This window comes from Winogradskyella sp. PE311 (assembly GCF_046545555.1).
Lineage (GTDB): Bacteria > Bacteroidota > Bacteroidia > Flavobacteriales > Flavobacteriaceae > Winogradskyella.
On the sequence record NZ_JBHZTH010000002.1, the window covers coordinates 173,015 to 230,685 of the forward strand.

Annotated in this window: 51 protein-coding genes (1 of these 51 cut by a window edge); 16 read left to right on the forward strand and 35 right to left on the reverse strand. The window is 32.5% G+C overall.

Annotation, left to right across the window (positions count from 1 at the left end; translation table 11 throughout):
• Positions 1-15 precede the first annotated feature (15 nt).
• The 6 genes from accC to ACFWU4_RS10405 all read right to left on the reverse strand — a co-directional run bounded on the left by accC (position 16) and on the right by ACFWU4_RS10405 (position 5,537).
• Entirely contained in the window at positions 16-1,455 is a 1,440-nt protein-coding gene (accC, locus tag ACFWU4_RS10380) for an acetyl-CoA carboxylase biotin carboxylase subunit (protein ID WP_411127550.1), read from the reverse strand.
• 1 nt (position 1,456) lies between these two features.
• Positions 1,457-1,933: a biotin/lipoyl-containing protein gene (locus ACFWU4_RS10385; RefSeq protein ID WP_411127552.1), complete on the reverse strand. Its 477-nt coding sequence runs from the start codon at positions 1,931-1,933 to the stop codon at positions 1,457-1,459.
• A gap of 82 nt (positions 1,934-2,015) precedes the next feature.
• Complete coding sequence (locus tag ACFWU4_RS10390) at positions 2,016-2,693, reverse strand: PrsW family intramembrane metalloprotease (protein ID WP_411127554.1); 678 nt, start codon at positions 2,691-2,693, stop codon at positions 2,016-2,018.
• On the reverse strand, positions 2,690-3,247 hold the full coding sequence (locus ACFWU4_RS10395) for an NUDIX hydrolase (RefSeq protein WP_411127556.1): 558 nt from the start codon (positions 3,245-3,247) through the stop codon (positions 2,690-2,692). The genes ACFWU4_RS10390 and ACFWU4_RS10395 overlap by 4 nt, the downstream gene beginning before the upstream one ends.
• Before the next feature lie 5 nt (positions 3,248-3,252).
• Complete coding sequence (locus tag ACFWU4_RS10400) at positions 3,253-4,395, reverse strand: aminotransferase class V-fold PLP-dependent enzyme (RefSeq protein WP_411127558.1); 1,143 nt, start codon at positions 4,393-4,395, stop codon at positions 3,253-3,255.
• Between the two features lie 53 nt (positions 4,396-4,448).
• A complete protein-coding gene (locus ACFWU4_RS10405; RefSeq protein ID WP_411127560.1) occupies positions 4,449-5,537 on the reverse strand; it encodes a M42 family metallopeptidase in 1,089 nt (362 codons plus the stop codon).
• Positions 5,538-5,637: 100 nt separating this feature from the next.
• On the opposite strand from ACFWU4_RS10405, the gene ACFWU4_RS10410 reads away from it, so the two are divergent.
• A complete protein-coding gene (locus ACFWU4_RS10410; protein WP_411127562.1) occupies positions 5,638-6,330 on the forward strand; it encodes a DUF4294 domain-containing protein in 693 nt (230 codons plus the stop codon).
• Positions 6,331-6,957, forward strand: coding sequence for a PAQR family membrane homeostasis protein TrhA (gene trhA, locus ACFWU4_RS10415; protein ID WP_411127564.1), 627 nt, complete (start codon positions 6,331-6,333; stop codon positions 6,955-6,957).
• Here the strand turns inward: trhA and ACFWU4_RS10420 are convergent.
• Genes ACFWU4_RS10420 through ACFWU4_RS10430 form a run of 3 tightly spaced genes read right to left on the reverse strand, consistent with a single transcriptional unit; the run spans position 6,954 to position 8,531 of the window.
• Positions 6,954-7,421, reverse strand: coding sequence for a DUF1572 domain-containing protein (locus tag ACFWU4_RS10420; protein WP_411127566.1), 468 nt, complete (start codon positions 7,419-7,421; stop codon positions 6,954-6,956). The two genes, trhA and ACFWU4_RS10420, sit on opposite strands and share 4 nt — an antisense overlap.
• A gap of 5 nt (positions 7,422-7,426) precedes the next feature.
• Entirely contained in the window at positions 7,427-8,155 is a 729-nt protein-coding gene (locus ACFWU4_RS10425) for a class I SAM-dependent methyltransferase (RefSeq protein WP_411127568.1), read from the reverse strand.
• Between the two features lies 1 nt (position 8,156).
• Entirely contained in the window at positions 8,157-8,531 is a 375-nt protein-coding gene (locus ACFWU4_RS10430; RefSeq protein ID WP_411127570.1) for an ester cyclase, read from the reverse strand.
• A 145-nt stretch (positions 8,532-8,676) separates the two neighbouring features.
• Between ACFWU4_RS10430 and ACFWU4_RS10435 the strand changes: the two genes are divergently transcribed.
• Entirely contained in the window at positions 8,677-9,855 is a 1,179-nt protein-coding gene (locus ACFWU4_RS10435) for a DUF3095 domain-containing protein (RefSeq protein WP_411127572.1), read from the forward strand.
• Here ACFWU4_RS10435 and ACFWU4_RS10440 read toward each other — a convergent pair.
• Genes ACFWU4_RS10440 through ACFWU4_RS10450 form a run of 3 tightly spaced genes read right to left on the reverse strand, consistent with a single transcriptional unit; the run spans position 9,842 to position 11,687 of the window.
• Positions 9,842-10,270, reverse strand: a complete 429-nt coding sequence (locus ACFWU4_RS10440; RefSeq protein ID WP_411127574.1) for a DUF4268 domain-containing protein — start codon at positions 10,268-10,270, stop codon at positions 9,842-9,844. The two genes, ACFWU4_RS10435 and ACFWU4_RS10440, sit on opposite strands and share 14 nt — an antisense overlap.
• A 1-nt stretch (position 10,271) precedes the next feature.
• Positions 10,272-10,946 (reverse strand): ZIP family metal transporter, encoded by a 675-nt coding sequence (locus ACFWU4_RS10445; RefSeq protein WP_411127576.1) that lies wholly within the window; start codon positions 10,944-10,946, stop codon positions 10,272-10,274.
• A 9-nt stretch (positions 10,947-10,955) separates the two neighbouring features.
• Complete coding sequence (locus ACFWU4_RS10450) at positions 10,956-11,687, reverse strand: SAM-dependent methyltransferase (RefSeq protein WP_411127578.1); 732 nt, start codon at positions 11,685-11,687, stop codon at positions 10,956-10,958.
• A 55-nt stretch (positions 11,688-11,742) separates the two neighbouring features.
• On the opposite strand from ACFWU4_RS10450, the gene ACFWU4_RS10455 reads away from it, so the two are divergent.
• On the forward strand, positions 11,743-12,906 hold the full coding sequence (locus tag ACFWU4_RS10455; RefSeq protein ID WP_411127580.1) for a class I SAM-dependent RNA methyltransferase: 1,164 nt from the start codon (positions 11,743-11,745) through the stop codon (positions 12,904-12,906).
• Positions 12,907-12,909: 3 nt separating this feature from the next.
• On the opposite strand, the gene ACFWU4_RS10460 is transcribed toward ACFWU4_RS10455, so the two are convergent.
• From ACFWU4_RS10460 to ACFWU4_RS10535, 16 genes are all read right to left on the reverse strand, one after another.
• On the reverse strand, positions 12,910-13,716 hold the full coding sequence (locus ACFWU4_RS10460; RefSeq protein WP_411127582.1) for a class I SAM-dependent methyltransferase: 807 nt from the start codon (positions 13,714-13,716) through the stop codon (positions 12,910-12,912).
• Between the two features lie 52 nt (positions 13,717-13,768).
• Positions 13,769-14,242 carry a hypothetical protein gene (locus ACFWU4_RS10465; RefSeq protein ID WP_411127584.1) on the reverse strand — a complete coding sequence of 158 codons (474 nt, stop codon included), beginning with the start codon at positions 14,240-14,242 and terminating at the stop codon, positions 13,769-13,771.
• A 1-nt stretch (position 14,243) separates the two neighbouring features.
• The gene (locus ACFWU4_RS10470) at positions 14,244-14,933 is read right to left on the reverse strand and encodes a LytR/AlgR family response regulator transcription factor (protein ID WP_411127586.1); all 690 of its coding nucleotides are present in this window, start codon (positions 14,931-14,933) and stop codon (positions 14,244-14,246) included.
• Positions 14,923-15,987 carry a sensor histidine kinase gene (locus ACFWU4_RS10475; RefSeq protein WP_411127588.1) on the reverse strand — a complete coding sequence of 355 codons (1,065 nt, stop codon included), beginning with the start codon at positions 15,985-15,987 and terminating at the stop codon, positions 14,923-14,925. The genes ACFWU4_RS10470 and ACFWU4_RS10475 overlap by 11 nt, the downstream gene beginning before the upstream one ends.
• Positions 15,974-16,654: a hypothetical protein gene (locus tag ACFWU4_RS10480; protein WP_411127590.1), complete on the reverse strand. Its 681-nt coding sequence runs from the start codon at positions 16,652-16,654 to the stop codon at positions 15,974-15,976. The genes ACFWU4_RS10475 and ACFWU4_RS10480 overlap by 14 nt, the downstream gene beginning before the upstream one ends.
• Before the next feature lie 155 nt (positions 16,655-16,809).
• Positions 16,810-18,240 (reverse strand): hypothetical protein, encoded by a 1,431-nt coding sequence (locus tag ACFWU4_RS10485; RefSeq protein WP_411127592.1) that lies wholly within the window; start codon positions 18,238-18,240, stop codon positions 16,810-16,812.
• A gap of 111 nt (positions 18,241-18,351) precedes the next feature.
• Positions 18,352-19,251, reverse strand: a complete 900-nt coding sequence (locus tag ACFWU4_RS10490; RefSeq protein ID WP_411127594.1) for a GIN domain-containing protein — start codon at positions 19,249-19,251, stop codon at positions 18,352-18,354.
• Positions 19,252-19,260: 9 nt separating this feature from the next.
• Positions 19,261-19,746, reverse strand: coding sequence for a hypothetical protein (locus ACFWU4_RS10495; protein WP_411127596.1), 486 nt, complete (start codon positions 19,744-19,746; stop codon positions 19,261-19,263).
• A gap of 47 nt (positions 19,747-19,793) precedes the next feature.
• Positions 19,794-20,288 carry a DoxX family protein gene (locus ACFWU4_RS10500; protein WP_411127598.1) on the reverse strand — a complete coding sequence of 165 codons (495 nt, stop codon included), beginning with the start codon at positions 20,286-20,288 and terminating at the stop codon, positions 19,794-19,796.
• A 97-nt stretch (positions 20,289-20,385) separates the two neighbouring features.
• Entirely contained in the window at positions 20,386-21,558 is a 1,173-nt protein-coding gene (locus ACFWU4_RS10505; protein ID WP_411127599.1) for a helix-turn-helix domain-containing protein, read from the reverse strand.
• 33 nt (positions 21,559-21,591) lie between these two features.
• Positions 21,592-24,003 (reverse strand): thiamine pyrophosphate-dependent enzyme, encoded by a 2,412-nt coding sequence (locus ACFWU4_RS10510; RefSeq protein WP_411127601.1) that lies wholly within the window; start codon positions 24,001-24,003, stop codon positions 21,592-21,594.
• 154 nt (positions 24,004-24,157) lie between these two features.
• The gene (locus ACFWU4_RS10515; RefSeq protein WP_411127603.1) at positions 24,158-26,956 is read right to left on the reverse strand and encodes a metalloprotease; all 2,799 of its coding nucleotides are present in this window, start codon (positions 26,954-26,956) and stop codon (positions 24,158-24,160) included.
• Positions 26,957-27,000: 44 nt separating this feature from the next.
• Entirely contained in the window at positions 27,001-28,275 is a 1,275-nt protein-coding gene (locus ACFWU4_RS10520; protein ID WP_411127605.1) for a T9SS type A sorting domain-containing protein, read from the reverse strand.
• A gap of 26 nt (positions 28,276-28,301) precedes the next feature.
• A complete protein-coding gene (locus ACFWU4_RS10525; protein ID WP_411127607.1) occupies positions 28,302-28,988 on the reverse strand; it encodes a TIGR00730 family Rossman fold protein in 687 nt (228 codons plus the stop codon).
• An 86-nt stretch (positions 28,989-29,074) separates the two neighbouring features.
• Positions 29,075-31,903 carry an excinuclease ABC subunit UvrA gene (gene uvrA, locus ACFWU4_RS10530; protein WP_411127609.1) on the reverse strand — a complete coding sequence of 943 codons (2,829 nt, stop codon included), beginning with the start codon at positions 31,901-31,903 and terminating at the stop codon, positions 29,075-29,077.
• A gap of 121 nt (positions 31,904-32,024) precedes the next feature.
• Positions 32,025-32,375, reverse strand: a complete 351-nt coding sequence (locus ACFWU4_RS10535) for a hypothetical protein (RefSeq protein WP_411127611.1) — start codon at positions 32,373-32,375, stop codon at positions 32,025-32,027.
• Positions 32,376-32,708: 333 nt separating this feature from the next.
• On the opposite strand from ACFWU4_RS10535, the gene ACFWU4_RS10540 reads away from it, so the two are divergent.
• The 6 genes from ACFWU4_RS10540 (at position 32,709) to ACFWU4_RS10565 (ending at position 40,619) form a co-directional block, all read left to right on the forward strand.
• Positions 32,709-34,571, forward strand: a complete 1,863-nt coding sequence (locus ACFWU4_RS10540) for a hypothetical protein (protein WP_411127613.1) — start codon at positions 32,709-32,711, stop codon at positions 34,569-34,571.
• Between the two features lie 10 nt (positions 34,572-34,581).
• A complete protein-coding gene (locus tag ACFWU4_RS10545; protein WP_411127615.1) occupies positions 34,582-36,231 on the forward strand; it encodes a ComEC/Rec2 family competence protein in 1,650 nt (549 codons plus the stop codon).
• A gap of 41 nt (positions 36,232-36,272) precedes the next feature.
• Complete coding sequence (locus ACFWU4_RS10550; RefSeq protein WP_411127616.1) at positions 36,273-36,563, forward strand: DUF2188 domain-containing protein; 291 nt, start codon at positions 36,273-36,275, stop codon at positions 36,561-36,563.
• Positions 36,564-36,815: 252 nt separating this feature from the next.
• Positions 36,816-39,065, forward strand: a complete 2,250-nt coding sequence (locus tag ACFWU4_RS10555; protein WP_411127618.1) for a hypothetical protein — start codon at positions 36,816-36,818, stop codon at positions 39,063-39,065.
• Between the two features lie 161 nt (positions 39,066-39,226).
• The gene (locus ACFWU4_RS10560) at positions 39,227-40,009 is read left to right on the forward strand and encodes a DUF4852 domain-containing protein (RefSeq protein WP_411127620.1); all 783 of its coding nucleotides are present in this window, start codon (positions 39,227-39,229) and stop codon (positions 40,007-40,009) included.
• A gap of 85 nt (positions 40,010-40,094) precedes the next feature.
• Entirely contained in the window at positions 40,095-40,619 is a 525-nt protein-coding gene (locus ACFWU4_RS10565; RefSeq protein WP_411127622.1) for a hypothetical protein, read from the forward strand.
• Between the two features lie 13 nt (positions 40,620-40,632).
• On the opposite strand, the gene ACFWU4_RS10570 is transcribed toward ACFWU4_RS10565, so the two are convergent.
• From ACFWU4_RS10570 to ACFWU4_RS10590, 5 genes are all read right to left on the reverse strand, one after another.
• Complete coding sequence (locus ACFWU4_RS10570) at positions 40,633-41,364, reverse strand: hypothetical protein (RefSeq protein ID WP_411127624.1); 732 nt, start codon at positions 41,362-41,364, stop codon at positions 40,633-40,635.
• Positions 41,365-41,531: 167 nt separating this feature from the next.
• Positions 41,532-42,536 (reverse strand): 3-dehydro-L-gulonate 2-dehydrogenase, encoded by a 1,005-nt coding sequence (yiaK, locus tag ACFWU4_RS10575; RefSeq protein WP_411127626.1) that lies wholly within the window; start codon positions 42,534-42,536, stop codon positions 41,532-41,534.
• A gap of 71 nt (positions 42,537-42,607) precedes the next feature.
• Complete coding sequence (locus ACFWU4_RS10580) at positions 42,608-45,853, reverse strand: PDZ domain-containing protein (protein ID WP_411127628.1); 3,246 nt, start codon at positions 45,851-45,853, stop codon at positions 42,608-42,610.
• A gap of 240 nt (positions 45,854-46,093) precedes the next feature.
• On the reverse strand, positions 46,094-47,797 hold the full coding sequence (ggt, locus tag ACFWU4_RS10585; RefSeq protein WP_411127630.1) for a gamma-glutamyltransferase: 1,704 nt from the start codon (positions 47,795-47,797) through the stop codon (positions 46,094-46,096).
• The gene (locus tag ACFWU4_RS10590) at positions 47,794-48,396 is read right to left on the reverse strand and encodes an ACP phosphodiesterase (protein WP_411127632.1); all 603 of its coding nucleotides are present in this window, start codon (positions 48,394-48,396) and stop codon (positions 47,794-47,796) included. Before ACFWU4_RS10590 ends, ggt begins: the two co-directional genes overlap by 4 nt.
• A gap of 83 nt (positions 48,397-48,479) precedes the next feature.
• Between ACFWU4_RS10590 and glmM the strand changes: the two genes are divergently transcribed.
• Together glmM and ACFWU4_RS10600 are read left to right on the forward strand one after the other, a co-directional pair.
• Positions 48,480-49,868, forward strand: a complete 1,389-nt coding sequence (gene glmM, locus ACFWU4_RS10595) for a phosphoglucosamine mutase (RefSeq protein ID WP_411127633.1) — start codon at positions 48,480-48,482, stop codon at positions 49,866-49,868.
• A 29-nt stretch (positions 49,869-49,897) separates the two neighbouring features.
• Complete coding sequence (locus ACFWU4_RS10600) at positions 49,898-51,409, forward strand: aminotransferase class V-fold PLP-dependent enzyme (RefSeq protein ID WP_411127636.1); 1,512 nt, start codon at positions 49,898-49,900, stop codon at positions 51,407-51,409.
• Between the two features lie 6 nt (positions 51,410-51,415).
• Here ACFWU4_RS10600 and ACFWU4_RS10605 read toward each other — a convergent pair whose 3' ends face one another.
• Positions 51,416-52,306, reverse strand: coding sequence for a lysophospholipid acyltransferase family protein (locus ACFWU4_RS10605; protein WP_411127638.1), 891 nt, complete (start codon positions 52,304-52,306; stop codon positions 51,416-51,418).
• 62 nt (positions 52,307-52,368) lie between these two features.
• Here ACFWU4_RS10605 and ACFWU4_RS10610 point away from each other — a divergent pair, with 62 nt between their 5' ends.
• A complete protein-coding gene (locus tag ACFWU4_RS10610) occupies positions 52,369-53,022 on the forward strand; it encodes a rhomboid family intramembrane serine protease (protein ID WP_411127640.1) in 654 nt (217 codons plus the stop codon).
• A gap of 52 nt (positions 53,023-53,074) precedes the next feature.
• On the opposite strand, the gene ACFWU4_RS10615 is transcribed toward ACFWU4_RS10610, so the two are convergent.
• On the reverse strand, positions 53,075-54,223 hold the full coding sequence (locus ACFWU4_RS10615; protein ID WP_411127642.1) for a redoxin domain-containing protein: 1,149 nt from the start codon (positions 54,221-54,223) through the stop codon (positions 53,075-53,077).
• Positions 54,224-54,375: 152 nt separating this feature from the next.
• Here ACFWU4_RS10615 and mnmE point away from each other — a divergent pair, with 152 nt between their 5' ends.
• The 3 genes from mnmE to ACFWU4_RS10630 form a co-directional block, all read left to right on the forward strand.
• Positions 54,376-55,764: a tRNA uridine-5-carboxymethylaminomethyl(34) synthesis GTPase MnmE gene (gene mnmE / locus ACFWU4_RS10620; protein ID WP_411127644.1), complete on the forward strand. Its 1,389-nt coding sequence runs from the start codon at positions 54,376-54,378 to the stop codon at positions 55,762-55,764.
• 270 nt (positions 55,765-56,034) lie between these two features.
• Positions 56,035-56,634, forward strand: coding sequence for a helix-turn-helix domain-containing protein (locus tag ACFWU4_RS10625; protein ID WP_411127646.1), 600 nt, complete (start codon positions 56,035-56,037; stop codon positions 56,632-56,634).
• Positions 56,627-57,671, forward strand: partial view of a tyrosine-type recombinase/integrase gene (locus tag ACFWU4_RS10630; RefSeq protein ID WP_411127648.1) — the 5' portion only. 95 nt of this gene lie beyond the right edge of the window; 1,045 of the gene's 1,140 nt are visible here — the first part of the coding sequence; the start codon lies at positions 56,627-56,629; its stop codon lies beyond the right edge, outside the window. Before ACFWU4_RS10625 ends, ACFWU4_RS10630 begins: the two co-directional genes overlap by 8 nt.

Genomic DNA, 57,671 nt, shown 5'->3' on the forward strand with positions numbered 1-57,671 from the left:
GAATGACAGTAGGTGTTAATTAGGTAATCGTAATAATTTCTGATCTTCTAAATAACGCTTCAATGCGATTTTTGCTGCAATCTCACCTTCTATTTTATGTTGTTCTGATAATAGGCTAGGAGAGTAGTACTTTTTTACAAAGTGTGTGTCAAAATTTCCACTTCTAAAGGCGTCATGCTCGCAAACAAATCGCCCAAATGGTAATGTGGTTTCTACACCTTTTACGTGATAACTATCAATTGCTTTAATCATTAACTCAATTGCTTCCTCTCTTGTATCTCCATAGGTAATCAACTTAGACAACATTGGATCATAATAGATTGGTATATCCATGCCTTCTTCAAAACCATTATCTACGCGTATATTTTCTCCTTCAGGCAATTGGTAAACTTCTAAATTACCAACACTTGGTAAAAAATCATTCATTGGATCTTCTGCATACACACGAAGTTCTAACGCATGACCATTGATTTTTAGATCCTCTTGTTTAATGTTCAAATTTTCCCCTCTAGCAACTCTAATCTGAAGCTCAACCAAATCTACACCAGCAATCCATTCAGAAACGGGATGTTCTACTTGAAGTCGCGTATTCATTTCTAAGAAATAGAAATTTAAATTTTCATCTAATAGGAATTCAACCGTACCTGCATTTATGTAGTCGCAAGACTTAGCCACGTTAATAGCTGCTTGTCCCATTTTTTCTCTTAACTCTGGGGTTAAAACAGCAGAAGGTGCTTCTTCTACTACTTTTTGATGACGTCTTTGTACTGAGCATTCGCGCTCAAAGAAATGCAAATAATTACCGTGCATATCTGCCATTACTTGAATTTCTATATGTCTTGGTGAAGCAACGTACTTTTCAATAAATACTGAACCATCACCAAAAGCATTTGTAGCTTCACTAATGGCTCTATCCATTTGAGACTCAAATTCAGCTTCGTTTTCTACAATACGCATTCCTTTTCCGCCACCTCCAGCAGAGGCTTTAATTAGAATAGGAAAACCTATATTATTGGCAATTTTTTTAGCTTCAGGAATGTCGGTAATCGCTTCATCTGTACCTGGTACCATGGGAATGTCGTAAGCTTTAACTGTTTCCTTTGCTGCCAGTTTACTTCCCATAACCTTAATGGCCTTAGAACGTGGTCCAATGAATATAATATTGTTAGCTTCGCATAACTCAGCAAAATCAGCATTTTCACTAAGGAAACCATACCCTGGATGAATACCGTCGACATTAAGAGATTTAGCAACCTCGATTATTTTATCTCCTTTTAAATAGGATTGATTAGATGGAGCAGGACCAATACAAACCGCTTCGTCTGCATATTTCACATGGAGTGCATTTCTATCTACCTCAGAAAAAACAGCTACTGTTTTAATTCCCATTTTTTTTGCCGTACGCATAACACGAATAGCAATTTCGCCTCTATTTGCGACCAAAATCTTCTTCATATTATTCAAACGTTATTAATAGTGAGTTTTTATCTACAGTCTCTCCTTGTTTTACACTTATTGATTTAATTATTCCGTCTCTTGGTGAATTAATTACATTTTCCATTTTCATGGCCTCAAGAATTATTAGAGCATCATTTTCTTTAACTTCTTCTCCTTCGTTCACGCTAATCTCTAAAATTAATCCTGGCATAGGAGCTTTAATTTCGTTAATCTGTTTAGACGCACCAATTTCGAAACCTAATGCTTCAATTTGCTGATCTAACGCGTCGTTAATGTCAACCTGATAGATATTGTTATTAACTTTAACCTCGTATGTTTTTTGGTTGAATTCAGATTTTAAAATAGATGCTTTTATTGTAGTGTTATTTTGTAAAATATGGTAGTGATTTGGAGATATTTCAATAGCATCTAGCGTTTCGGTAGCTTCTCTTGTAACATCGAAACTATGAGAATTATTGACTTTTATTTTATACATATAATGACATTTATTGCAGTATTAATGATTTAAATCAAATCTATTGCAAAATATAAAATTTTAGAGGTTTATATTAAGACTTTCACAAAGTTTTAAAGTTTGAACCGTCTTGATGTTTTTTAATTGCTTTTCTAGATAAATAGATAGCGATAGCAAGTGATATAAATGCTCCGATAGAAATACCAGGAATGAAGCGAATGAATAGAAAGAAGTCATAAGCTCCATGAAATAAGGTAGCCAATAAAAGACCTGTAATATTTAATTTAATTCGATTTTTGGAAAACTTAGCTTTACCCATATAATAACCCATTAATATACCAAAGGTTGCATGGGCAGGTACTGCTGTAAAAGCCCTTAAAATGGCAGTTTCATAACCACCTTCTAATACGTACATTATATTCTCAGTACAAGCAAATCCCATAGACACCATTACTGCATATATGATACCATCATAAGGCTCATTAAATGCTTTCTTAGGTTGTGCAAAATATTTAACGATAACATACTTACTAAATTCTTCTGCTAATGCAACTACAAAAAAGGCCTGAATAAATTGTTGCCAAATACTGTACTTATCAGTTAAAGGAATAAGACTTCCTGTAAAGGTGTATAGTACAATTACGATTAATACACTTAGTATTGCTCCAAAAAGAAAATTAAGTAGCAGCAAGCCTTTGGGTTCTTTTTCATACTTATCTTGAAAATAGATGTAAAGAATAATTATCATTACTGGTGCAACTGCTAAGAGTACGAGATTCATAAGTTAATTTTTTCTTTTATCCGATCTAAAACAAATTTGTAATAGGACGCATTGGTGCTTATAAAGTGGTTGTTTGATATGCTTTTTTCTAATAAACCTTCGAAAGTATGAAACGTCACTAATTTTAAAGCCTCTACTTCGTCCTTTTGAGGAATTAGAGCTTCTATATTTATATTAACATTGGCGATAAAAACTTGATGAAATTCATTATCTTGAATGGTGCCATTTTCATAAGTTGATTCGTGCAGAAATACTCCTATTTTGTCTAAATTTCTAGCTTCTAATTCTAAACCAATTTCTTCTTTAGTTTCTCTCAACGCGGCTTCAATAAATGTTTCTCCAGCATCAATATGACCTGCAACTGAAACATCCCAAAGTAAAGGATGAATTGCTTTTTTATGTGATCTCTGTTGCAATAAGATTTCGCCTTCTAAATTATAAATCCACAAATGGATGGTGTTATGGTACCAACCGTTTTTATGAGCTTCTGATTTTAGAACAACTTTATTTGTTGGTTCACCTTTTGGTGTAACGATGTCTATATATTCTTCCATTAATTTTATAAAGAAGTAATAGTTTTAACTAAGGTTTCGAATTGTGATTTTGTATTAAACACATGGCAAGATACTCGCATATATTCACCACGATAAGATAAACTAATATTAGCTTTACTTATTTCTGCTTTTAAATGGTCTAAATCAATAGTTTTTGGAATTTTTATACCAAATAAATGCTTGGCCCTTATTTGAGAGGAATCAGTATGGAAGCCTAGTTTATTTAATTTATTTAAAGCATCTAACGAAATATGGTTACAGTAGTCTTGTAATTCGTTAGTGTTTATTCTCAAGATTTCAGTTAATGCTGCAATCTGCATTTTTACATAAATAAAACTTGCACATTCACCAGCATTATATCTTTGAGCTAAGGGCTTGTATTCGTTTTGATATTTTGTAAGTCCTGCAAGGTTTTCACTATTCAAACGTATAGACCAATTTTGCTCTATAGGTTCGCCATTATCAAAATAGTCACTGTAATAGGCGTAAGCACATCCATAAGGTCCAAATAGCCATTTGTAACCAGCACAAACTAATGCGTCTGGTTGTATATCTTTTACAGAAAAAGGTAGTGCGCCTAGTGATTGACTACCGTCTATAATTAAAAGTGCATTATATTTTGATGTTTTTTCTCTTATGGCTTTTAGGTCGAAAATGTATCCGTTAGCCCAATGAATTTGACCGATTGCAACTACTGCTGTTTTAGTTGTGATGGCTTTGAGAATTTCCGTATTCCAATTTTCGATTTGTTGCGGTTGCCGTATGGTTACAATTTTTGCTTCAAATTTGTCGGCCAGCGTTTTCCAGATATAAACATTACTAGGAAATTGCTCTTCAGCTATCAAAATTTCGTCTCCTTTCTTTAAAATTATATTATTTGCAACATTTGCCATACCATAGGATACTGATGGAATAGTAACTACACGATTATAATCTTCTACATCTATAACTTTAGCAAATAATTTTCTAAGTTCTGAAACTGGCTCAAATAAATCAGAGGATTGAAAATAATCTGGTCGACTTTTTTTTGTAACAGCAACTATACCAGCATTTTCAACTGATTTAAAAGCAGGTGAAAAACTCGCTGTATTAAAATATATTATATCATCCGGGAAAGCGAATTGGTCTTTTAAGTTTGCTAATGGCATGTATTAAAGTAAATAGACCTGTTAAGAATTGAAACTTAACAGGTCTTTAGTTGTTATTTAAAATAGCTAAACGTTTCTCCGTCTTCTATTTTTAGTAGTGTCTCATAAATTAATTTAATCACATTCTCTACATCACTTTTATGCACCATTTCTACTGTTGTGTGCATATAGCGCAATGGTAAAGAAATTAGTGCAGAAGCAACACCACCATTACTGTAGGCAAATGCGTCTGTATCTGTTCCTGTTGCTCTAGATAATGCGGCACGCTGAAAAGGTATTTTCTTTTCTTCAGCAGTATCTGTAATTAAATCTCTAAGTTTTTGTTGAACTGCAGGTGCATATGCCACAACAGGACCATCACCAATCTTAGCTAAACCTTGTTTTTTAGGGTCTATCATTGGTGTTGTTGTATCGTGAGTAACGTCAGTTACAATGGCAACATTAGGTTTTATGGTTTGCGTAATCATTTCTGCACCTCTTAACCCAATTTCTTCTTGCACAGAATTAGTAACATATAATCCAAAAGGTAATTTCTTTTTGTTTTCATGAAGTAATCGTGCTACTTCAGCAATCATAAAACCACCCATTCTATTATCTAATGCTCTACAAACAAACTTATCTTTATTGAGAATATGGAATTCATCAGGATAGGTGATTACGCATCCTACATGGATACCCATTTTTTCTACTTCAGCTTTATCTTTTGCTCCAACATCAATACAAATGTTATCTGGTTTTGGTGGTTCTTCTTTAGAACGATTTCTCGTGTGGATAGCTGGCCATCCAAAAACACCTTTAATAATTCCTTTTTTTGTGTGAATATTTACAATTTTACTAGGTGCTATTTGGTGATCGCTACCTCCATTTCTAATAACGTATAACAATCCATTATCCGAAATATAATTTACGTACCATGAGATTTCATCTGCATGCCCTTCAATAACCACTTTAAATTTAGCTTTTGGATTTATAACTGCAACTGCTGTACCATATGTATCTGTAATAAACTCATCCGCATAAGGTTTTAGATAGTCCATCCAGATTTTTTGACCTTCCCATTCATATCCTGTAGGAGAAGCGTTATTTAAATATTTTTCTAAAAAGTCTATAGACTTTTTTGTTAATAATTGCTTTTTTGCCATTGTAAAATTTTTTCTTAAAAATAATAATATTAATACGATTTTAAGGTTAATGGTGGTATTAAATATTAACTTTGGAATGATTTTAGTATTTAACTAATCCATGAAATACATTGCTTACATAGCGTTATTTTTTTCTGTATCAGTTTGTGCTCAAGAAGATCCTGTAAAACAAGATTCAACAGAGGTGCAGCAGTATATGATTATTGAAGGAGATTCTGTTTTTGTTACATCTGTAGAATTAAATGAGGTATTGGTTTTACCAAATTTAAGTTTTAGAGATCGTGATGCTAGAATACGTTATATTATTTTAAGAAGAAAGACACTAAAAGTGTACCCTTATGCTAAGTTGGCAGCCGAGCGCTTAGAGGCGTTACAAAAGCGTTTAGAAACTTTAGAAAGAAAGCGTGATAAAAAGAAGTATGCTAAGGTGATTCAGAAATATATTGAAGACGAATTTTCTGCTGAACTAAAAAAATTAACCAAAACAGAAGGGCAAATATTAGTTAAACTTATTCATAGACAAACAGGTAAAACTACATTTGATCTTATTAAAGAACTAAGAAGTGGTTGGCGTGCATTTTGGTTTAATAGTACGGCTAGTTTATTTGATATATCTCTTAAAAAAGAATTTAGCCCTATAGATGAAGAAGAGGATTATTTGATTGAGGATATTTTGCAACGTGCATTTCAAAATCAACGTATAGAACGCCAAAGACCTGCTTTTGATATCGATTTTTATGCATGTGTGAATAAATGGTCAAAACCTAAAGCGAAGGCTAAATCTAAAAGTTAGATGCGAGTTCAATCTAAATTTGAAGAACAGCTCAATTCTTGGACCCACGGTTTTGGTGCTTTTTTGGGCATTATAGGTTTAGTTTTATTAATAATTTATTCTGATAGTACAAAGCCTTGGAGTTTATTTAGTGTTATAGTTTATGGTATTTCAATCATCATACTTTTTTTAGCATCTGCATTTTATCATGCAGTTAAAGGTGAAAAGTGTAAACATTATTTTAGAATTGTGGATCATGTTAGTATCTATCTTCTTATAGCAGGCACATATACACCAGTATTATTGATTTTATTAAGAAATAGTCTTGGTTGGGAATTGTTTTATACCGTTTGGGGAATTGCAGTTTTCGGGGTAATTCTCAAGTTATTTTTTACTGGGCGTTTTGAAATTTTCTCAACACTATTGTATTTAGTTATGGGCTGGCTAATTGTAATTGATTATACAAACGCAGCAAACGCTTTGGGTACTTCGGGTGTATTTTGGTTAATGGCAGGTGGTTTATTTTATACGGTTGGCATTGTGTTTTATGTAATAGAAAAAATACCATATAATCATGTCATTTGGCATTTGTTTGTTTTAGGTGGCGCCATTTGTCACTTTTTTATGATATTTCTTAGTGTCATTTAAGTTGAAGAAATTATTTTTTTAATGGTTACTATTTGCCCTAAATGGTAGTGCGTATGTTCTATAATACCAGCAAGGTTTCTATAATAGCTTCCATATTTTTCATCTATAAAAAATGTATCAAGACAGGACTCTTCGAGGTCTTCAATTATGGAGATAAATGCTTTAGCTTCTTCCCAAATTGTATTCTGTAACTCTAGCCATTCGCTATCAGTGTTTAGAATAGGGTGATTAAAACTAAATTTATCTTTTATGGTTAAATCATTAGTTTTTAATCCATCCATAGCACCTTTTAAATAGTAATGGATATGAAAGGTTAAAGCTAAAATGCTATTTAAATTACCAACTTTATGAGTTGCCATTTTTAAAGAAACGTCGGAAAGACTGTCTTTAAAATTCGAAGCTGTCCAATTGCCACCAAAATAGACTTGATGAAGGTTATTTGCAATTTGTTGAGTTATTTTCATTGTGCTTATTCTTTAACAAATACCATACAATGTTGCCATGGTAAATTAGCAATATTTTCATCTAGTTTAAAACCTGCAACTTTCATTTCCTTAACTGCTTGCGCTTCTGTCATTTTATGAATTTTTTTAATAGGTATTGTGTCATCCTCTCCTCGATATTCTATTAAATAAACCTTACCATTTTTCTTTAAAGCCTTTTTTATAGACATTATCATTTCATAAGGATAGTTGAACTCATGGTAAACATCAACCATCAATATTTTATTCACAGAATTCTCAGGAAGATTCACGGATTTCTCATTTCCTAAGACCGTATTAATATTTTTATTGATTTTATATTTTGGATGTGTGAGTAGAGCTGCTAACATTTCTTCTTGAATATCTACAGCGTATACAAAACCGTTTTTTGCTAAAGGTGCCATTTTAAACACATGGTAACCAGAACCTGCACCAATATCAGCTATAGTATCAGACGATTTAATAGAAAGGTTTTCAATGAGTTTAGTTGTGTTTTCTTCTGCTTCACGCTCGGGACGTTCTAACCAATCTATGCCCTGAAAACCCATAACATATGCTATTTCGCGTCCCATATACCATTTACCAATACCATTCGGATCTCCCTTCTCAGAGATATACTTTTTTGTTTCTATTTCTCCGTCGTTATCTTGTGCATTTATATTAAAATTTTGAAGTAGTATTGTAAGTAATATACTTAGTCTCAATAAGTTTTTCATATTAGTACATCGTATTAGCATTAGCAGATTTCAGCGGTATTTGTTGAATGGCATCCCAATGTTCGCAAATTTTCCCTCTAGTATTAAATCTAAAAAAATCCATGGTTACATATTGATCGTTGCCAGGCCAAGTTTGATATGTATGTAAAGCTACCAAATCGCCTTCAGCAATACATCTTACAAATTCTATCGATTTATTTGGGTATTCTGTGTGCATACGATTAAAATAGTCAATAAAACCTTCAGTGCCATCTGCAACATCTGGATTATGCTGTATGTAAATCTTATTAGTGAATTGTTCTATAGCTTCTCTAGGTTTACCTTCGTAAGCCATTCTGTAAAAAGCTATGGCGTTTTTTTTATTTTCATCTAACATCGCTAATAAGTATTTGGTTTTTTAAATTTAAGAAAATATTCAATATTTAATTTTATATTGAATATTGGTTAATTGCACTTTAACTTTTTTTGATTTTGTTTTAGACTGTTTAAAAACCAAAATAATCTCACCTGCGTATATATTAATGATGGATAACAACTTAGATTTTTATAGGGATATTTCTAAAAATAATTTACCTCTTACTGAGCTTTTAAAAAACGAAAGTTTATTTACAAAGGTTCCAGAAAATTGGTCAATAGTAGTAACAGATATAGAAAACTCTACAGGTGCCGTTGCTAAAGGTTTTCATAACGATGTAAATTTATGTGCCACAGGCAGTATTATAACTGTTTTAAACACACTAAAAGCTAAGGAAACTAAAATTAAAATACCTTATTTTTTTGGTGGAGATGGTTCTACTTTTATAATTCCTAATTCTGTATTAGAGCAAGTTCTCATGGCCTTAAATACATATAGTCTTCATATTAAAAAAACAATACAACTTAATTTAAGGGTTGGATATCTCGAGGTTAAGAAAGTTTATTCTAATAATATCACCTTAAGAATAACTAAACTTAAACATAATAAGTATTTAACAACACCAGTAGTCTTAGGTAATGGATTAAAATATGCGGAGCGTATTATTAAAAAAAGCTTTAAGGAATCTGATTTGAGTAGTATTGAAAATACGATGCTTAATTTAGAAGGTATGGAATGCAGGTGGGATATGATTTACCCTAATGAGACAGAAAAAAAAGTTATATGTCTATTGGTAGATTGTAAAGACGAAAATGTACAGGCAGAAGTTTATGGCTCTATAATGAAGGAAGTGGATTTAATTTTTGGCAATTTAGAAAAACGTAATCCAATTTCTACGCTCAAATTAAAACTCAATACATCTTTAGATAAAATAAGGAAAGAAATGTATACCAAAATAGGAAAACACCAAATGACTTACCTTATAAGTAATTGGTTTGTTACTTTAATTGGCACTTACTATTTTAAATATTTTGATGCGGGTAAATTATATAAATATCGGGTAACTCAATTATCAGATACTATTATGTTAGATGGATTTTTAAATACTGTGATTTCTGGCACTAACAGCCAAGTCAATAAATTGAAGATTGTGTTAGATGAATTAGAAAAAGATAAAAAAATTATCTATGGCATTCACATTACACATGCTTCTATCATGTCTTGTTATATAGAAGATCGAAAAGAAAAACATATTCATTTTGTTGATGGTACTGAAGGTGGTTATACAAGTGCTGCAATGATGTTTAAAGAAAAGCTTAAAAACTGCAGTCTTAAGGATTTATAATATCCTTGTACTCTTCAAAAAATGCTTCAAATAAGGTCATGTTTAAATTAAAAAATTCCATCACCTCACGCCAAGTGTTTTTGTTATGTATAGAAACTTTTTGTTTTAGAGATAAATAGATTCGAGAGATCTCTTTTCCGTTTTCTAGATAATATTCTTCTTCATAAATAACATCTGATAAGTAATCGCTTTGTAGAATACCCCTTAATGCAACTAACTTTTCCCAACAGTTAATTCGGTTTTCTAGATCGTCTTCTAAATCTAGAGCTATTAAAGCTAATTTGGTATCGAAATGAAACTTAAAAGCAACTCCTTTAATTTTTGTGTCGTATAAAATCCATTTCCTTGGGAATGATTTACCAAAACTTGTCCAGAATTCTTGTCTGAGTTGACGGCTTTCTTCTTTAGAAAACATCTTAAATAAAATAAGCAATTAAAATTCCCATGCAGATGGCAACGAGCTTTGATAAATTAAACTTATGACCTTCTCCAGTTTCAAACAAAATTGTAGTAGAAATATGTAAAAATATACCAATTACAATAGCGTTTATAATATCTACATAATCCGCTATAAAAGGCATGGTATTAGAAATAAGTGTACCCAACGGAGTCATTAAACCAAATATTATTAAGAAGCTTATGATCTGTAATTTTGTATAACTAGATTGTAATAAAAATGCTGTAATTAATGCAGCAATTGGTATTTTATGAATTAAAACACCATACACCATAGCATTGTGCTCGTGAATAGGGAAACCTTCTAAGAAACTATGAATGCATAAACTTATAAATAGTAACCAAGGAAACTGCGAATCTTCTTTGTGAATATGAACATGCCCATGCTCAGCACCTTTAGAAAAAAACTCTAGAATAATCTGCAATAGAATTCCGCACATAATAAACAGTCCGGTTTGTTTAGCTTCTAAATGCATGTAAACTTCTGGTAGTAAATCGAAAAGGGTTATAGCTAATAAAAAAGCACCACTAAATGATAATAATAATTTGGTGTAAATAGATTTTTGCTTTTTGGTAAAAAAAGCGATGACTATACCAATTATTATAGCAATTATAGGAAGTAAATACTTGTTCATATTTTCTATTTACTTAAAAATCATAATTAAACGTTCTGACGTTTTAGAGTGGTATGGACGTAATTTATAATCTCCAAAAATATCTAATAAATAAACTCCAGCCTTTTCAAATAAGTCTTTAAAATCTTGCAGAGTAAACGCTCTTACACGTTCTTGAAATTCATAAAGTTCACCGTCAACATTAAAACTAATATCTTTTATAATATAGCCGTTATTTACACTTCGCTTTTGATTAAAGTGGATGCCTTCAACTACTTTAATATCCTCAGGGACTAAATTTTCTGTAATATAATTAACATTCATAAAATCAATAACTCCAAATCCGGCTGTATTTAACTCTTCTTTTATTGACTTTATAGTATTAAGGTTACAGTTTTCGTCTTCAAAATATCCAAAGCTTGTAAATAAATTAAAAACAGCATCAAAAGTTTCGGGATATGGTTTACTCATATCGTGGACTTTAAATTTTAGTTTCTCATTTTCAAATTGTTTAGCGTATGCTATACTTTGCTCCGATAAATCAACACCAGTAACATTATAATTTAATTTGTTGAGGTATACAGAATGTCTGCCTTTACCACACGCTAAATCTAAGATTTTACCACTTTCAGGAATGTTGAGGTAGCTCGTAAGATTATCCATAAAAACTTGCGCTTCAGAATAGTCTCTATCTTTGTATAAAATATGGTAGTAAGGCGTATCAAACCACGATGCGTACCATTGTTTCTTTGATTTAGTCATAATCTTAAATGTCCTGCAAAAATAGTGTAAATTTGCAATCTCTCAGACGTAATGTATGGACAATAATTTTAAAATGGTAGCCAAAACTTTATTTGGCTTCGAAGATATTTTAGCAAAAGAACTAACACAACTAGGAGCTATGGAAGTGGAGAAAGGTGTACGTAATGTTAGTTTTGTTGGTGACAAAGGCTTTATGTATAAAGCTAATTTGGGTATACGAACAGCTATTAAGATTCTAAAGCCTATTCATTCATTTAGAGTTACTCGAGAAGATGACCTCTATAAGAATGTAAAAAAAATGAAATGGGAAGAGTATCTCAAAGCAACAGGTTCACTCGCTGTTGATGCTACTGTTCACAATAGTGTATTTACGCATTCGCAATACACAGCTTTAAAAACTAAAGATGCTATTGTAGATCGTTTTAGAGATATCGATGGCACGCGACCAGATGTAGATTTACGTTTTCCGGACTTAAAAATTAATGTGCACATAGATCGCCAGCGCTGTACAATTTCGTTAGATACCTCTGGCGAGTCTTTGCATAGACGTGGTTATAAAACTGCGACCAATATAGCACCAATTAACGAAGTACTTGCTGCTGGATTAATTATGATGAGTGGTTGGGACGGACAAACAGATTTTATGGATCCGATGTGTGGAAGTGGAACTATGTTAGCGGAGGCTGCTATGATTGCTTGTAATATCCCTCCAAATTTAATGCGAAAGGAATTTGCTTTTGAGCGTTGGAATGATTGGGATGTAGAGTTATTTGAGAAGATTGAAGACTCATTGTTAAAGAAAACAAGAGATTTTCATCATAAGATATTGGGTTATGATAAATCTCCGTCTGCAATTTCAAAAGCTAAGGAGAATATAAAAAATGCGCATTTAGACGAGTTTATTCATATTCAGCACGAAGATTTTTTTAAAACTCAAAAAAGTGGAGGTGATAAATTGCATATGGTTTTTAATCCTCCTTATGGCGAACGTTTAGAAAATCTGAATGTTGAAGAATTTTACGGAAATATCGGTACGACATTAAAACATGGTTATCCTAATACCAATGCATGGTTGGTTACATCTAATCTTGAAGCTTTGAAGTTTGTAGGACTCCGTCCATCTCGAAAAATAAAAGTATTTAATGCAAAGCTTGAAGCGCGGCTAGTGAAATATGAAATGTACGAAGGAAGTCGTAAAGCAAAGAAACAAAACCTATAAGCTTTAAATCTTTTTTTTAATTATCCATAAATCTTGTGGAATCCAAGTTTTGTTATTAGAATTTTGTATAACATGCTCTAAGATTTGAGAAGTGTTAAATAAAGTTTCTACAAATGGTTTTGGGTGAAAAGCGGAGTAGGTGCGGTGGCCTTCTTTTACATTACCTCTTACAACTATTTGTCCGTTGTTATATTCCTTAAGTTCTGTGCTAGTTAATTTAACTTTAAAGTTATCACCTTGCATTGTTAGTAACATAATGCCTCCAGGTTTAAGTATGCGATTCAATTCTTTAAACCAATCGAAATGCATTTGCTCAGAAAGATGCGTAAATATTGAGATGCCATAAATTACATCCATAGAATCAGAATCATAAGGTAAATGCGCTTCTAATTCGTTTTTATTAAATTGTATTTTAGATAAGTTAGTTGAGCACCAATCTATTGATTTTGAATTGTAATCAGTTCCGAAAAAATTGCAATTATTACCTATGATGTCTGGCATGTGTCTAATAACACGGCCTGGACCACATCCCCAATCTAAAATATTTTTGTTATTTAGTTCTATGTGTTTTTTAAAATATTCAGAAAGCCAAATAGCCATCTTTAAGCCGCCATTATAATACTTATCATAATTTATACGAAACGACTCATACATTAAATAATCTGGAGGTAGCTTTATAGTAGGATGATTCTTTTTAAAGCTAGTATTTGCTCCAGAATTCTTAAACTTTTGAAAATAAAAACGAAGCTTATCCGTGAGATATATAAGACCTAATTGGCGAAGTATATTTGAGATTTTACCTTTTTTCATGCGTTAGTCATCATAATTGATGCAATGACGGCAAATATAATATAATGCTTAATTAATGCAGTTCTTCTAACTGTAAATTGTAGTCGTATTGCAAATCTTCATGTAAAACGCTAATCTTTTTCTTAATGGATACTATTTGTCTCTCATACAAATTACTTAAAGTGGTATTGCGATGTATTGATGGTTTAAGTTCATTAAGACATTCGCAGAAATAGAGTAGGAGTTCTACTTCTGTTGTTTTTTTTAAAGAGTAGCGACTGTATACTCTAATCTGTCTGAGGATTTTTCTTATTGTCTTTTTCATATAGAAATAACTATCTGAGTTAATGCCTTCAAAAAGTTCATCTAATGATAGCTTTACGCTTTCTATATATCCATCTTCATTATGTGCTTCAAACAATAAATAAGTGAGCAGCGCTTTGTTTTCTTTTTTAAATTTCCCTAAGCGTAAGCACAATTCTAGTAAGTCTTCTTTAGGTAAATGCTTTAGTTCCTTTTTTATGGTAACGATAGATTCAATCTTCATGCTACAAATTTAAAGCTTTTAAAACGGTTTGCTTATAAGTTTGTCCAATAGGAATAACATGTGTATCTACTGTAATTTGATTGCCAGAAAGATGATTCATCTTATTAAGATTAATACTGAATGATTTATGTGTTCTAAGAAAATGATGTGGTAAGCTTTCTATCAATTTTGAAAATGTACTATGCGTTGTAATTGTTTTAGTTTCTGTATGGACTTTTACGTAATCTCCAAAGGCCTCAACATATTGAATGTCTTTGTAAAACACTTTATGTAAGGCTTTATTTTCCTTTAAGACCATAAAGTTATCTTCGCTTTGCGAGCTCTTGTTAGTATTTAGAACCTTGCCAATAGCAGATAGGAATCTTTCGTAGGCAATTGGTTTTAATAAATAGTCAGCAGCGTTAACTTCAAAACCTTCAACTGCGTATTGCGGATATGCAGTTGTAAAAATAACCTTTGGTGGATTGTTAAGTGTTTTGTAAAAATCTAAGCCAGATTGTTTAGGCATATTAATATCTAAAAATAATACGTCTATATGAGCATTAAGTTGTAGGTATTTAAAAGCTTCAGCTGCATTATTACAAGTGGCTTTTAACTCTAGTACTTCAGTTTCTTTTACAAAATGTTGAAGCACACGTTGAGAAGATAGTTCATCGTCTATAATTAAACATGTAATTTTCTTAAGCTTCATTGGTTATATTAAGTGTTACTTCAAACTGATCTTTTGATTCTTCAACTTTAAATTTATGCTGGTTTGGGTATACTAAATCTAAGTTGTTTTTTAAGTTAATAAGACCAATACCGGAATACTTGTCTTTAATTTTATTCTGTGTATTTAAGTTGGCATTGCTAATAGAAAATTGAAATTGATTCCCCTTTTGATAAACCTTAACACGAATAGGTGTTTTTGTTTCACCAGAAATTAGACCATGTTTATAGCTATTTTCTAACAATGGTAGTAGTAGCATTGGGTAGATTTTAAATTGCTCATCTGCTACATCAATATTAAAGTCTGTAGCATTGGGTGTTTCTATGCGATGGTTTTGAAATGCAATATAGTTTTGTAATAATTTAATCTCATTTTTTAAACTAACACGTTCTGTGTCGGAATCGTAAATAACATAACGCAATATGTCTGAAAGCTGTACAATAGCATTTGTTATACCTTCTTTTTTTTCTAAAGCTAATGCGTAAACTACATTTAAAGAATTAAATAGAAAGTGTGGATTTATTTGAGATCTTAAAGCAGATAATTGGGTTTCTATTTGTTGATTTTTAAGCTTAAGTATTTTATTTTCATTAGTGTTAAAGTAAAACCAGTCTTCAGCTAATTTTAATAATGTTGTGGCTACTAAAAAAATGCTAAAAACTAAAAATATGTTAGGTTTTGATAGATAAGATATAAAAAAGTAATTAGGAAAAAGGACGTCTAAGATTGGTTGTAAAAGCCAGCTACCTAATAAAGCAGAAACCGAAAGATTGATTATAAAACAAGCAAGGTATAATTTATATTTCTCTAGTTTTAAAAACTTTGGAATATATATGTAAAAATTAATACTAACAGGTATAGCAAGTAATACAATAAACACAATTGTGTAAATATAATCTACTGTAATTGGTGATTTACCTTTTGAAAAAATGAATAGTAAGATTAAAAATGCCAACGACCACAGTACACTATTAAACATTAGTGGCCTATGGTAGTTAGATTTTTTTATTAATGTATTTATATTAAGGCTTTGCATTAGTTCTTGTTAACGTAAATCTATCTGATGATGTTTTTTTATTAGTGTCTTCACCCCATTTATTTTTAACATTAGATTTCATAAATTTATCTAGAAAAGCATACAATTCTTTAGAACTCGCTGTAAGTAATAAGTCTTCCTCAATTCCTATTTTTTCGTGTTTTAAACGTATTTGATTTTCATCAAATAATTGACCAATAGGTTTCTCACTGAGCCAAGAAAATGAAACTTTTGTATCAGATTCAATATCTAGTTTGGCAACGGAATGTGTTTTTAATAAGTGCTGAGCGGCTAAGCTATTAATCTCATCATCTTCAATTTCTAAGGGAATAAAATCTAAGAAGTACTGCTCATTTATAAGAAAAGGCATTGCAATAAATCCGGCTTCTTTTTCTTTACTAACAAGCTTAATGTAATAGCCTTTTTTATATGTGTCTAAAAATAATAAATCTTCTTCAGAAAGCTCAACTCCTTCTTTTCTGTCTTCTTCAAATTTGTCTTTAATAGCTTCTACAGTCCACTGTCCTTTCTTATTATCTGTCCAATTTCCTAATAAAGCTTTATTAAAACTTAGACTGTCTTTAATGTAAAAAGGCTGAAGTGATTTAACTATACAGGAGCTAAATAGAAGTACTGTTAATATTAAAATGATTCCTTTAGTTTTCATAATACGTGGTTTTAAAAGTTTTAGCTAAACTCTTCATATTTGTTGTTTGTTACAACAAATTTCGACAAACACGATTTAACTACTGCCAAACAATTTATAACAAAAAATAGAGAAGGCAAAAGCCTTCTCTATTTAAACTTTATGTGATTTGTAAATTAGCTTTTACAATACTCATCTACAATTTGCTTTAAGTTATCTAAGTTACTTAAATCAAATTCACCTTTTTTAATATCTTCAGCTAAACTCTTACAGTTACTCATAAACTTAGCTAATTTTGCTGAAATTTTATCATTAGATCTACCATCAATCATAAAACCATTCTTTTGGTCAGAAAACTTTAATACATAAGTACTTTCTTCTCCTGGCTTAGATAATACCATATGTCCGTTGTTTTCATATATGATTTCATAGAAGTATGAATTATCAAAGCCTAAGTTAGAAGCATTAGACATTTTCATTAAGGCATTACCTTTTGTTTTCATGCCCATAAAGCACTTTTCAGTACCTTCATCATCAGCACAGAATTTTATATTGTTTTTTGCCGAAAACTTTTTTGTACGTACTCTGTTCTTTTCGTTTTTATATTTTACGCTCACAAATTTCCCGAATTTATCAATAGAATTCATTTCTGCATAATCGCTTTGCTGTTGTGCTGGATTTAGTTCTAGCTTTTCAAAAATAGCATAGATTGTTCCTTTATAAGTTTTACCACCTTCGTCTGTAACCACTCCATTAACACCATATAAATTAATACTGTTTTCCTTTGCGACTTTAACACGTTCTTTGTGCAATTTAGCTTTCTGCGCTTTTGCTTCGCGTTGCAATTGATAACCTCTTCCTAGCAATTCTTCAACAAATATTTGCGCAAAGGATCTTGAAAATCTGCCAGTCATCATAGTACGAGAGCCATAATCAAATTGAAATTCTTCGTCTGTGTAAGTTGTGGCATCAACACTCGTACATGTAGAACAGCCTTTAGCGGTGCCAACAGTAATACCATCTAAATCGATAACAGAATATGAGTTTTGTCCATATGTTACACGACCTGCAATTTTAGTACCTCTTGAGCCACCAAATAAAATAGTGCCATCATCTTTAACAAACGGATCGTATTTACCCACAGTAGCTTGGCGTTCTGCCTCGTCTGCTTTGGCAGAAACAACTGCCTTGGCATATTTATCACTTAAAACTTCGCGATCTATAGCAAAAAACGCATCAACTTTTGCTAAGTCAATACCTTTGGTTGATATAAGTTCGTATTTTTCACTCAATAATTTGATGATGAGTTTAGTTACACTAAAAGATGTCATTAAAACCTCGTAAGGCACTTCTGTTTTTTTTCCTTCTGCAGAGGTCAACTCTAACCATTGAAATCCCTCAAGATTAGAAGCAGACATACCTTTAAACTCGACATCAAAGGCTTTTTCACCTTTTAAAGTAGAGAACTTATACATATTTCTTATGTCGTCATTGACTTTAGCAACTTCTATTTTGTCGAAAGTAACGATGCCTTTTTTTACTTTAATTTTTTGCCCGAAGTTTAATAACGGTGAGGTGATTAAAAGGAGTAGAATAATTTTTTTCATTATTAAGATTTTGATTAATGAACTTGCTTTAATAGTGTTTACAGCAAATTAGAAGACAAACATACAATAATTGTCAGAGGTATTATATATTGATGTTTTACTTAATGGTTGCTAGTCAAAAAGTTTAATAGTTGTATTCTCATCTTCTGGTTTTATCTCAATTAATAATTTTCTGAATCCTAAGCTACTGACCTTATAAACTTTAGTTCCAATGGTCCAGTTCTCTTTGCGAGATGTGTTTGGCATCATAGGAAAACCGTATCCAAATTTAGAACCATCTGGTTTTGGTCCAACAACTTCAAAATGATTGCGATTACCCGAGTTGTTTTTGATTTTAAAATTAATATAAATAGCTTCTGGATTTTTAACTTTTGTACTATTATTTAAGGAAGAAATATGTCCTCTTTTTTTAGTTTTTGCTTCAAATTTTTTTGGTTCATTTATATAAATGAGTTTACCATCATTAGAAACATCTGCCCAAAGTAAATCGGTTGGGTTGACGATTACTTTTCCCCAGCTCCAAAGATTTACGTATACCTTTTCTGCTATAATTTTTGAAGCATCAATTGTTGCCAATTCTGATCCTAATCTCAACTCCTTGGTTTTACCCTCAATACTTATATTGCCAATTGGTGCATTAACTCTCAGTTCCTCATTATCTATATTAATTATTTTGGTGGTATCGTGTGTACCAGATTCTATTCGTTTTAAGTTGGGCGCACCAATACTAATGACAGTTTTTTGTGATGGAGATATCCATTCTTTTTGATTTAAGTGCAAAACACCATCAATAACTTCGGTATTTATTAAATCAAAAAGATTAGAGTCTGTTGTTATTTGCATGCCTTCTTTTGCTGCTTGGTCTATAGTTGTTTTAGCATAGAAATTAATTTTTATATGTTCTACACCATCAACATTAAAGTTTCTTGTTTCAATGGACTTATTTCCTTTTATCTGTGCTGTTCCTATCATTCCGATAAGTAATAGCATAAGTGTTATCTTTATTTTCATAGTTTTATATTAAAGTTTAGTAAACTCATAAGTGTTTCTTACAAAACGCTCATTAGAACCTGTAATTTGTACTTCTTTAGTTTCTTTATAGATCTTATTGTTAAATTGACGTGTGATATACATAGTGGCTTTTTTCCCATTATCTTTTCCTTTATAGCTCGTAACAACAGTTCTTGTACCATTTTCTAAAGTGTTTTGCTCTACTTTTTCATTTCCGTAATAAGTACCATTCTTTTTAATCTTTACTGAAGACTTATTATTTTTATTAGGCTCGTAGGTAAATTGAACATTATATATAATTTTTTCTCCTTCAATTTTAACCTGCATTGTCGTTTCAACATGAGATAGTTTTCCAGATTGATAATCTTTATAGGTTAGTGTTCCTGTCCAACTTGTATTATTAAAATCTTCAAAGTCGGTTAATTTTATAGTGTCTTGTGCATTAAGCGTTAATACTAAAAGAAAAAGACTAATTGTGTTTAATAGAGTTTTCATAATTTTTGTGATTTTGTTTCTGCAGAGTTTGAGAAATTGGTTAATAATTATTTTATTTTTTTACTGATGAGATAATCTAATCCGAAACGGCCAGAGCCTAAAAAAAGAGTATATATTGCTACCCATAAAAATCCTAATGCAGGTAACATGCTCCAAAGTCCTTGGTCCCATTTTTGTAGAAATATGGCAACCAGCATCGTGCACATTATTAGAAAAGATGCAATACGTGTTTTTAATCCTAAAAGAAGAAACAAGCCACCTACTGCTTCACTAAACGCTCCCATCCACGCAAAGAATACAGGTGCAATTGCAAATACGCTTCCGTATGCAGCAACATCTTCTGGGAACCAGGCTGCTACTTCAAATAAGTTTAGGTTCTGGCTATCGGCTGTCCAGGGCATTCCAAATTTATCGGCTCCAAACATTGCTGTTAACCATAATCCGCAAGATACTCTTGGGATTGCAAAGACTAAATCTATAAACCAGTGGCTCTGTGTAACTGGTGTAATTAAAAATTTAAATATTGATTTTAATTGTGTCATAACAAATGGTATTAGTTGTTGGCACAAATTTCATATTTAAGTCTTGTTTAGACGACTTAAACTGTACTAGAAGGACCCAAATACGATTTGAGTCGTCTTAATTTAATTTGGTTTTTAAATATTCGGTAGGTGAGTAGTTGGTCAGCTTTTTAAAAACACGATTAAATGTAGCTTTACTATTAAAACCACATTCTTGAGCGATACCTAGCAATGAAAGTTGTTCATGTTTATTTTCTTTTAGCATGGCCTTAAAAGCGCTGACGCGATAAGAATTTACAAAGTCATTGAAGTTTTTATTGAATCCAGAGTTTATAGTTTCTGAGAGTTGCCCTCTAGTCATATTTGCTAATAATGCCAAATCCGATAAGTTAAGTTCTGGATTTAAATAAGCCTTATCGTTTTCCATAAGGTGTTTTACAGTAGAAATATCTGTATCAGAGATTGACTTTTCTTCAAAATTATTGGCATCTTCTGGTATACTAATAGTTTTAGGTGTAAATGTAAAATCTAATTTATTAAGTTTGGTTGTGTCAGTAAAATAGCCTTTGACACCAACATATAATGTTACAATTGCCATAAATAAATTTAACCACCAGCGTTGTTGGTAGCCAAGATCTATAAAGCGAGATCCTATAATATCTTGAATAGTCCCGTATAAAAATGCAAGCGTAAATAGTATTAAAAAACTTAAAATCCAATTAAGTTCTAATTTATAAGTATTAGAAAAATATTGTATAATTTTCTTTCTATAGTTATAAAATAACTGAAATGTAAACGCTAAATAAATTAGCATAAAAGGTGATTCTATATAGCTCATTATAGATTGCACATAGGCTTCATCTAATTCAATCTTTAAATAACCATTTTGTGTTTCATTAAATCCGTCTTGCAAAGCATCGTAGGTATATATCGTAAAACGATAGAGAAGTACTGTAAAGGCTAAAGCAAAATGCAACCAATACATTTTTTTAAATCTAAAATTTGATGTTGTAACAGATTTAATATATAGGTAGATCATTGGTGCCAAGGCTATTCCTATATTAATAAGAAAATAATTAATTTTTGTTGTTCTAAATTCGTTGTACCATCCCATAAAACCAACGGTATAACAAATTTGAGAATAACAGGTAAGTAATAAAATAAGACCTAAAAATAAATCTGAAATATTACGTTTTTTTAAATAGCGCAGAAGTAATAGCGCAACAAAAATTAGTCCCTGTAGAACAAGGATTAATAAGGGTAAACTCCAACGATTAAAATCTGGAAACATTGAATCTAGGTTAAAAACCTAAATTTATAGGATTTATCTCAATTTCGGAAAATCAATAGGACTCAATTCGTGCATAACATCATAAATAGCCTCAAAAATATCTTCTACAGACGGTTTTGAAAAGTAATCTCCATCTGTACCATAAGCAGGTCTATGCGGTTGAGCAGCTAGTGTTTTTGGTTGACTGTCTAAATATTGAAAAGCACTTTGCTCGTTTAAAATTTGATCTAAGATATAAGCTGATGCACCACCTTTTACATCTTCGTCAATAACCATAACGCGATTAGTCTTAGCTATACTTTTTACAATATCATGATTAAGATCAAAAGGAAGTAATGACTGTACATCAATAATCTCAGCATCAATACCTACTTCTAATAATTCTTTTGCTGCTTGTTCCACTAATCGTAATGTGGACCCGTATGAGACTAATGTAATATCTTCCCCTTCTCTAATAGTTTCTACAATGCCAATTGGTGTTTTAAATTCACCAATATTATTTGGTAATTTTTCTTTGAGTCTATATCCATTAAGACATTCTACTACAAGAGCAGGTTCATCGCTTTCTAGTAATGTATTGTAAAAACCAGCAGCTTTTGTCATACTCCTTGGTACTAATACGTGTACACCTCTAATGAGGTTTAAGATTCCTCCCATTTGAGAACCAGAGTGCCAAATACCTTCTAAACGGTGACCTCGTGTTCTTACAATTAAAGGTGCTTTTTGGCGCCCTTTAGTTCGGTATTGCACTGTAGCCAAATCATCACTCATTATTTGCAGAGCGTACATTATATAATCTAAATACTGAATTTCTGCAATAGGTCTTAATCCACGCATAGCCATACCAATACCTTGTCCTAAAATGGTGGCTTCTCTAATTCCTGTGTCAGAAACTCTAAGTTCTCCATATTTTTCTTGAAGACCTTCTAAGCCCTGATTTACATCTCCGATATAACCTGCGTCTTCACCAAAGATTAAAGCTTCTGGAAATTTATTGAAAATGGCATCAAAATTTTCTCTTAGTACAATACGACCATCTACATCTTGTGCATCAGAATCATAACTTGGTTTAACTTCATTCTGATGGAGTGCATTATGCTCTGATGAGCTATGTAAATGCGAACTGTATTTTGGCTGTATAGTTTTTATATAATTATTAATCCAATTTTGAAGTGTAACTTTTTGCGGCGTATTTTCAGTCACCACATAACGCAACGCCTTTCTTGTTGCGGAAAGAATATCTCTTCTTAATGGCTCGTCGATAGCAGCTAAATCATTTATTAATTTATTAATAAAAACACCATTAGAGCTAGATTGCGCTAAAGATTTTAATAAAGTTATTGCCTCAGATGACTCGTTAATAATAGGCTTAATAAATGCAGACCATGCTGCTTTTTTACCCTCTCTAACTGCTTTTTTAATATCTCGTTCAATTGCAGTTAATTCTTCGTTAGTAGCAATATTATTACTTATCACCCAATTACGCATTTGAACATTACAGTCGTATTCTGCTTCCCAAGCTAAGCGTTCTTGATTCTTATAACGTTCGTGAGAACCAGATGTAGAATGGCCTTGTGGCTGTGTTAGTTCATTTACATGAATAAGCACTGGAACGTGCTCTTTACGAGATACTTGTGCAGCACGTTGGTATGTATCAATAAGCTCTGGGTAATTCCACCCATTAACTCTAAAGATCTCATAACCATTATTTTTCTTATCGCGCTGAAAACCTTTTAAGATTTCAGATATATTCTCTTTCGTAGTTTGGTGTTTCGCATGCACAGAAATACCATATTCATCATCCCAAACACTTATAATCATAGGTACCTGAAGAACACCTGCAGCATTTATCGTTTCAAAAAATAAACCTTCACTTGTACTTGCATTACCGATAGTTCCCCAAGCTACTTCATTACCTTTATTAGAAAAATTAGTGGTATCGATACCATTAACGTTTCTATATATTTTAGAAGCTTGAGCTAGACCAAGTAATCTAGGCATTTGGCCAGCAGTTGGAGATATATCAGCACTAGAATTTTTTTGAGCCGTTAGGTCTTTCCAATTCCCGTTTTCGTCTAAACTATGTGTTGCAAAATGACCACCCATTTGCCGACCAGCAGACATGGGCTCGTCTTTTAGATCTGTATTAGCATATAAACCGGCAAAAAATTGCTGAATGGTTAATTCGCCAATAGCCATCATAAAGGTTTGATCTCTGTAATAACCCGATCTAAAATCACCATTTTCAAAGGCTTTTGCCCATGCAATTTGAGGGACTTCCTTTCCATCTCCAAATATGCCAAACTTAGCTTTACCTGTTAAGACTTCCCGACGCCCTAAAAGACTACATTCACGACTTGTAACTGCAAGTTTATAATCATTTATAACCTCAGCTTTAAAATCATCAAATGTAATTTCAGTTTTTGTATCGGAGTTTGTCTTCATTGAGGTCGATTTTAAGTGACGCAAAGATACGAAATAACGAAGTGTTGTGCAATAGCTTGAAATGTTATAATATTAAATTATATTTAATAAAACACCTTAAAACAAGAGAATAAGTTAAAAAATATTAAAAATTTAACTTTTCAATAAGAATTTGTTAATACCATTTTCTTCTAAAAAGACCGAGAAGTACCTGTGGATCTACAGTAATAATAAAACGAATACGTTCGTCATAATTAGGTTGTGCTATTTCCCAACCACGATTAGAATATATAGGAAAATACAATTCAAAATAATCCTCTACAAGATTTAATCTAATACCAGAATCATATACGAAGTTTGCTGAACTGAATTTATTTTTCACAAAACCAACATCTCCATAAGCTTGAACGTAACGCCAAATTGAAGTGGTAAGACTAGCTGTTGTCATCCATTGATTTGCAAATGGTGTTTCTAATACAGATTTAAAACCACCTTCTGATACAATTAATTGCTGACTAAAAAGACCAGCATCTTCAGAACGGCCTAAGTAATTTAAATCGAATAGATAGTCCGTTGGCCTATCTAGTGCAAAGCTGAAGAAGTTGGAGTTTGGGTCAGTGTTGTTGTCTATAAAAAAGCCTGCAAATAGTCTCAGATTAATATTACGATTACTTTTTGTTAGTTTTCTAAATTCGTAATTCAAGGACAGTTTACTAAACTTATCTGCAATTTGTAAATCTGTACTAAACCTTGAATAATTTATTATTCCTGGATTAAAATGTGTGTATCTTAAATTAAAAACACCGTAATCTGGCTCGTCTAATTCATCTATAATGGCATTAGTACCGAGCTCTCTAGTAATGCTCACATAACGTGCTGTAATACGATCTACCTGATCTTTTCTAAAATCACTATCATCTCTAAACGAGAAGGAAACAGATGGGCGTATTCTGGTAAAGAAAGCATCTTGGGCAAAAGATCTATATCCTGCAGACAAACCATAAGTAATATCAAATAAATTTTGACCTTGAAGGTTGTGCGTGTAAAAGGCACTCATACTGCCAGTAAGTGATTTAGACTTCGTCGCATATTGCGGTGAGAATTTATAGTTTAATCGTTTTCGTAGTATCGTTTTATTATATACTTTGGTACCTAAAGTTAACCCATCATATATATTATTAAACTCTACCAAAGGCATAAAAAATACTTGGTTATAATACGGGTCTTCTACATCTTTAAATAATCTAAATTGAAGGGGCTTATTCTTTAAAAATGAGCCATTAACAGATTTGTAATTATCTCTTTGATTAAACTCTGGAACTCTATTGTCGTAGTCTAAAATAAATTTGTCTGTACTATCTTTTGGCAAATTTATTGTCTTAGTGCCACTTATATTTTCTACCCATTGTTTGCCAATAACACTGTCATTACTCAATTTAAAAAGCGAAATAGGCATGGCATTATTTCTTTTATTCTTAAGTGTAATTTTAATTGAGTCTTCAGTAGTTTTTACAGTTTTAATTTTAAAATCTATTTTCTTTCTCGTTTTCACGTAGTCATTAAAAAACCAATCTATATTCTTATTTGTTTTGGCATTAATAAATGTTTCAAAGTCACTAATAAGAACTTTCTTAAGTTTATATGATTTTAAAAATTCAGAGATATGTTTACTTAAATCTATATCGTCTGCAAAGTCATCGAGATAGTTTAGGCCAACACCAGCTTTATATTTTCCTGCGATATTAGCATTAAACTTAATTAAGGAATCTTTTGACGTATTTAATGGTTGATCTCTATTTTTTCTGGCTATTTCCATGGAATAAAGGAAATATTGAAAATTAAAATCTAAATCTGCGGCATGAAAAGCTCTTATTCCCCAAACATTAGCCAAGGTTCCTAGCAATTTCATGTCAGGATAATAGGTTTCAACATATTTTATCATAAAATATATTTGCAGACCTTCGCTTAACCAATGCTCTTTTCTTGGATTTAGTAAGAGAATATTATTTAGATATTTCTTTAATGATGTTTTAAGCAACTTTAATTCATACTGAAACTGATCAGGAAAAGGTCTTAAAAAATCGGGCAGTTGATTTAAACCATATAGTGGGTTTTTATCATAATCTATGGATGAGACAAGTAGTTGCTTATGAGGGTATTCTCCAAGATTATCATTTAGAAATCGCGTTATTCTATCTGTTAAAATTGCTTTGTCTTCACTAACTAAGCCTTTTTCATTAATATTAGAGACTACAACAAAATTATCTGTTTGCACAAGCCCATAATTAGGAAACTTATTTAGCGATAAATAGGTGTCGACTCTGTTTTGCCCTTGTAATATTGTAGTCTGAGTTTTGTTTTCTTTATCAAAAGATATATTAAGCAGATCTAATTCTGAAGATACTTTATAATTATTAGGATGCGTTATATGTATTGTAACATCTGCTTTAGGAACAAATAAATCATCAAGATTCTTGTTACTATAATAGTTCCATTTTCCGTTATAAACGGCAGGTGTCATGTACCAATACTTGAGTTCAAAATCTTTTGATTTGGTAAAGCCATAATCTGTAAATGACGCATCTGGCAATACCAATATATAATCTAAATGGAGGCTATATGATTCGCCAGATTTCAACGGTTGCAATAACTTAACTTTTATAACATCTGGATGTTTCTTTAAATACTCAAAACTAAGTTTTTCATCATTTGTTGTATCATTAATTGAGGTTAATAGTGTAAAACCTCTTTGTTCGCTTTTAGCCAAATGGAACTTCGTACTAAATTCTTCTTCAAAACGTTTTGCTAAAGGAGTAGATTTATTAGAAAAACTATTATTCCAATCGTGAAGAAAAATCTCATTTAATGTAGTATTAGATTCATTTTTATAGACGATAGTTTGCGATATAGTTATAGTTTTAGTTTCTACATCAACTAAAGCATTAACATCAATACTATTTTGAGAATATAGCATCGCGCAAAAAAAGAGTGAAATTATTAATATGTAGTTTTTTCTAATCAATGTGATACAACAAATTTTATAGGCTTAATATTTGAGTCTGAGAAGTTAATAAAGTAGACTCCATTATTTAAATTATGTACATCGTGGAGATACTTACTGTTTGAATTTAATTTTAATTCAGCTACATTTTGACCAAGACTGTTAACAATCTTTATGTGCGAATTAAAAAGGAGGTTAGATTTTATATTTAATACCAATTCAGAATCAATAATTGTTTTTTCTAAAGATATATAATCGGTGACCAAAGAAAACTCTGAATCAGATAATGTAACATTAGCTTCTAAACGCACTGTAACTGGAAGGTGATCACTGAAGTTGTGCAAAGCATCTCTTATTTCAAACGAAAAAAGTGAACTTGAATTACCACAGTCAGATGAATTGATGCGTCTATTATAGCAACTAAATAATCCATTGTTACCATAGACTTGATATGAATTTGGTACATAAGTTATAGCTGATGTATTTATCATATTTTCGGAGGTAAGAATAAAATCAAAGCGATCATCGAAGCCTCCAGTTGAACCACCTAAACCATTTTGAGTTCTTGTGGATTGCGTAAAAACATCAACAAAACTTACATTATTATTCCAGCTTCCAACACGATTTGCGGGATCTGTAAAGGTGATATTATTGCTAGAATCTAAAAGCTCTTGAAAAGCTGATTCTGACGCCGTATAAATGTTTAAATCTCCACCTAATAAAATATTGGTATCAGAAGGTAATGTATTTAAATAAGCATCTAAGTCTTGCACCATCTCAAAGCGACGTTGTGCATTTACAGATCCACTTGAAGCTTTTAGGTGACATACAATAACATAAAATTCAATAGGATTTGTAAGTCGATCAACCGTATTAAGCTGTAATCTATAAATATTAAAATCCCTTAAATAGGTAGGTACAATAATTTCTTCTTCTATGATAAACTTGGTACTATCGTAGTATAAAAGATTTTGTAAATCATTCTGATTACCAATAGCATCGTCAGAAGTATTAGATACATAAGTCGCCATTTCAAAATCTGAATTAACAGCAGACTTGACTATATTTAATACATTAGTGGCACCAGTACTATTATTAAGTTCGCATACTAAGAAGAGGTCTGGCTGGTAATCGGCCAAAATAAATTCTAAATCATCTTCACGATTTTGAACAGCATCTTCTAAAGGGTAATTTAGAAGATTATAGAACATGATCTTAAATGTTTCTTGTGCAGAAACATTAAGACATACTAAAATACTAATCGTAAAAAGACCAATTAATTTCTTCTTCATAGCGGTGATTCTAAAACTAGATCTTCTTAAAAATTCGGACTCAATCCTGAGTCTTTATAAAAGGCATTTAAAATATCAATAACCTCGTCGCCTGTATCTACAAGATGAATTAAGTCTAAGTCTTCAGGACTTATATTACCTGCGCCTAATAAGGTTGATTTAACCCATTCCATGAGGCCTCCCCAAAATTCTGTTCCAACTAAAATAATTGGAAATGTTTCAATTTTATGAGTTTGTATTAATGTAATGGCTTCAAAGAGTTCATCGAGTGTACCAAACCCTCCTGGCATAACGACAAAACCTTGAGAATATTTTACAAACATCACCTTACGTACAAAGAAATAATCGAAATCTAAGCTCTTGTCTCCATCGATATATGGATTATCATGTTGCTCAAATGGTAAATCAATATTTAATCCTACAGATGTACCACCTGCAATATGAGCTCCTTTATTACCGGCTTCCATAATACCAGGTCCACCACCAGTAATAACGCCATAACCACTATCAACTATTTTTTCAGCAACTTCTGCAGCCAATTTGTAGTATTTATGATCTGGTTTTGTTCTTGCAGATCCAAAAATAGATACACAAGGTCCGATTTTACTTAATTTTTCGTAACCGTTAACAAACTCTCCCATGATTTTAAAAATCGCCCAAGAGTCATTTGTTTTTATTTCATTCCAACCTTTATGTTTGTGTTCTTTTCTCATATATGTATCATTTGTTTTCTGTATTGAAAACCTTGTAATATAGTTGATTTTTTAATCACTAGATTAATAAGATGCTCAATATAGTATTAATTCAATTCTTTCCTTAAAAATTTAGCTGTATAACTTTTATCGTCTTTTATGATTTGTTCTGGTGTACCTTTTGCAACAACTTGTCCACCACCTTTGCCACCTTCATAACCAATATCGATTATATAGTCAACGGTTTTTATAACATCGAGATTGTGTTCTATTATTAAAACAGTATTCCCTTTATCGACTAATTTATTTAAAACTTTCATCAGCACCCTAATATCTTCAAAATGCAGGCCTGTTGTAGGTTCGTCTAAAATATAAAAGGTATTACCAGTATCGCGTTTACTTAATTCTGTAGCCAGTTTAATACGTTGTGCCTCACCACCAGAAAGTGTTGTACTCTGCTGGCCTAAAGTAATATAACCTAAGCCTACATCTTTTATGGTTTTTAGTTTTCTATAAATTTTAGGTATATGCTCAAAGAAACTTACAGCATCTTCAATAGTCATATTTAAAACATCGCTAATGGACTTTCCTTTATATCTAATCTCAAGAGTTTCTCTGTTAAAACGTTTACCTTGGCATGTTTCACACTCTACATAAACATCTGGTAAAAAGTTCATTTCTATTACACGCAAACCACCACCTTGGCAAGTTTCGCAGCGTCCACCAGCAACATTAAAACTAAATCGACCAGGCTTATAACCTCTAATCATTGCTTCAGGGATTTGAGCAAATAATTTTCTAATTTCATCAAAAGTTTTGGTGTATGTCGCAGGATTACTTCTTGGAGTTCTGCCAATTGGAGATTGGTTTATATCTATAACCTTATCTGCATGTTCTAAACCTTTAATGCTTTTATACGGCATTGGTTTCTTTACACCATTAAAATAATAGGCGTTAAGAATAGGATATAGGGTTTCGTTAATTAAAGTAGATTTTCCACTGCCTGAAACTCCGGTAACTCCGATCATTTTGCCTAATGGTAATTCTATATCAACGTTTTTTAGATTATTACCTGTACAGCCTTTTAATACTATTTTTTTGCCGTTGCCTTTGCGTCTCTTTTTTGGAACTTCAATAGATTTAGTACCATTAAGATAATCTGCTGTAAGTGTTTGGTAGGTTAATAGTTCTTTTGGTGTGCCTTCGCTTATAATTTCGCCACCATGTTTCCCAGCAAAAGGACCAATATCAATAACGTGATCTGCACGTTCTATCATATCCTTATCGTGCTCAACTACGATTACAGAATTGCCAACATCTCTAAGCGAAACTAAAGAGTTAATTAGTTTCTCATTATCGCGCTGGTGCAAACCAATACTTGGTTCATCTAATATGTAAAGCACACCAACTAACTGCGAACCAATTTGTGTAGCTAATCTAATACGTTGCGCTTCACCACCAGATAATGATTTAGAACTTCGGTTTAATGACAAATAGGTTAATCCTACATCGAGTAAAAATTGAACACGGTTTCGAATTTCTTTTATAATCTCTTCCCCAATTTTTTGTTGTGTTTTAGATAAGCGAGAGGTTAAACCATCTAACCATTCTCCTAACTCAACGACATCCATCATTACGAGATCAGAAATACTCTTTCCATCAACCTTAAAGTAAAGCGATTCTTTACGTAATCGAGAGCCTTCACAAACAGGACACTCTACTTTATCCATGTATTCCTTTGCCCAGCGGACTAAAGATGTAGAGTTCGACTTATACTGACTTTCAATAAAATTGGCAACTCCTTCAAAATCGATATTATAATCTCTCGTGACTCCTAATAATTTACTTTCTACGGCAAACTTGTCTTTTCCACCATAAAGAATCATGTTTTGAGCATCCTTAGGTATATCTTCCCAAGGCGTGTTTAGCGAAAAATCAAAGCGTTGTGCTATAGTTTGAAATTGTTTAAATATCCAACTTTTCTTTTCGGGTCCATGAGGAGCCAAAGCTCCACTTTTAATTGAAAGCGATGCATCAGGAACGAGTTTGTTTTCATTTACAACATATAACTCTCCAATACCATTACAATTAGAACACGCACCTTTGGGTGAATTAAATGAGAAGTTATTAGGTTCTGGATTTGGGTACGAAATACCAGAAGACGGACACATTAAATTACGACTAAAATAGCGTGGTTCATTGGTGTCTTGGTCAATAATCATTAAGACGTCATCACCATGATACATAGCGGTATTAATGGATTCCATTAAGCGCTTTTCATTATCTTTAGTCGTGTCAATCTTTAAGCGATCAATCACCATTTCTATATCATGTGTTTTATAGCGGTCTAGTTTCATACCTTTTTCAAGGTCTACAATCTCGCCATCTGTGCGCACTTTTACAAAACCTTGTTTGGCAATTTGTTCAAATAATTCGCGATAATGGCCTTTACGAGATCTAATAACTGGCGATAAAACGTTAATGCGTTTACCTTTGTAAGATTCTAAGATTAAGTCTTTAATTTGCGCATCGCTGTAACTCACCATTTTTTCGCCAGTCTCATAACTATAGGCATCAGCAGCTCTAGCAAACAATAAGCGTAGAAAATCATAAATCTCAGTTATAGTACCAACAGTAGAACGTGGAGACTTACTTGTTGTTTTTTGTTCAATAGCAATAACAGGAGAAAGTCCATCTATTTTATCTACATCTGGACGTTCTAAACTGCCTAAAAATTGACGCGCATATGCGGAGAACGTTTCTATATATCGACGTTGACCTTCTGCATAAATCGTATCGAAAGCCAATGAGGATTTACCACTACCAGAAAGACCAGTTATAACAACAAGTTTCTCTCTAGGAATAGTAACGTCAATATTTTTAAGGTTATGCACGCGTGCACCTTTTACTTCAATAGAATCGTCAAATTTTGTCATAGAATTGCAAAGTCGCAAAGGTACAATTTTAGATGTTAATTTCTTGTGAAGTTTTAAGTCGTATTAAAATGAAAATGCTCCGATAGTTCGAAGCATTTTAAAATCATTTTATAGATTTACGTTATTTCGTTTTTACTAATTCTTTAGCAGCTAAAGCTTTATCAATTTTAGCTTTTACTTTAGAAAGAAAACCAAAAAATTTAGAACCATCTTTTTTCTTCAGCATAACGTAAGTACTGCCATCTTTTAAAGTCATTATCTCATCAACAACTACCACATTATTATAAACGCTTTTATAATTTGCAATTTTACCGCGTTTGACTAAGATATTGAGTTTAGGAAATTCTATGTAATGAAAATTTTGAGCCGTTGGCGTTTTAATCGTAAACTCATCACCAATTTTTGGGTTTGACTGAGCGCCTAATAAAAAAGAGAATCCTGAAAATAAGAGTATAAAAAATAGTTTTTTCATAATTAAATCCATTTAAATTGAGAATAATGCAAATTTAATAAGAATATTTAAATTTTTCAATTCACAACACATCATTTTTTAGGTAATTAAATAAATATAAAGAAGACTTATTTTTTTAGAATTATAATTAATCATATTTAAAAATAATAGTAACTTTATATCCATTCTCTAAGTACTATACCCTTAATGGTACAGAATCTTATAATTCGTTGTTGACTAAGCGAATAGTAAATAAGCCTTTTTTGGTTTTGTTTCCTACGTTATTTGTTATGTATCAATTAAACAAAGTGTGCTTCGATTACCTTAGCATTTATAAACTAAGACAACACTAAAATGCCAAATAAACCACCAATAATAAACACCCATGCTCATGTATTCACAGGTGATTATGTGCCACCATACTTAGCAAAAACGTATTTACCAGAACCCTTTTACAGGTTATTATCGTTGAGCTTCATCATAAATATATTACGTTGGTATTACGCTAAAGTAAAGCCCTTCTTTTACAAGAATAATTATAAACGTTGGAAACGATTTTGGGCCAAATGCGAATTGTTTTTTAAACGAACTTATATTCTTGGTTTTTTAAAATTAGCGACAGAAGTTTATTTAATTATAGTCATCCTATTTTACATTGGCTTAGGCCTTTTTGATATAGAAGCTTATTACACAGGTGTTAAAGCGCATATAGTTGATGCTTTAATATGGCTAAAGGAAAAAGGATATATTATTAAAATACCGAGCCTGTTTTATAAGTTACTATTTTTTGGCATTGTATTGGTATTTTTTAAATCGGTTCGTAATGTTGTTTTTGCGTTGCTAAGACAGTTTAAAATTCTACCAGGTAAACAATTTTCAGATTTATTTCATCGTTATGTGCAGATTGGTTTGTTTTCAAAATACAAAAAGCAAAGTGGCATTTATGATAAGCTAAAGAAGCAATATCCGCCAGACTCACATTTTGTTGGCTTACCAATGGATATGCAGTATATGAAAGCAGGAGCGCTTAAGCGTATTTATGATGAGGATAAAAAGGAGTTTATAACTATTCCAAAAGATCCAAAAACTAAAAGGCGCGATCCGTTTATTGCAATGACTTCTCAAATGGAAGGTCTGCTAAAAATAAAAAAACGGGTTAAGGATAGAGATACATTTCATCCTTTTGTATTTGCGCATCCAGAACGTATGAAGGATGAGCGCTATTTTAGTTACGAAGTCGATAAAGCAACAGGAGACGTTAGTTTAACCAAAGGGTGTATGATGCAGGTATATTTGGAAGACCACAAATTTGCCGGAATAAAAATCTATCCTGCTTTAGGCTACTATCCGTTTGATGACATGTTATTACCATTATGGAAATACTGTGTGCAAAATGAGATACCAATAATGTCCCATTGTATAAAAGGAACTATTTTTTATAGAGGTAAAAAGAAAGTAGAGTGGGATGAGCATCCGATTTTTACAGAGGGTAAAATAGACAAAACAAAGGTGAAGTCCTCAGAAGATGATACGTCTATTGGCTTAGATATTAATGCAGAATATATAGCAAAAGATGAAAATAAATTACATCTTAATGAAGTTAAAAATATAGACTTCTCTAATAATTTTTCACATCCTTTAAATTATTTATGTCTTTTAGAGCCTAGTCTATTAAAACAGATTTTACATAAGAGTAAAGACGAAAAACTAAAATCTATATTTTATTCAGACTCAGGAACGTTTAGAGCAAATGGTCTTAAAAATTTGAAACTATGTTTTGCACATTTTGGAGGAGACGATCAGTGGAAACGTTTTTTAGAGAGTGATCGCGATAACTACACCTCACAACTTATCTTAAAACCAGAAAAAGGAGTTGACTTTTTTAAAAATGTAAAAAATGAAGATAGTCCTGGTAAAATTGCATATATCTGGCGTTATGTCGACTGGTATACTACTATATGCAGTATAATGTTGCAATACCCAAATGTATATGCAGATATCAGTTATATTTTGCACGATGCTGTAATTTTACCTTTGCTCAAGCAAACATTAAGCAATGATAAATTGAGCAAAAAGGTACTTTATGGTTCAGACTTTTACGTTGTTCGAAATCATAAAAGTGATAAGGCTATTCTAGCTGATATGCGAACAGGACTCACCGAAGACGAATTTGATCAAATAGCACGCTATAATCCACGAGTCTATTTAAATCTTTAAACAAAACATTATGGCATTAATAGAAGATAAACATTACTACGTAGCATCTCCTTCTGTGGTTTTACGCGAAGCACCAGATGCTAAATCAGAACCTAAAAATCATCTATTATTTGGTGATTGGTTAGCGTATAAAGGGCCAACACAAAATGGTTTTGCGCGTATATTTTGCAGAGGAAACGTAGGTTGGATTCCTCTAAGCAGTATACGGGAGGACCGCATTTTAGAAATTAACTTTTTAGATATTGGTATTGGAGATGGTTGCCATATCGTTACACCAGATGACGAAATTATGCTTATAGATGCTGGTAAGACCGACAATATGGAACGCTTCTTATCCTGGAGGTATAATTTACGAAACAGAAAGGTCAAAGGAGTCGATGGTATCGCAGATACTGACCCAAAAGGGCGCTCACCAATGGAAATCGATCATGTGGTAATGTCACATCCAGATAAGGATCATTATTATGGATTTCTAAACGTCTTTAAAAACAAAAAGTTAAGCGTTAAAAATATTTACCATAGTGGTATTGTTGAGCGACCAATAAAAGCAGCTGACAAAGATCCAAGTTTACATTATTACAGTGGCGATGACTTAGGTGGTTATTTAAAATTTAATAGAAGTACAGCCTATATATGGGAGATGATACGCAGCAATACAGCAATGCACAACATCATAGCTAAGTTTCCTAAAACTACCAAGCAATACATGACAACGCTTCGCGAAGCCGTTAAGAATAGTCCAAATGTTAAGTTTCACACACTAAGCTATAAAACCGGGTTTTTAGATGGGTTTTCGGCACAAGATAAAATGGCCATAGAAGTTATGGGACCAGTAACAGAATCCATAAAAAAAGGAACAGAAACAAAAGAGTGTCTAAAACGATTAGGAGCAGAAGGAGTCACTAAAAATGGGCATTCTATAGTTTTTAAACTCAAAATAGGCAAGCTACTAGTGTTCTTAGGAGGTGATCTTAATACCGAATCCGAAGATTATTTAATACAGCATTACTGTGAGACCGATAAAGCGGTTTCTAAGATTGAAAAAGAGGTAAGTAAGCTTATTGCAAAGGGGAGTGCCATTACACATAGCGAATCTCAAGATTTAGCAGAATACCAAACCGAATTACAGGCAATTATAGCAAAAGCACGCAAAGTGTTTCAAGCAGATGTGGTAAAGGCTTGTCATCATGGAAGTCATCACTTTTCTGAAACATTTTTAAAATGTTTAAATGCTATTGTTACGGTCGTCTCTAGTGGAGATGGAGACAGTTACGCACATCCAAGACCAGATGCTTTGGGTTCTTTTGGTAAGTATGGTAGAGGAGAACGGCCGCTTATTTTTAGTACAGAAATTGGTAGAAGCACCAAAGAGTTTAGTAATATTTACGATTATTACGAGCAATTAAAAGCCTACGAAGCCGCAATAGATGTAGCACCAACTGCTGCCATTAAGAAAGATATACGTGAGGAAATGGAAGGCAAGAAAGATCGTAATGTGGTGGTTTACGGTATGATAACATTAAGAACAGATGGAGAGCAAGTCATATTAGCACAAAAACTAGAGCAACCAGCTGGTGACGACCAAAAATGGGATATCCATGAGCTAAAATACAATGCTAATAATTTACAGTTTGAGTATGTAAAGAAAACAGGACACTAGGATTTGGTTATATTTAGAGCACTTTTAGTTACTTAAAAAACATGCCACAAGAAAATTCTTTAATAGACGCGATACAAAAACTCATTGAAGCTGTATTATCTGCTTTAGGCTACAAAACCACCAAAAAACGCACTTGGCACCAACACGTTGTGCCATACCAAGACGGTTGGGCAGTTAGAAGGGAAGGCAATAAGCGTATAACTTCAAAGCACAGAAAGCAAAGTACCGCTATTAACAAGGCTAAAATTTTAGCGAAGCGTTATGATGCAGACGTGGTGATACACAGAGAAAGTGGTGGCATAAGAGATCGCATCAGTTATCGGGAAGATTAAATAACATCTAATATACGCACTAAGTTAATGATCCTTTTATAGAATAAATTAACGTTTTAACTAATTTTCTTACAATCTTCTAAATAATAATTTAATTTTAGGGTAATTCACTAAGTGCTGCATCCTTAGCAGTATCTAATTACATAATTCGTTGTTGACTGCATCGAATAGCATACGTGCCTCATATTAGGTAGGTTTTGTTATGGTGCTTGCTATTAATTTTAATTATTAAGTATAAAAACCAACGGGATTATGAGAACAACCTTAACTTTACTTTTAGTGATATTCTGTGTATTTGTTATGAGTGCGCAAAAACTTAAAACCAAAGTGATATTACAAGAAACTTATGGTTTAAATTATGATAAAACAAACGATTTATTTACAATTTGTGAAAAGACAACTTCATTGAATAAAGTATGTTCTCAGACTCTTATATCTAATGATAATATTTTTGTTTTCCAAGAAAAGTTGAAAGAGACACTCGATAAAAAAGTAAATAGTTTTGAGTTCAAAATTTTTGATAAAGACCTTAAACTTTCTGATTTAAAAACTATTGATTACACAAAAATTAATTTTAATTTTGATCCTTCGAAGCTATCATCAGTGCTAGATGAGGTTGAGTTTAAATTAGATGATGCACCAGAAGATTTTCCAATATTTAAAATCAAAAATACTTCTAGTGGTGTTTTTGAATTGTCTGCTAAAGATGTAATTAAGCCGATATTAATAAATTACCCTAATGATATAGTTTCTAATAAGGCAAACTTTATTATTGCTCTTCAATCCCAAATTGACTCAAAAAAAATTGAATTATCTACATACTTTGAGAAAAAGGTGAAAACTAAATTCACATCACTGTTAGCTGAACTTTACAACACAAAAATTACAAAGGATAAAGACTACAAATTTTTAACATCAGAATCACTTACTGACAACAGTGGTCCACCAGATAGCAATTATAATTTTTACTATTTATTTGATGCTAAGTCTATAAATATTAAAGTATGTAAAGCAGGTGATGACACTAGTTGTAAAATTTATGGACCATATAGTTTAGCAATAACCGAGAATGAATTTGTAAATAGCATAATAAAACAGCACGGTGTTTTTGTGGATGGTAATGAAGGTAACCAAACGACTATTGGTAAGGTCTACTATATGATAATAACAAAAAGACAGAACTTAAAGACTGAAGGTTTAAAGCGGGAGATTAATGACTCTATAACTAATATTTTTGAAAAAATAGAAAACGCAGAAAACACATTTAGTGGCCAGTTTGTAATCAACAGAAAAGTACCTTTATATAAGAGCAAATTATTGAAAAAACGATGGTATTGGTTAGATAAATATGGGAAGCTTGAAATTAATAAAAAGGTTGAATTACTCATTGACTCTGTTAATATTCGTTTTTTTAATAATAGAGCAGATGATATCACAATTGTTGGGCGTTTAAGTAATGATATGGAGAAGACAAGAGTCTTTACTAATAGAAATTATAGTCTACCACTACGCGAGTTTACTCACAGAGTACAAACCAATTCTCTAGTAGATAAAGATAACGACACACTCACTTATTATTATGATGATGTTTTAGATTTTTTACCCTATAACAAGTATAATTATGCTGTCAAGAACGGTGAAATAAAGGTTGGCTTAAGAGACAGTACGAAAGTAGTAGAGCGTAAAATCGGAGACTATTTCACAGGCATATTTTTTTCTGATTTCTTGGGGTTAAATAATAATAACAGTAATGGTTTAATCATTGCAGAAGGGAGGATACGAATTCCATGGCATCTAAGAAACTATAGAAAAGCCACGCTGTTTGATAATATTACAGCTTATGCTTCAGTAAATCTTTTTAGTGGTTTTGAAAATAATTCTCGTAAAGTTGAATTGGACGATACTTTTGATGCTGATGAAACATCTGAGGCTAATGCTCAAAATTTCACAACGGATAATTTTAATTTATTAGCTAATAATAATATTGATGCAGGTGTGCTCTTAACTCCTTACACTTTTGAGTGGAAAGGGGCATCTACTTTTATTCATTTGCGCTATGGATTAAGATTTCTAAGAACTGGCATTGAATACAATCTAAAAGAAAGAGATACAATAATTGATAATAATATTTCTACAATTCAAGAGACAGTGTTAGAACGTAAAAGTTTTCAAGTTTTTTCAATAGGTCAAGAATTAGAGATTAATTTTGAAGTCAGACCACAATCAAGTGTTGGCGCAGATCTTACCGTAGGTTTAAATTGGTTTAGAGCTAATGGCACTAATAAAAATGATGTCGTTTTTTCAACAACTAATAATTCTCCTAATTTAAAAGTTATGGCGAACATTTATGCACTTACAAATTCTGAGGATAGTAATTCTGGTGTCTATTTTAGATTAGGTGGTCATTATAACCTTGGAACTTATAAAGTATTTCCTCAAATAATGGTTGGTTACGCCACAAATTTGAGTTCTTTTGTTAATAAGTTGAAAAAAGAAGATTAAAAATAATATTTTTTCTAAGCTCAACTTTATGTTTTAAAGAATTGATTTTTATGATAATCATAATGATTAAGGGTAATCTCAACGAAATACTCGCCGAAATCATGAAATAAGCTGAAGGTCAGTTTAGTGATTGGAGTGCTTAAATTTTAAACTTTAATATTATGAAAAAATTAATTTTACTTGTATTAACCTTAATATCTTTTTGCGCCAGTTCACAAAGTGTAAAAGAACGCAATGATGCTAGAATTATTAAAAAAATAGAAAATGCTAAAATTTGCTCAATAGCACTGATCAGTTTTTGTGTCGATGAAGATTATGATGCCTTCTATGGAGGTCAACGAAAATTAGGTGAAATGGTTTATGGTAAAGGAGAAAATTGCTGCTTAAAATATCCAAAGTATCCTTTTATTAGTCCTATGGAAGTACATCTCGCTGCTTTCGAGAATGAAAAAGAAATTAGAAAATATGCAGCAAACCCTTTTCAACTAAAAAAAGTAAGAGCAAAACTAAAACCACGCATTAATAAGTTAATTGAAAAAGCAAAAGAACAAGGTCATGAAGATTTGCCGTTTTATACGGATCAAGGATTTACAATAAAAGACTATGACTTTGACAAGAAAGAATTAGTCCTTAAAAACTATTATGGTCAAAGCATATCATTTAGAGGAGATACAAAAGGGAATTTTTCTGAAGATTTTAAATTAACAAAATCTATAGCTGGTGATTATCGCATACCGATTAGTGAAAAAAAGGCTGAAAAGTTATTTTCATATTATGATAAGTATCCAATGTTAAATAAAACCCTTTTTGTGAAACTAAGTTATACAATTTCAGCGACCGATAGAAAAGGGAACTATGGGAAATTTACGGCTACAGTTTCTAAAATGGAATTCTTTTATCCAGATAATTGGGATGATAAGATTGGTGAAATAACTGTGGAATAAATACTTAACAACAATAATATTACAACTATAAAACAAAATGAAGCGCATCTAGTTTATATAGGGCTAAATTAAATTATAATAATTAATGAAACTACTAGGAATTTCTTCAAGAATAAACCACCCAGAATACGGCAAAGGAGTCATTACAAATGTTACATCAAAACACTATTGGGTCACCTTTATAGATTACGGCTTAGAAACTATAGAACTAGACTCGGACTTTGAGGTCATAGAAGCTGCTGAAGATGATGTGGATACCGTAAGTTTTTACGAAGTAGAAAAGAGTCTACGTGATATACTCAAAAAATGGTCTGATGCTTCAGAAGTTATAACCATTGCAGACAAATGGAAAGGAGGTAAACTCATTATGCAACCAGGTGATGAGAATTTAAAATCTAGTGAATTGCCTATTGATAAATTCTTTCATAAGATTACCATGGTTAGAGATCGTCTGCGTGTGATGGAACAAAAGATTAACTCCAGTAATTTAGAAGCACAAGAAAAGATAGATTTACAACAATACATTACTCGCAGTTATGGCAGTTTAACTAGTTTTAATGTGTTGTTTAAGCTAAAGACACAGCAGTTTAAAGGACAAAGTTCCAAATAGCCTGTAGGTCATATTATAATTTTAAACCTTTAACCGTACCCATATCCATATCCATAAATAAAAACTCATGGAACTCGGGTAACTGTGCACCACTTTCGGTTATGGTCCATTGGTTCCAGCTGGCTTCTAAACCATCTATAGGCAAAATATTTACCCACATCTGGAAACTTTTTGGCTTACCAGAATCTTCTAAATGCCATAAATAAGAATCGCCAGGTGTAGATCCGCCAGTGGTATAGGTAACAAGTAAAGCGTCCTCTTTATCTTCGGTTTGCACCAAGCGTCGTTCTACTCCCTTATCAAAGACTTTGTATGGTGCCACTAACCAAAACGAGTCATTATTAAAATAACCTAATGCTTTATTTATATAATCCTGTTTCTCAATACCATTATACTCTTGCTTTGCTACAAAGACTTTTGAGTTGGCATTTTGTTCTAAATCTAAGATAACTGTAAAATCGTCCCAAGATACTTCGCAAGTGTTATCAGATTTATACCATTTGTAATGGTGTTTACCTATAAAGGTCCATTCTAAATAATCTGTATTTAAATAGGCCGCTTCATTTAAGGCTTGTAACATTTTTACAGCGAGTTGGTCTGCTTGAGGTCCTTGTTCTCCTTCTGGTAAATCTTCGTTGTATTTTAGATACATAAACCCAAAGAGCAGTAGTGTGGGTAAGGTGAAGAATATAATAATACCTCCGATGATTTTTAGAATGCGCTTTGTTGTTAGTTTTTTTGCCATATTCTATTATGTGATGCGGTCTGCCTTAAGTAGTCGAAATCTAGTATTAAAACCTCTAGACGTAACCTATAAACTTCTTTTTATAAAATGTATTTTATAGCAATCTATGCTTTGCTAAGACCAGCTTAGTTTTTACGTTGTTGCTAAGCTAAAGCAATAGTCATTATTTATTGAGCTAATGCAAGTATACTTTTCCAAATATCTTCATTTACTTCTATCCCTTCTTTTAAATGTTTTGCTCTGGTTTGCGCACTGCGTTCACCTGGATAATAAACGTTTTGATTAGGGTTAATAAGTTCTACATCCTTAGTGAAATCGATAATCTCATCGATTAATTTTTGCTCTAATCCCTTAGCGTTAAACACTTCTGGATAAATACAGATATAGACTTGCGAGATGGCAGTTTCAATTTTTTTTGAACTTATATTGCGAGTTGAGTTACCAGCAGAAAGTATAGTGGCAAGCATATCTAGCACCATAGAAAGCGCAGAACCTTTCCAATAACCAATAGGTAAACCACGTTCTTTACGAAGAATTTTTTCAGGATCTTTAGAGAGTTCATTAGTATCATCCCAACCACCATGAAAAGGTAATTTTTCGCCTTTTAGCTTATAGTCATTTATTTTACCGAATGAATATTGTGATAATGCCATATCTAATACAACATGACCTTTTTTTCTAGGTATAGAAATTACAAATGGGTTATTGCCAATTCGGCTGTCTTTACCTCCCCAAGGTGGCATATTGGGTTGCGTATTTGTAAAAAGGATAGAAATACAATTAGCTTCAGCAGCTTGTATTCCATAACTGCCTCCTCGCATCCAATGATTGGTATTACGTAATGCAACCATACCCATTCCATGCTCTTTTGCTAATTCTATAGCTCTGCTTGTGCATGTTCTGGCATTTAAAATACCAGGTCCTATATGACCATCCCAACGCTCAATATTACCAAAAGAAGCTATTTTCTTCGCCTCTGCATCCTTATTAATTACACCTTTATTAAGGTAATCAATAAAAAGTGGTACACGATTAATACCATGAGAGCTTACACCATCTAAAGTACTTTCTGTAAATGTATGTGCAAGTATTTCTGCCTTTTCTTTAGTGAATTTATACGTAACGAAAAGGTCGTAAAGGACGTTTTGTAGATTTACGGATGAAATTTTCATAACTTCTAATAGTCTTGCTTTATGGCTTTACTTTCTGTTGGTTTTGTTATATACTGTACAAGCGGAAATTATTAATTATCCGATTTATAACCAGCAGGTCGTTTCCAACGCACAGGTGCTTTAGGTTCTGGTTGGAGCTCAAATTCATTTCCTTTTAATAATTTTAAAGCTTCTTGTACGGCACGCCCTAATTGTGGATCTATACCTTTAGACGTTAATTTTGGGTCTTGAATAACTTCAATATCTGGTGCCACACCTTCTCCTTCAACAGCCCATTTTCCATTAACATCATAAAAGCCTCCTCGTGGTGCTACCATACGACCACCATCTATGAAGCGTGGAGTATCCCAAGTACCAACTAAGCCTCCCCAAGTTTTAGTACCAATAAGTGGTCCCATATTTTTCATTTTAAACATATAAGGTAATAAGTCACCACCAGAACCTGCACGCTCGTTAATGAGCATTACTTTTGGTCCCCAAATACCAGCCATAGGAGTGGTCCATGGTCTATTATCTCCAGCCTTGCTATTAAAATAACCGAACAGTTCGCGTCCCATAATATCAATCATATAATCTGCTGCAGAACCTCCACCATTATTACGTTCGTCGATAACAGCTCCTTTTTTCTCTTGCTGAGAGAAATAGTAGCGGTTAAAGGAAGTGAAGCCTCCACCACTTGTATTCGGTACATAGACATAAGCCAATTTACCATTAGAGAGTTCGTCAACTTTTCTGCGGTTCCCTTCAACCCAATCTACAGTTCGTAAGCCACGCTCGCTGCCAATTGGCTTTACTAAAATTGTTTTAGCATTTGTCATTGTTGGACTAGAATTAACAGTAATATTAATTTCTCGTCCAGCTGTTTGTTCTAATACGTTGTATGGGTTTACGTTAGCTGATAATGTCGTTCCATTAATGGCCAATATATAATCACCTTCTTTTACGTTAATACCTGGTTGTGCTAAAGGTGCTTTTAAATTCGGATTCCAGCGTTCACCATTATATAATTTTGAAATTTGGTAGTTTCCGTTAATTAATTTAAGATCACAGCCCAATAAACCAACAGGAACACGATCTACATTTGGGAAATCACCACCGGAAACATAAGAGTGACCAACGGCTACTTCACCACTCATAATATCAACAACATAATTTAAATCTGTTCTGTGACGTACATGGTCAATCCAGGGTGCATACCATTTGTAAACGTCATCCCAAGGCGCTCCATGTACATTATCTACATACAAGAAGTCGCGCATGTAACGCCAACCTTCTTTAAAGATTTGGTGTGCTTCAGCTTTTGGATCGAGCTTTATTTTTAAGTTAACTTTTAAATTATCTTTTCCAGGTTTTGGTGGAGTAGAAGTATTGGTTAGCACCCAACTTCTATTTTGAAATAATAAAATAGATTTTCTATCATCTGAAGCTACCATTTGTGAGACTCCATCAGCAAAATCTGAGGCTTTCTCTTTTTCAACATCATACGAATGTACTTTTAACCCGTTGGCATTAGGTATGGCTTCAGCAATGAAAATCTTGTGCTTAGGACCTTTTAATAAAGCTACATAATTTCTAGCCGGAAGGTCTAAAGCCACAGCGCGATCAAAAATTCCGTTTTCGTCGATAATTACTGTAACTCCACTAGCTTCTTTTTTGTCTCCTTTATCTTCGTTTTTTTCTTTTGAAGTTTCTTCCATATCACTTTTTGGAAGATTTGGTGCAGCATCAGCTGAATTTAAAACCACTGCATATAAGTTGCGTGTTAAACTTGCAGAAGGATCATAATTACTCATATCTAACCAACCTGTTTGAAGTCCATAATTGGTGCTTGCCAAGGTATATAAGTATTTACCAGATGCATCCCAAACAGGTGTTATAGCATCTGCAATTGGATCTGTAAGTTGAATTGTTTTTTTAGAGTCTATATTATAAGCAAAGATCGATTTAAAATGACTGTCTTGTTGTTTTGCAAAGGCAATCCATTTGCTATCTGGAGACCACACCGGATTCATTGAACGGTTAGGATGTGCATAACGGTCTGTAGCTACTTTATTTGTTTTTTTAGACTCGAGATTTATGATCCAAATATTATAATGGGTGTCAGTATAGGCAATGTGTTTACCATCTGGTGACCAATCGGGTTGAAAATAAAAAGTTGGATTAGGTAATTTAATGGCTTTTGCATTCTGCCCATTTTGGTCTGCTACCATTAATTGATACTCTCCACTTTTATCAGAAAACCAAGCTATTTTATCGCCTTTTGGAGACCATATAGGATTGCGATCTGCAACTCCAGGTGAGTTGGTGATATTCATCCAAGTTCCGTTTTCTTTTGGAATTGTAAATATTTCACCGCGATGCTCAAAAATTGCACGTTTGCCTTTTGGAGAAACATTTGGATTAGATAACTGCCTAGCAGAAACATTATCCCATTTGGTGCGGTAAAAATTTAGGTCTGCTTTTACATTTATATTAAGTTGTTTTGTATCTCCAGACGAAGGATTGTAGACATGAAGATAACCACCTTGTTCATAAACAATTTTATTAGCACTTGCATCGAGACTTTTTACATCAAACTTCTTATGCTTTGTAATCTGCTTTTCTTCCTTTGTTATCGGATTAAAAGACCAAATATTCATTGTATAATCGCGCTCAGACATAAAGTAAACGTTACCATCTAACCAAACTGGGTCTAGATGACGTTCGCCAGTAGGTTGTGTGGTTCTTATTAAATCTTTAGTTTTCATATTAACCACCCAAATTGGCATAGCTTGTCCACCTCTATAGTTTCTCCATTCTGCGTCCCAACCAGTAATAGGCGTATAAGCCAAGTGCTTACCGTCTGACGACAATTCACCATAAGCTGCTCTAGGAATATCTAATGCTTCTGGAAGTCCTCCTTTGGTAGCAACCGTAAAAAACTTATTCGTCATTGTTGGCTGTGATTCTCTTCCAGAACGAAATAAGACTTTGCCATCTGGTGTCCAACCTTGTACAAAATCTCCACCAGGATGATATGTTAATCGCTTTGGTTCTCCACCTTCTGAAGGCATAACAAAAACATCAACATTACCATCGTACTGTGCTGTAAAAGCAATCATTTTGCCATCATTAGAGAAATGCGGATTAGATTCGTAACCGTCGTCGCTTGTTAACCGAATTGCAGTACCACCATTTATAGAGGATTTCCATAGATCGTTAGCATATACAAACACAACATCGTCTCCATGTAATGTGGGTTGTCTTAATAATTGTGTGCCTTGAGAAAAGCTAAATAATGAATAGCATAGCGCTAATACGATAGTTAATTGTTTCATTGTGGTTGGTTTTATGTGAAGTAAGTTTGGTTGATGGATTTGGTGACAATAAATATACGATTTACTAGTATTGAATATTTTAAATTGGAGTTAAAAAGGCAATTCGTTTTATTGTTTAGAATTAAAATGTTGCTGCGAGGTAAGAAGTAGTCTTGTCAAAAAAATAATAGAACCAATGAAAAGATTGCTTCGTACCAAACAATGACGGTTTCTTTTTTATTACTAATAATGAAGATGATTTTAAAACCCAACAGCAGTATCGTCACCGCGTTTATCGGCTCCACCTTCTAAGGTTCCGTCCTCTAGCATTAATATACCGTCAACGATTCCTATAATCGGTGATTTGGTCTCATTAATAGTATATCCTAAATCCTTAAGTTGCTGTATAATTTTTTTATCAAATACATGAGGCTCCATTCTAATTTCGTCTGGTAACCACTGATTATGAAAACGAGGAGCGTTAACTGCTTGTTGCATGGTTAACTGAAATTCATGCACATTTAAAATGGTTTGTAAAACAGACGTTATAATTGTAGAACCACCTGGAGTACCTAATGACATATAGAATTCTCCGTTTTTTTCTACAATAGTAGGAGTCATAGAACTTAACATTCGCTTTTCTGGAACAATACTATTAGCTTCCGCACCAATAAGTCCGTAATAATTTGGTTCACCTGGTTTACTACTAAAGTCATCCATTTCATTATTTAGAAAAAAACCTAAGTCATCTACAAAAAGTTTAGATCCATAACCACCATTTAGAGTTGTAGTAACAGCAATGGCGTTTCCAAATTGGTCTACAATAGAGTAGTGGGTCGTTTCATCACTTTCATAACCTACTATATTGCCATGAGATATAGAATCTACTGCTGTTGGTTTATCAAAAGAGAACCCTTTCATTCGGTTTTGTAAATAAACATCACTCGTTAAGGTTTCGATAGGTATGTCTACAAAATCGGGATCACCTAAATAAAAACTTCGGTCTGCATAAGCACGTTTTTCTGCTTCAACTAGTACTTGAATGGTTTTTAATGAATTATGACCATAATCTTTTAAATCAAAAGGTTCTGCCATTTTCATAATTTGGCTAAGGCAAATACCACCAGAAGAAGGTGGTGACATTGAGGTAATTATTAAATCATCATACTGAAAACTAATAGGATCTCTCCATTTTGCTTCATATTTTTCTAAATCTTCGAGCGTTATAATACTACCTTTAGATTGTAAATACTTTACTAAGCGTTGTCCTGTTTCTCCTTTATAAAACTCATCTCTTCCGTGCTCTGCAATCCTTTGCAGTGTTGCTGCCAACTCTAAATTAATGAGTTTATCACCAGCCTTTAAATTGTTGTTGTATAAAATTTCCTTTCCATTTACAGCTCTAATCATACTATCGTAATGGGCAATTCTCAAGGCTTGTTTTTCTGTGATAATGTAGCCATATCGCGCCAAATTTATAACAGGCTTTAGAATTTGCGAAATCTCTAGTCTCCCGAACCGTTCTTGAGCTTCAAATATGCCAGCTACAGTGCCTGGTATGCCAACTGCCATGCTGCCAACAGTGCTTAAATCTTGGATAACATTACCCTTTTTATCTAGATACATGTCTTTTGTTGCTGCTAGTGGTGCTTTTTCTCTATAATCTAAAGCTCCCTTTTTGCCGTCTGCGAGTCGATATACTAAGAAACCTCCGCCGCCAAGATTACCAGCGTATGGGTATGCAACCGCTAAAGCCATTTCAGTTGCCATCATAGCATCAAAAGCATTACCTCCTAATTTTAATATTTCTGTGCCGATTTGAGAGGCCTCTTTTCTAGCAGAAACTACCATCGCTTTTTCTGTAATTAAGCCTCTGGTGTTAAATTCTTCAACAGTATGAGATACATCTTTTTTACAGCCCAAAAAAAGTAATACTGTTATTAAAAAAGTCAGTAATCTACTCATATCTCATATTGTTTTTCTATTACTATTCTTTTTTTAGTACTAAAGTCTATTAACGCTTTAAAAAAAGCTGTAAAGTCATTTTCAAAAGCTTCATAGTGTTGCTTCAGTTCTTTTGTGGCTTCATTCATTTTAGATCGGCCTTTCGTTCGTCTATTCATACCATCTAAAACCAGTTGAATACCCTCAAGACTTTCATAACTTAACAACCAATTATCTTCGATCATTATGGGTGTTAGTTTTTGAAAACGTGGTGGTAATACTTCAAAATGTCTATCTAAACTTTTATAAAATTTATTAATGTATGTTGGTAATGGCACATCTGAATAAGCAGACCAATTTTTAGCTAAAAAATGATCAAAGATTATATCTACAATTACTCCGCTATAATGGCCATAACCTTCATGAAGTCGTTTTGTGCATTTACGAAATATAGGATGTGCATCCGTAAATGTATCTATTTCCCTATGCAGTTGAATACCAGCTTGTACCTCGATTGGGTAAGACTTATATTTATTGCCTCTAACACCATCACCAGCAAAGTTACCAATGGTAAGTAATTCATTATCTCCAGAAAGGTAAATGTGCGCTAGAAAATTCATAAGCCGAATTTACAAATTCGTAATCAACTCATCATAACTTTTTATAATTAAGATATTATATTTGTTGAAAATCAAAATCATATATGACTTTAATAAAATCTATATCAGGAATTCGTGGAACTATCGGTGGTACAGTTGATGATAATTTAACTCCAATTGATGCGGTTAAATTTGCAGCAGCTTATGGTACTTGGCTAAAAAACCAGCGAAGTAAAGAGAATTATCGTGTTGTCGTAGGCAGAGATGCAAGAATTTCTGGTGAGATGATTCAGAATTTAGTTATGAATACCTTAGTTGGTTTAGGTATACATGTTATTGATTTAGGTTTGTCTACAACACCGACGGTTGAAATTGCTGTACCTATGGAACATGCTGATGGAGGTATCATTTTAACGGCAAGTCATAACCCAAAACAATGGAATGCTTTAAAGCTTCTAAATAATAAAGGTGAATTTTTAAATGGTGAAGAAGGTCAGAAAATTTTAGAAATAGCAGAATCAAATAGTATGCATTTTTCAGAAGTTGATGATTTAGGAAAAATAACAAAGAATGAAGCTTACATTGATATGCATATCGATGCTGTTTTAGAATTGCCATTAGTCAACGCAAAAGCTATTGAAGCCGCAAATTTTAAGGTTGTCGTAGATGGAGTAAATTCAACGGGAGGTATCGCTATTCCATTATTGTTAGAACGTTTAGGTGTACATCCCGTAAAATTATATTGTGATCCTACTGGTCATTTTCCTCATAATCCAGAACCACTTAAAGAGCATTTGGGTGATCTTGCTAAAGCCGTTGTGAAAGAGCGTGCAGATTTTGGTATCGTAGTAGATCCAGATGTAGATCGTTTAGCTTTTATGGACGAAACCGGAGAAATGTTTGGTGAAGAATATACCTTAGTGGCCTGTGCAGATTATGTGTTGAGTAAAAATCCAGGGAACACAGTTAGTAATATGAGTTCTACAAGAGCCTTACGCGATGTTACTGAAAAGTATGGAGGAATGTACGAAGCGAGTGCTGTGGGAGAAGTGAATGTTGTTAACTTAATGAAGAAAAATAATGTTGTTATTGGAGGAGAAGGTAATGGTGGCATTATTTATCCAGATTCGCATTATGGACGAGATGCTTTAGTTGGTGTAGCTCTATTTTTGAGTTTGTTAGCTGAACGTAAGATGAAAGTAAGTGAGCTAAGGGCGTCGTATCCAAATTATTATATGAGTAAAAAGAAAATACAGTTAACACCTGGATTGGATGTAGATGGAATTTTAAGCACTATGGAATCTTACTATAGTCATGAGAAATTAACTACTGTAGATGGTGTGAAAATTGATTTTGAAGACAGTTGGGTACATTTAAGAAAAAGTAACACTGAGCCTATAATTAGAATATATACTGAAGCACCATCTCAAAATTCTGCAGATGCATTGGCAGATCGATTTATAGCTGAGATTAAAGCTATTTCTAATATTTAGTAACTTTGCATTAAACGGATAATATCGTTATGACTATGATTTCTGATTACATACAAACTAAGAATACGGATTTAGAATCTTATTTTGAACAATTTAGAAACCATATTATTGGTCAGAATCAAACGTTTATTTCACCTTATGGCGAACAACGTATTATTTATACAGATTGGACTGCTTCAGGACGATTATACAGACCTATTGAAGAAAAATTATGCAATGATTTTGGTCCATTTGTAGCAAATACCCATACTGAAACAACTGTTTCTGGTACTGCTATGACTAAAGCTTATCACAAAGCCAAACAAATTATTAAAGATCATGTAAACTGTAATAGTGATGATGTATTAATAGTTTCGGGTAATGGTATGACTGGTGTTGTAAATAAATTTCAGCGCATACTCGGTTTAAAGATTCCAGAAAATTTAAAAGATTATACTAAGATTCCAGACGAAATGCGACCTGTTGTTTTTGTAACTCATATGGAGCATCACTCTAATCAAACATCTTGGTTAGAAACCATTGCAAAAGTTGAGGTTATTCCGCCTGATGAAGCTGGCTTATTCAGTTTAGATAATTTGGAGAAATTACTCATTCAATATAAAGATTGTACCATTAAAATTGCATCTATAATTGGTGGTTCTAATGTTACTGGTATCCAAAATCCACATCATAAAATTGCGAAACTAATGCATAAACATGGAGGTGTTTGTTTTGTGGATTTTGCATGTTCTGCACCTTATGTAGAAATAGATATGCATCCAGAAGATGAAGAGGCAAAACTTGATGCAATTTTCTTTTCTCCACATAAATTTTTAGGAGGACCAGGGACTTCGGGTGTTTTGGTGTTTAATAAAAAATTATATAAAAATATGATACCAGATTGTCCAGGTGGTGGCACTGTGAGTTGGACAAACCCTTGGGGCGAGCATAAATATATCGATAATATTGAAGATAGAGAAGATGGTGGTACACCAGGTTTTCTCCAAACTATAAAAACGGCACTTTCTATCCGTTTGAAGGAACAGATGGGAATTGATAATATCCTTAAGCGCGAACATGAATTAGTTCAAATTGTTTTTGAGCGCTTAGGTAAGATTTCTAATATTAATATTCTGGCTGGTCAACATAAGGATCGACTTGGAGTCATTTCATTTTATGTAGATGATTTACATTTTAATTTAGGTGTTAAATTGTTAAATGATAAATTTGGTATACAAACACGCGGTGGTTGCAGTTGTGCTGGTACTTATGGGCATTTTTTACTCCATGTAGATCAACGGACTTCTAATGAGTTAACTAATGAAATTTCTATAGGAGATTTAGTTCGTAAGCCAGGATGGATTCGTATGTCAATTCATCCAACAACTACAAATGAAGAAATCGAGTTTGTTTGCGATAGTATTATTGAATTAGCCAAAAATCATAAAGATTGGTCAACTGATTATGAATACTCGAGATGTAATAATGAGTTTGTTCATAAATCACTACTTCATAAACCTTGTAATGCCACTAAAGTAGATACTTGGTTTGATTTAGATTAAATGAGCCTATTGGAATTCAGGAGGTACTTTATCTCTATGCTTCCAACGCTTATGCGTCCATAAGTAATACTGAGGTTCGTTACGAATTTGTTCTTCGACTAATTTAAAAAACAAGTCAGTTATTTCGTAATCCTTAAAATCGTTAGGGTTTTCTGCAATTGTTTTAAATGTAGTTTCGTAATAACCGCGTTTTAATCGTTTTACACTAAAAAATACAACGGTCATATCTAGTTTTTTAGCTAACATTTCGGCACCTGTGTACATTGGTACTTTTATACCCATAAACTCATTCCAATGAAATGCTTTATTAGCTTTTGGTGATTGGTCAGATACGAAACCATTAATAGTTAATTCCCCATTTTTTTTGCACTCACCTAAAACATTTAAAGTTTCCTTGGTTGTAATTAAATGCGAGTTATATTTAGCTCTAATTCGTTTTACTAATCTATCGAAATATTTATTTGCTAATCGTTTGTATACTGCATAACCTTTATGTTTTACGAAGGTTTGTAAAATAAAAATCCATTCCCAACTTCCATAATGAGCGCACATTAATATAATGCTTCTTTGTTTTTCTTCTAACTCATTTATAAGCTTAACATTAGGAAATTTATAGCGTTTTTGCATTTCTGATTTAGAAATAGTTAGAGACTTAATAGCTTCAACTATCATATCACATAAATGATGATAAAATTTACCAGTAATGTCAACTATTTCAGCTTTAGATTTATCAGGAAAAACAAGCCTTAAGTTGTTTTGGACAGTAGATTTGCGATACCCAAATATTTTATAAACAAATAAATATAGAAAATCTGAAAAGGCATATAATAACCTAAAGGGTAAAATTGAGATTAACCAAAGTATTGGATAAATTAATATATAGGCAATAAATTGCATTGAAGTTTGTTAAATTTACAACTACAAATATATGCTATATTTAAATTAATAGATTAGAGTTTATGTACAATTTAGATCCTGTTACCATTGCCATAATAGCCGCTAATGTTATTGTATCTATGAAAGGCTTTAATGACCGTTTATTTTTTGAGAAATTTAAATTTAATGTCGGTAGTATAAGACGAGGAGAGCAAATACGGATGTTTAGTTCTGGGTTTTTACATGCAGATACAACGCATTTGTTTTTTAATATGTTTACGCTTTACTTTTTCGCTGGCTATGTTATTGATGCACTAGGGACTCTTAATTTTATTATAATTTATATTGCCAGTTTAGTTTTTGGGAACCTTTTGTCTCTCTATTTTCATAAAGATGAATATTGGTATAGTGCGATTGGTGCGAGTGGAGCGGTTACTGGAGTCTTGTATTCTGCAATTTTGTTAGAGCCAGGTATGAGTTTATATATGTTTTTTGTACCTATACCGATACCAGGCTATATTTTTGGGATAGGCTATTTATTGTATTCTATTTATGGAATGAAAAATAGAATTGGTAACATTGGCCATGATGCCCATTTTGGAGGTGCAGTTGGCGGTTATGTTATAACTCTAATTTTATTACCAAGCTTGTTTAAAACGGATTTAGGATATGTAGGATTACTGGCTTTACCTATTATTATTTTATACCTTTTGTATAAAACTGGTAAGTTAAAATAAAAGCCTGTATTAAACAGGCCCTTTATTTAAATTGTTTTATTAAAAATAAGAATTATTCTAGCAGCTCTTTAATTTTATCTTCTAGAGCATTTCCTCTTAAATTTTTTGCGACAATTGTTCCTTTGCTGTCTAATATGAATGTAGCAGGTATGGCTTGTATATTATAAAGTTCTGCAACCGGATCTCTAAAATATTTTAAACTAGATACGTGATGCCACGTTAACTTGTCGGCATCAATAGCATCTAGCCATGCTTTTTTAGGATTTTGTTGTCTACTTTGTCCATCGAGCGATACACCAATAATTTCTAGCCCTTTTTCGTGATACTTTTCATAAATCCTAACTACATTAGGGTTTTCTCTTCTGCAAGGTCCACACCAAGCTGCCCAAAAATCTATAATAGTAACTTTACCTTTTATATCATTTAAACGTACCATATCACCATCAGGTGTTGGTGATTCAAAATCAGGTGCAATTTTACCAACTTCTAAATGTGCAATTTTTTCAAATTCTTTTTCAAGTTCAATTAATCGTTCTTTAATTTTTTGTCCTTTTGTTGATTCTTTTAATCGAGGTGTTAAATTATTGAAGACCTCATTAAAAATAGAAATATCTCCCTTTGGTTTATTAGATTCTACTTTCATTAACTCTAAGCTGAAGTAGCTGTCATTATTATCTTTTATAAAATTTAACGGATAACTGGTTAATTCCTCTCTTAATTTATTGAGCTCATTTGTTAATGAATCTGACTGTGCGCTACCTTCTTGTAAATTAAGTTCTTGATAAAGCCTCATTATTTTTGTGCCTTCATCTCTTATTTTTTTAGTGCCGTCTTGAAACGCTAAGAAATCATCATTAGATTCTGAGCCAGTTACCTCAGTCGCTGCTAAATTTTCTTTGTCAACTTTAACAGTTATCTCACTATTTTCTAACATAAAAATAGCTTTGCCTTGGGCACCATCAACTGATAAAAAATAAATATTTGGTTCACTTACAACGCCTTGCATCTCAAATTTTTCGTCCATTACAATGGCAGTATCAATAGCTGTTTCTTGTCCTTTCTCATCAACAGATTTTAGATAAACTCGTATACCGTTATAAACACCTTCTGCATTCCCATTTATAAGATAGTCTGTTCTTTTCTCTTGCTCACAACTAACAATGAGTAAACTTAGAATTAATAATGTTAATACCTTTTTCATCAATTTATTTTTTTCTAAATATTAATTAGCTTACAAATATATAAACAAAGCTGATAAAACGTAAAAGCGAATCGCGAATTAAATCTTAAAAATACACCGTAGCCACAATATAATCTCAGATTTTCCAATACTTTTGCATAAAGGAGTTAACCATGCATAACGATACTATTGTAGCTTTAGCAACACCATCTGGAAGCGGTGCAATTGCCATTATTAGGCTTTCTGGTAATAGCGCTATTGCTATTGCAGATAAGCATTTTAAGTCTGTAAAAGATAACAAGTCGCTTACAGATCAAAAGACACATACTATTCATTTAGGGCATATTGTAGATGATGTAAAAACTCTAGACGAAGTTTTAGTATCTGTTTTTAAAAATCCAAATTCTTATACTGGAGAGGATGTGGTTGAGATATCTTGTCACGGTTCGTCTTACATTCAACAAGAGATTATTCAGTTGTTTTTGCGCAATGGTTGTCGGATGGCTACAGCAGGAGAATTTACGCTGAGAGCTTTCTTAAATGGTAAATTAGACTTAAGTCAGGCAGAAGCTGTTGCAGATTTAATTAGTAGTGATAATGAAGCTTCACATCAAATAGCAATGCAGCAAATGCGTGGTGGGTTTTCTTCGGAAATAGCTAAATTAAGAGAAGAATTGCTAAACTTTGCATCTTTAATTGAATTAGAACTCGATTTTGCTGAAGAAGACGTGGAGTTTGCAGATAGAACTCAGTTTAAGCAACTCATTGAGCGAATAAACTTTGTTTTGAAACGATTAATAGATTCATTTGCTGTTGGTAATGTTATAAAAAACGGAATACCGATAGCCATAGTTGGCGAACCAAATGTTGGAAAATCAACACTTCTAAATGCTATACTAAATGAAGATAGAGCTATAGTTTCTGAAGTTGCCGGTACGACAAGAGACACAATTGAAGATGAAATTTCTATTGGTGGTATTGGATTTCGTTTTATTGATACAGCAGGTATTAGAGAAACCAAAGATGTAGTAGAACGTATCGGTATTAAAAAAACATTTGAAAAGATAGAGCAGTCTCAAGTCACTATTTATTTATTTGATTCAAAGAAAAATATAAATAATCTTGATACTGTGAGAATTGAGGTTGAAAAAATAAGAAATAAATACCCTCAAAAGCCTTTGTTGGTCATTGCAAATAAAATTGATACATTAAGTGATTTACAACTTGCTAATATCAATACCACTATTGCTGATGTTCTCTTGTTATCTGCTAAAACAGGGTTTGGTGTAGAGAAACTGACCAACTCACTTCTAAATCTTATCAACACTGGAGCGCTTAAAAACAATGAAACCATCGTAACCAACTCACGTCATTATGACGCTTTACTAAAAGCGTTTGAAGAAATTCAAAAAGTACAGTACGGACTAGAAACAGGACTTTCAGGTGATTTATTAGCTATCGATATTAGACAAGCTTTATACCACTTTGGTGAAATTACTGGTGAGATTACTAATGATGATCTACTTGGTAATATTTTTGCTAATTTCTGTATAGGAAAGTAAATATGCGTAGCATCACAAAACAAAACATATAAAAAGCCTGTAAAATAAGAGTTTATGTTTATATTGTTTTTATTAATTTGTTGAATTTTATTGTTTTTCTTATTCTTTTTGTACCTCGATTGTACCTTTTTTTAAATTTTTAGTTAAGTTTGTTGTTCAGGATGTCTTATGTCGCGTAATATGATTTATATAGAATAATATAGACCATTTAAGAATTGTATAGTTTCTTGTAGACACATAGAATAATATTTAAAATTTCAAATTTAAAGCATGTTAGTAAATAAACGGTGTACATATTGTGGAAAGGAATTTCAAGCGCATACTACGAAAACTCGCTTTTGTAGTCACAGTTGTAATCAGAAAGATTATAAGTTTAGAGCTAAGGAAAAACGTTTGAAAGAAAGTATAGTAGGCAGAACAGAAAAGAATATTCCGTTTAGAGACTTATTAGAAATATCTAAGAGCAAAGCTTATTTAGAGATTCAAGATTGCGCTCTATTGCTAAATGTGAGTCGATCAACTATTAACAGGTTAATTAGCAAAGGCGAGCTAGTGCATTTTCGTATTATGAGTCGAGTTTTGGTTAGGCAAGTTGATTTGGAAAACTACTGCAAGAAAGAATTGGTTAAATCAAATAAAAAGAGACAATCAATAAAGCGTCAGTACAAAGAAGTTATTAGTTTCAATAAAGAGAATTATTATTATATGGGCGAAATACCAAATTATTACAAAGTTTCATCTAGGTCTGTAGAAAGGCATATAAAATCAAAGGGAATTGAAAAGATAAAAATAGGAAGGTTTAATTATGTTTTAAAGTCTGAGATTAAAAAACTATATGGTACACCATCAAAAATCACACTTAATGATTAATGTAACAGTTAGAAAGAAAAAAGTAACAGATGGTAAATACAGTTTATATTTAGATTACTATCCAGCAATAATTAATCCTAGTACAGGGAAGGAGTCAAGACGTGAGTTTTTAAAGTTAAAAATATATGGTAACCCTAAGTCGGAAATAGAAAGGGCCCATAATAAGGAAACGATAGAGTTTGCAGAATTGATTAGGTCTAAACGCTTAATACAATTAAGGGATAAAGAATATGGCTTTAAGGAAAACGTAAATTCTAATTTTAATTTTCTCGCATTTTATGATGTTATTGTCGATGGTTACTTAAACAATGGGAGTTATAATAATTATTTGTCGTGGAAGGCATCTAGAAATTATTTTTATGCATGTTTAGGGAGCAACATAACAACTAACCAATTGAGTTTGTTGCATATTAAAAAATACAGAGAGTTTTTATTGAGCACTAATAATCTAAGAACTAATAAAGGCAAATTAGCAGTCAATACAGCCTCTTCATATTACAAGAAGTTTATTCGAGTTTTAAAAGAAGCTTATAAAGAAAATTTAACTGATTTTAATTTAGCATTACATGCTGAGTATATCAAGGAAGAAGAAACACACAGAGAGTATTTGACAGAAGAAGAACTAGGTTTATTGTGGAAAACTGCAATTAAACATGAAATTATTAAGCACATGGCGTTCTTTTCTACTCTAACAGGTTTAAGGTTTGTAGATATTGTAAATTTAACTTGGGATAAGGTATTTAAGGATAAACATCAAGGGCACTACATACAATTAAAGGAAAAGAAGACACGAAACATTTTTAATCATCCAATTTCTGAAACAGCATTTAACTTATTGGAACTTCAACCCACAAGAACTGGAAAGATATTTGTTGGTATAAAGTATTCGCAAATTGTGCGTCCTATAAAAAAGTGGATAGAGGATTCTGGAATCAACAAGAAGATTTCATTTCACAATTTCAGGCATAGTTATGCTACGCTACAGCTAGCTAATGGAACCGATATATATACAGTTTCAAAATTGCTAGGTCACAAAA

What these genes read in the sequence shown, in the direction of transcription:
- accC (WP_411127550.1), bottom strand. Translation starts at nt 1,455, where the DNA reads ATGAAGAAGATTTTGGTCGCAAATAGAGGCGAAATTGCTATTCGTGTT.
- ACFWU4_RS10385 (WP_411127552.1), bottom strand. Translation starts at nt 1,933, where the DNA reads ATGTATAAAATAAAAGTCAATAATTCTCATAGTTTCGATGTTACAAGA.
- ACFWU4_RS10390 (WP_411127554.1), bottom strand. Translation starts at nt 2,693, where the DNA reads ATGAATCTCGTACTCTTAGCAGTTGCACCAGTAATGATAATTATTCTT.
- ACFWU4_RS10395 (WP_411127556.1), bottom strand. Translation starts at nt 3,247, where the DNA reads ATGGAAGAATATATAGACATCGTTACACCAAAAGGTGAACCAACAAAT.
- ACFWU4_RS10400 (WP_411127558.1), bottom strand. Translation starts at nt 4,395, where the DNA reads ATGCCATTAGCAAACTTAAAAGACCAATTCGCTTTCCCGGATGATATA.
- ACFWU4_RS10405 (WP_411127560.1), bottom strand. Translation starts at nt 5,537, where the DNA reads ATGGCAAAAAAGCAATTATTAACAAAAAAGTCTATAGACTTTTTAGAA.
- ACFWU4_RS10410 (WP_411127562.1), top strand. Translation starts at nt 5,638, where the DNA reads ATGAAATACATTGCTTACATAGCGTTATTTTTTTCTGTATCAGTTTGT.
- trhA (WP_411127564.1), top strand. Translation starts at nt 6,331, where the DNA reads ATGCGAGTTCAATCTAAATTTGAAGAACAGCTCAATTCTTGGACCCAC.
- ACFWU4_RS10420 (WP_411127566.1), bottom strand. Translation starts at nt 7,421, where the DNA reads ATGAAAATAACTCAACAAATTGCAAATAACCTTCATCAAGTCTATTTT.
- ACFWU4_RS10425 (WP_411127568.1), bottom strand. Translation starts at nt 8,155, where the DNA reads ATGAAAAACTTATTGAGACTAAGTATATTACTTACAATACTACTTCAA.
- ACFWU4_RS10430 (WP_411127570.1), bottom strand. Translation starts at nt 8,531, where the DNA reads ATGTTAGATGAAAATAAAAAAAACGCCATAGCTTTTTACAGAATGGCT.
- ACFWU4_RS10435 (WP_411127572.1), top strand. Translation starts at nt 8,677, where the DNA reads ATGATGGATAACAACTTAGATTTTTATAGGGATATTTCTAAAAATAAT.
- ACFWU4_RS10440 (WP_411127574.1), bottom strand. Translation starts at nt 10,270, where the DNA reads ATGTTTTCTAAAGAAGAAAGCCGTCAACTCAGACAAGAATTCTGGACA.
- ACFWU4_RS10445 (WP_411127576.1), bottom strand. Translation starts at nt 10,946, where the DNA reads ATGAACAAGTATTTACTTCCTATAATTGCTATAATAATTGGTATAGTC.
- ACFWU4_RS10450 (WP_411127578.1), bottom strand. Translation starts at nt 11,687, where the DNA reads ATGACTAAATCAAAGAAACAATGGTACGCATCGTGGTTTGATACGCCT.
- ACFWU4_RS10455 (WP_411127580.1), top strand. Translation starts at nt 11,743, where the DNA reads ATGGACAATAATTTTAAAATGGTAGCCAAAACTTTATTTGGCTTCGAA.
- ACFWU4_RS10460 (WP_411127582.1), bottom strand. Translation starts at nt 13,716, where the DNA reads ATGAAAAAAGGTAAAATCTCAAATATACTTCGCCAATTAGGTCTTATA.
- ACFWU4_RS10465 (WP_411127584.1), bottom strand. Translation starts at nt 14,242, where the DNA reads ATGAAGATTGAATCTATCGTTACCATAAAAAAGGAACTAAAGCATTTA.
- ACFWU4_RS10470 (WP_411127586.1), bottom strand. Translation starts at nt 14,933, where the DNA reads ATGAAGCTTAAGAAAATTACATGTTTAATTATAGACGATGAACTATCT.
- ACFWU4_RS10475 (WP_411127588.1), bottom strand. Translation starts at nt 15,987, where the DNA reads ATGCAAAGCCTTAATATAAATACATTAATAAAAAAATCTAACTACCAT.
- ACFWU4_RS10480 (WP_411127590.1), bottom strand. Translation starts at nt 16,654, where the DNA reads ATGAAAACTAAAGGAATCATTTTAATATTAACAGTACTTCTATTTAGC.
- ACFWU4_RS10485 (WP_411127592.1), bottom strand. Translation starts at nt 18,240, where the DNA reads ATGAAAAAAATTATTCTACTCCTTTTAATCACCTCACCGTTATTAAAC.
- ACFWU4_RS10490 (WP_411127594.1), bottom strand. Translation starts at nt 19,251, where the DNA reads ATGAAAATAAAGATAACACTTATGCTATTACTTATCGGAATGATAGGA.
- ACFWU4_RS10495 (WP_411127596.1), bottom strand. Translation starts at nt 19,746, where the DNA reads ATGAAAACTCTATTAAACACAATTAGTCTTTTTCTTTTAGTATTAACG.
- ACFWU4_RS10500 (WP_411127598.1), bottom strand. Translation starts at nt 20,288, where the DNA reads ATGACACAATTAAAATCAATATTTAAATTTTTAATTACACCAGTTACA.
- ACFWU4_RS10505 (WP_411127599.1), bottom strand. Translation starts at nt 21,558, where the DNA reads ATGTTTCCAGATTTTAATCGTTGGAGTTTACCCTTATTAATCCTTGTT.
- ACFWU4_RS10510 (WP_411127601.1), bottom strand. Translation starts at nt 24,003, where the DNA reads ATGAAGACAAACTCCGATACAAAAACTGAAATTACATTTGATGATTTT.
- ACFWU4_RS10515 (WP_411127603.1), bottom strand. Translation starts at nt 26,956, where the DNA reads ATGCTATATTCTCAAAATAGTATTGATGTTAATGCTTTAGTTGATGTA.
- ACFWU4_RS10520 (WP_411127605.1), bottom strand. Translation starts at nt 28,275, where the DNA reads ATGAAGAAGAAATTAATTGGTCTTTTTACGATTAGTATTTTAGTATGT.
- ACFWU4_RS10525 (WP_411127607.1), bottom strand. Translation starts at nt 28,988, where the DNA reads ATGAGAAAAGAACACAAACATAAAGGTTGGAATGAAATAAAAACAAAT.
- uvrA (WP_411127609.1), bottom strand. Translation starts at nt 31,903, where the DNA reads ATGACAAAATTTGACGATTCTATTGAAGTAAAAGGTGCACGCGTGCAT.
- ACFWU4_RS10535 (WP_411127611.1), bottom strand. Translation starts at nt 32,375, where the DNA reads ATGAAAAAACTATTTTTTATACTCTTATTTTCAGGATTCTCTTTTTTA.
- ACFWU4_RS10540 (WP_411127613.1), top strand. Translation starts at nt 32,709, where the DNA reads ATGCCAAATAAACCACCAATAATAAACACCCATGCTCATGTATTCACA.
- ACFWU4_RS10545 (WP_411127615.1), top strand. Translation starts at nt 34,582, where the DNA reads ATGGCATTAATAGAAGATAAACATTACTACGTAGCATCTCCTTCTGTG.
- ACFWU4_RS10550 (WP_411127616.1), top strand. Translation starts at nt 36,273, where the DNA reads ATGCCACAAGAAAATTCTTTAATAGACGCGATACAAAAACTCATTGAA.
- ACFWU4_RS10555 (WP_411127618.1), top strand. Translation starts at nt 36,816, where the DNA reads ATGAGAACAACCTTAACTTTACTTTTAGTGATATTCTGTGTATTTGTT.
- ACFWU4_RS10560 (WP_411127620.1), top strand. Translation starts at nt 39,227, where the DNA reads ATGAAAAAATTAATTTTACTTGTATTAACCTTAATATCTTTTTGCGCC.
- ACFWU4_RS10565 (WP_411127622.1), top strand. Translation starts at nt 40,095, where the DNA reads ATGAAACTACTAGGAATTTCTTCAAGAATAAACCACCCAGAATACGGC.
- ACFWU4_RS10570 (WP_411127624.1), bottom strand. Translation starts at nt 41,364, where the DNA reads ATGGCAAAAAAACTAACAACAAAGCGCATTCTAAAAATCATCGGAGGT.
- yiaK (WP_411127626.1), bottom strand. Translation starts at nt 42,536, where the DNA reads ATGAAAATTTCATCCGTAAATCTACAAAACGTCCTTTACGACCTTTTC.
- ACFWU4_RS10580 (WP_411127628.1), bottom strand. Translation starts at nt 45,853, where the DNA reads ATGAAACAATTAACTATCGTATTAGCGCTATGCTATTCATTATTTAGC.
- ggt (WP_411127630.1), bottom strand. Translation starts at nt 47,797, where the DNA reads ATGAGTAGATTACTGACTTTTTTAATAACAGTATTACTTTTTTTGGGC.
- ACFWU4_RS10590 (WP_411127632.1), bottom strand. Translation starts at nt 48,396, where the DNA reads ATGAATTTTCTAGCGCACATTTACCTTTCTGGAGATAATGAATTACTT.
- glmM (WP_411127633.1), top strand. Translation starts at nt 48,480, where the DNA reads ATGACTTTAATAAAATCTATATCAGGAATTCGTGGAACTATCGGTGGT.
- ACFWU4_RS10600 (WP_411127636.1), top strand. Translation starts at nt 49,898, where the DNA reads ATGACTATGATTTCTGATTACATACAAACTAAGAATACGGATTTAGAA.
- ACFWU4_RS10605 (WP_411127638.1), bottom strand. Translation starts at nt 52,306, where the DNA reads ATGCAATTTATTGCCTATATATTAATTTATCCAATACTTTGGTTAATC.
- ACFWU4_RS10610 (WP_411127640.1), top strand. Translation starts at nt 52,369, where the DNA reads ATGTACAATTTAGATCCTGTTACCATTGCCATAATAGCCGCTAATGTT.
- ACFWU4_RS10615 (WP_411127642.1), bottom strand. Translation starts at nt 54,223, where the DNA reads ATGAAAAAGGTATTAACATTATTAATTCTAAGTTTACTCATTGTTAGT.
- mnmE (WP_411127644.1), top strand. Translation starts at nt 54,376, where the DNA reads ATGCATAACGATACTATTGTAGCTTTAGCAACACCATCTGGAAGCGGT.
- ACFWU4_RS10625 (WP_411127646.1), top strand. Translation starts at nt 56,035, where the DNA reads ATGTTAGTAAATAAACGGTGTACATATTGTGGAAAGGAATTTCAAGCG.